This window comes from Luteitalea sp. TBR-22 (assembly GCF_016865485.1).
In the GTDB taxonomy this organism is placed as follows: domain Bacteria; phylum Acidobacteriota; class Vicinamibacteria; order Vicinamibacterales; family Vicinamibacteraceae; genus Luteitalea.
This window is the reverse complement of sequence record NZ_AP024452.1, coordinates 4,548,635-4,605,814: the sequence shown is the minus strand read 5'-3', so window position 1 is coordinate 4,605,814 and position 57,180 is coordinate 4,548,635. Positions and strand designations below refer to the sequence as shown.

The following is a 57,180-nucleotide window of genomic DNA, read 5'->3' as shown; positions in this document are numbered from 1 at the left end:
GGTCGATCAGGTGGTGCCGGTCGACGTCTTCGTGCCCGGCTGCCCGCCGCGGCCCGAATCCCTGATCTACGGCATCGTCCAACTGCAGCGGAAGATGGCCCGGTCGCGCCAGCCGCTGGTCAACTTCGGCTGATCGCATGGACTTCGCAACGCGACTGGATGCCCTCCGGCAGGCCCTGCCGGACGTGACCATCGAAGAGGTGCCCGCGCCGGACCAGCCGGCGATCGTGGTGCCGGCCGCCGACATCGAGCGCGTCGCCCGGCAGCTGCGCGAGCACCCGGCGCTGCAGTTCCAGGCGCTGGCCGAGTGCACCGCCGCCGACTTCTGGCCCCGTGAGCCGCGCTTCGAGGTGGTCTACCACTTCGTGTCCATGGGGCCGGAGGCCCTGGGCGCGGGCGTGCCCCCGGCGCAGCGGCTCCGCGTCAAGGTGCGCGTCGGCGGCGAGACGCCGAGCGTGCCGACCATCGTGCGCATCTACCCGAACGCCAACTGGTACGAGCGCGAGGTGTTCGACCTGTTCGGGGTGGCCTTCGAAGGCCACCCGGACCTGCGGCGCCTGCTGATGCCCGAGGACTGGGAGGGGCACCCGGCGCGCAAGGACTACCCGGTGCAGATCCACAAGGCCGTCGACATCGGCGAGGCCATCCAGGTCACCGAAGAGGAGTTCGTGCGCAACATCGAGCGGCAGCGGCGCGCTGCCAGCGCGAGCGCCGGATTCAACGTGCAGTGACCGACCCGGCCGAAGCCCGCGGCGTCGCGGCGATCGAGGCGGCGGCCGACGCGCACCGCCGCGCCGCGGCGGTGCTCGGGCCGGTAGTGGCGCGGACCGCCTCGCAGGTCGCGGCAGTGCTCGCCGCCGGAGGGAAGGTCCTCGCGTGTGGCAATGGCGGCAGTGCGGCCGAGTGCCAGCACTTCGCCGCGGAACTCACCGGACGCTTCCGTCGCGAGCGGGCCGCATGGCCGGCGATGGCGCTCACGGTGGACACGAGCGCGCTGACCGCGGTCGGCAACGATTACGGCTTCGACCGGATCTTCGCCCGGCAGGTCGAGGCGTTCGGGCGGCCCGGCGACGTGCTGCTGGCCATCTCCACGAGCGGGCGGTCGCCCAACGTGGTGGCGGCGGCCCGGGCCGGCCGGGCGCGCGGACTGCACGTGGTGGCGCTCACGGGGGCGAACCCCGGCCCGCTCGGCGCGGAGGCCGACGAGGTGATTGCGGTGCCGGAGTCCGACACCGCCCGCGTGCAGGAAGTGCACCTGACGGTGCTGCACGCGGTATGTGACGAAGTGGAACGCGCGCTGGCCGGCGAGTCCGGTCAGCGCCTTGAGCCCTGAGCCCGAAGCCCGTATATGGCTGAAATCCGCACCGAAACGATGACGGTCAACATGGGGCCGCAGCATCCCGCCACGCACGGCGTGCTGCGCCTCGTCGTCGAGCTCGACGGCGAGCAGATCGTGAGCGCCCAGCCCACGATCGGCTACCTGCACACCGGGATCGAGAAGACGGCCGAGCAGAAGAAGTGGCAGCAGATCGTCCCGCTCGTCGAGCGCATGGACTACCTCGGGCCACACTCCAACGCGCTGGCCTACGTGCTCGCCGTCGAGAAGCTGCTCGGCGTGGAGGTGCCCGAGCGCGTGCAGAACATCCGCGTGCTGATCGCGGAGCTGCAGCGCATCATGAGCCACCTGGTGTGGCTCGGCACCCACGGGATGGAGATCGGCGCGATCACGATGATGATGTACTGCTTCCGCGAGCGGGAGCTGCTGCTCAACATCAACGAGATGCTCGCCGGATTCCGGCTGTTCCCGAGCTACATCCGCGTCGGCGGCCTCCGCGAGGACCTGCCGCACGGCTTCCACCAGGCCGTCACTGCCTTCCTCGACCGCTTCCCCGCGAAGATGGACGAGTACGAGGGCATGCTCACCAAGAACTCGATCTGGATCGGCCGCACCAAGGGCGTCGGCATCCTGACCAAGCAGGACGTGCTCGACTGGGGCCTGCTCGGGCCGATCGCGCGCGGCTCCGGCGTCAAGTACGACGTGCGCAAGGTCTTCCCGTACCTGACCTACGCGACCTACGACTTCGACGTCCCGACCAGCGAGGTGGGCGACGTCTACGCGCGCTACCAGGTGCGCTGCGCCGAGATGCGCGAGAGCTGGAAGATCTGCAAGCAGGCGATCGCGCGCATCACCCCGACCGGCGAGTGGGGCGTCGACGACCCGCGCATCGTGCCGCCGCCCAAGGACAAGGTCTACTCGGAGATGGAAGCGCTCATCCAGCACTTCCTGATCTACTCGCAGGGCTTCACCGTGCCGGCCGGCGACGCCTACGTGCCGATCGAGGGCCCGCGCGGCGAGCAGGGCTTCTACGTCGTGTCCGACGGCACCAACCGGCCGGTGCGCGTCAAGTCGCGCCCGCCGACGTTCCTGGCGCTGCAGGCGCTGCCCAAGCTGATCGCCGGCGGCCTCATCGCGGACGTCATCGCGGTGATCGGCTCGGTTGACGTCGTGATGGGAGATTCGGATCGATGAGTTTCCACCCGCAGATGCCCTACGGCGAGGGCTGGCACAAGAGCGAACGCTTCATCCCCGAGGAGGGGCCCGCGTTCGCGTTCACGCCGGAGCACCGCGCACAGCTCGAGGAGCTCTGCACCCACTACCCGCCGGAGCGCCGCAAGTCGGCGATCATCTCGGCGCTGTACATGGTGCAGGCGCAGCAGGGGCACGTCACCCTCAACGCCATGCGCCACGTCGCCGAGGTGATCGGCTGCACGACGGCCGAGGTCGAGGACGTCGTCACCTACTACGTGATGTTCTTCACCAGGCCGGTGGGCAAGTACGTCCTGCAGGTGTGCCGCACGCTGTCGTGCGCCCTCAACGGCGCCGAGAAGGTGACCGCGGCCCTCTGCAAGCACCTGCACGTGCAGCCCAACGAGACCACCGCCGATGGCCTGTTCACGGTGATGGAGTTCGAGTGCCTCGGGGCGTGCGATCGCGCGCCCGTGATCATGGTGAACAACGAGCACTGGCACGAGTGCCAGCAGCCCGAGGACGTCCCGGCCCTCATCGAGGGCCTGCGGACCCGGGGCCTCGCGGCCCTCTCCGGGTGCCACCTCGTGAAGGAGCGTACCTAGGCCATGCCCACGTTCGAACCGGTCCTGACCAAGTACGTCGACGAGCCGAACGGCTACACGCTCGACTTCTACGTGCAGCACGGCGGCTACCAGGCCCTGCGCACCGCCCTCGGCATGGCGCCCGACGCGATCGTCGACAGCGTCAAGAAGTCGGGCCTGCGCGGCCGCGGCGGCGCAGGCTTCCCGACCGGCCTGAAGTGGTCCTTCGTGCCCAAGGACAACCCCAAGCCGAAGTACCTGTGCGTCAACGCCGACGAGAGCGAGCCGGGCACGTTCAAGGATCACGTGCTGATGGAGCGCAACCCGCACCTGCTGTTCGAGGGGTGCGTGATCGCCTGCCGCGCCATCGGCGCCAGGACCTGCTACATCTACATCCGCGGCGAGTTCTACCACGTGCAGAAGCAGATGGAGGCCGAACTCGCCAAGGCGCGCGCGGCCGGCTACGTGGGCAAGAACATCCTCGGCTCCGGCGAGGACTGCGACATCTGGATCCATCGCGGCGCCGGCGCGTACGAGGCCGGCGAGGAGACCGCGCTCATCGAGTCACTCGAGGGCAAGCGCGCGCAGCCCCGCCTCAAGCCGCCCTTCCCGGCCGTCGTCGGCCTCTACGGCTGCCCGACGGTGGTCAACAACGTCGAGACGATCTGCAACGTGCCCCTGATCATCGAGAAGGGCCACGAGTGGTTCGCCTCGATCGGGCCCGAGAAGAACACCGGGCCGAAGCTGTTCTGCATCAGCGGCCACGTGAAGAAGCCCGGCGTCTACGAGGCGCCGATGGACACGACGCTCCGGCAGCTGATCTACGACTACGCCGGCGGCATGCGCCACGACCGGCAGATCAAGGCCGTGATCCCCGGCGGCTCCTCCACGCCCGTGCTGCTGCCCGACAAGCTCGACACGCACCTGAGCTTCGACGGGATGGTCGCCGCCGGCTCGATGCTCGGCTCGGCGGCCGTCATCGTCATGGACGAGACGACCAGCATGGTGTGGGCGGCCAAGAATCTGATCCACTTCTACAAGCACGAGTCGTGCGGCAAGTGCACGCCGTGCCGCGAGGGCGTGGACTGGCTGTACAAGATCCTCGACAAGATCGAGCGCGGCGACGGCGAGCCGCGCGACGTCGAGCTGCTGCTCAGCGTGTGCGACAACATCGGCGGCAAGACGCTGTGCCCGTTCGGCGATGCCGAGATCGCGCCCGTGCTGAGCACCATCCAGCACTTCCGGGCCGAGTACGAGGCCTACATCACGACGGGCGAGTCGCCCGTGACGAGCGACTTCCGCGCGGCCGAGCCCGTCGGCGCGCACTAGCGAGAAGAGTCCGTGCCGACGATCACTCCCAGTCTCGTCTTCCAGATCTCGCTCATCGGCGTGGTCTTCTTCGCGCTGCAGATCTCCGCAGCGGTGCTCGTGTACTTCGAGCGCAAGATCTCCGGCTGGGCCCAGCAGCGCGTCGGCCCCAACCGGACGGGGCCCCTGGGCCTCCTCCAGCCGCTTGCCGACATCGTCAAGCTGATCTTCAAGGAGGAGCTCCGTCCGGTCGCCGCCGACAAGTGGCTGTTCTACCTGGCGCCGATCCTCTCGGCGACGACGGCCTTCGCGGCATTCGCCGTGATCCCGTTCGGCCCGCCGACGACGTTCTTCGGGCTGCTGGAGAAGCCGGTGCCGCTGCAGGTGGCCGACCTGAACGTGGCGGTGCTCGTGGTGTTCGCCATCACCTCGATGGGCATCTACGGCATCGTGCTGGCCGGCTGGGCCTCCAACAGCAAGTACTCGCTGCTCGGCGGCCTGCGCAGCTCGGCGCAGATGGTCAGCTACGAGCTCGCCTACGGCATGTCGCTGGCGTCGGTCCTGGTGATCGCCAACACGCTGTCGCTGCGCGAGATCGTCGACGCGCAGGCCGGGGTGTGGTGGCTGTTCAACGCCATCCCGGTGCCGCGCTGGTACGTGTTCCTCGCGCCGGTCGGCTTCTTCATCTTCTTCGTGGCCGGCATCGCCGAGACCAACCGCGCGCCGTTCGACTTCCCTGAAGCGGAGCAGGAACTGGTCGCCGGCTACCACACCGAGTACAGCTCGATGTCGTTCGCGCTGTTCTTCCTGGCCGAGTACGTGAACATGGTGGTGGTGTGCGGCGTCGCCACGAGCCTGTTCCTGGGCGGCTTCTACATGCCCGGCCTGCCCGACTGGCTGGGGCCGCTGTGGTTCATCGGCAAGCTCGCCTTCCTGCTGTTCTTCTACATCTGGATGCGCTGGACGCTCCCGCGCTACCGCTACGACCAGCTGATGGACTTCGGCTGGAAGCGCCTGCTGCCGCTCTCGATCGTCAACCTGCTGGTGACGGCCGCCGGCGTCCTCTACTGGAGCTGAGACCCGTGGCCCCCTGGCTCTTCTACCTGTTCGCCGCCATCTCGCTGATCTGCTCGCTCGGGGTCATCGGGCAGCGCAATCCGATGTACAGCGTGCTGCTGCTCATCGGGTCGTTCATCTCGCTGGCCGGCCTCTACGTGGGCCTCGACTCGCCGTTCGTCGCGGTCACCCAGATCGTCGTGTACGCCGGCGCCATCATGGTGCTGTTCCTCTTCGTGGTGATGCTGCTCAACGCGCCGCGGGAGGACGTCGCCCCGGGCGCCCAGCTGCCGATTCCCGGCGGCGTCAAGGCGTTCGGCGCGGTGCTCGCGCTCGGCATGGGCACGATGCTGGTGTGGGCGCTCAGCCGGCTCGGGGCGGTGCCCTTCGTCAACGACCCGCAGGCCGCTGCGCGGGTCGCCTCGGTCCGCGACATCGGCGTCATGCTGTTCCGCGACCACGCCTTCGCGTTCGAGGTCACCTCGATCCTCATCCTCGTCGCCATGGTCGGCGCCGTGGTGCTGGCCAAGAAGACCGTCTAGGCCCGGACATCCGCCGATGATCACGCTCAATCACTACCTGCTTCTCTCCGCGCTGCTGTTCAGCATCGGGACCGCCGGCATCTTCCTGCGGCGCAACCTGATCACGCTGCTGCTGTCGGTGGAGATCATGCTCAACGCCGTGAACCTGACGTTCGTGGCGCTCGGGCGCTTCAACGGGTCGGTCGAGGGCCAGATCATCACGTTCTTCGTGATGACCGTGGCGGCGGCAGAGGCCGCCGTCGGCCTGGCGATCGTCATCGCCCTGTTCCGGCACCGGGAGACGCTCACGCCCGATGCCTTCACCTCCCTGAAGTGGTAGGGCGACAAGACGCGATGCTCCTGTTCATCATCCTCGCCCCGTTCATCGGGTTCCTGATCAACGCGTTCCTCGGCCGGAAGCTCCCCAAGGCCGTGTCGGGCGGCGTCGCCGTCGCGGCGCTGCTGGCGTCGTTCGGCCTGTCGCTGGCCGCGGCGGCGCAGATCTTCGGCGCCCCGGCCGACCAGCGCGTCCTCGAGCAGACGGTCTTCACGTGGATGTCGTCGGGCGACTTCACCGTCCCCTTCGCGCTGCGCCTCGACCCGCTCTCGACCGTGATGATCCTGGTCATCACCGGCATCGGCTCGCTGATCCACATCTACTCGACCAGCTACATGCACGAGGAGCGCGACGGCGAGTACGCGCGCTACTTCTCGTACCTGAACCTGTTCGTCGCGTTCATGCTCACGCTGGTGCTCGGCGCCAGCTTCCCGATCATGTTCGTGGGCTGGGAGGGCGTCGGCCTCTGCTCCTACCTGCTCATCGGCTTCTGGTTCTCCAAGAAGTCGGCCACCGATGCCGGCAAGAAGGCGTTCATCGTCAACCGCATCGGTGACTTCGCCTTCATCCTCGGCATGTTCGGCGCGTTCGTCACCTTCGGCACCCTCGACTTCACGGCCATCGCGCAGAAGGTCGCGACGATGCCCGTCGAGCTCACCTGGGGCGTGCTGTCGATCACGACGCTGCTGTTCTTCATCGGCGCCACCGGCAAGTCGGCGCAGATTCCGCTGTACGTCTGGCTGCCCGACGCCATGGAGGGGCCGACGCCGGTCTCTGCCCTCATCCACGCGGCGACGATGGTGACCGCGGGCGTGTACATGATCGGCCGCAACGCCGAGCTGTTCGCGCACGCGCCGCACACGATGCAGGTGGTGGCGGTGATCGGCGCGCTGACTGCGCTGATGGCCGGCACGATCGGCCTGGTGCAGAACGACATCAAGCGCGTGCTCGCGTACTCGACGGTGTCGCAGCTCGGGTACATGTTCCTGGCGATGGGCGTCGGCGCCTTCTCGGCCGGCGTCTTCCACCTCTACACGCACGCGTTCTTCAAGGCCCTGATGTTCCTCGGCTCCGGCTCGGTCATCCATGCGATGGCCGGCGAGCAGGACATGCGGAAGATGGGCGGGCTGAAGAAGTACATGCCGATCACCTACTGGACGTTCGTGATCGGCGCGGCGGCCATCGCCGGCGTGCCCGGCCTGGCCGGGTTCTTCAGCAAGGACGAAATCCTGTTCCAGGCCTACTACACGGGCCACACCGGCCTGTGGGCCATCGGCGCCCTCACGGGCCTGCTGACGGCCTGCTACATGTTCCGCCTCATCTTCATGACGTTCCACGGCAAGGAGCGGTTCGAGGTGGCGGGCCACGACGGCCATGACGCCCACCCCTCGACTCCGCTCGGGGCGAGCGCGGCACACGGCCACGACGCGCATGGGCACGGGCACGACACCCACGCCGCGCACGATGACCACTCGCATGGGCACGGCCACCACGGCGCGCCGCACGAGTCGCCGTGGGCGATGGCCGGGCCGCTGGTGCTGCTGGCGCTCGGTTCGGTCGCGGCTGGCTACGTCGGCGTGCCGCACGCGCTCGGCGGCAGCAACGCCATCGAGACCTTCCTGCACCCGGCCTTCCATCCGGCGGCTGCGGCGCACGGCCCGGCCGTCGCTGGCGGCGATCACGGGGCGCCGGCCGGCGACCACGCGATGCCGGCGATGGACCACGGCGCGCCTGCCGTGGCTGACGGTGGCCACGAGGCCCCGGCCAGCGAGCACGGCGCGGCAGCGGAACACGCCGATCCCGCCAAGACGCAGACCGAGCTCACGCTCATGGGCGTGTCCACGGTGCTGGCCTTCGTCGGCATCGGCCTGGCGGCATTCTTCTTCCTGCAGCGGCCCGAGGCGGCCGACGGCGCGGCGCGCAGCCTGGCGCCCCTCCACCGCCTCCTGTTGAACAAGTACTACGTGGACGAGATCTACGACGCGGCGATCGTGCACCCGCTGCGTGATGGGTCTTCCTCCGTGCTCTGGAAGACGGTCGACGCCAGGATCATCGACGGCGCCGTCAACGGCACGGGTCATCTGGTGCGCGAGTCGGCCGGCGCGTTGCGCCTGCTGCAGACCGGCTCGGTGCGCGTCTACGCGGCGTCGCTCTTCACGGGCGCGCTGCTGGTCCTGGGGTACTTCCTCGCGCGATGACCTTCCCGCTCCTCACCCTCACCGTCTTCGCGCCGCTCATCGGCGCGCTCCTGCTGCTCGCCCTGCCCAACAAGGACGGCGAGCGGAACGGCCTGGTGCGCAACGTCGCGCTCGCCATCTCGCTGGTGGTGTTCGTGCTGACCCTCGCGGTCTGGCGCGCCTTCGACCCCGTCTCGGCCGACTTCCAGCTCGTCGAGCGGGTGGCGTGGATTCCCGCGTTCGGCATCGACTACCACCTGGGCGTCGACGGCATCAGCCTGTGGCTGGTCGTCCTGACCGGGTTCCTGACGCCCCTCGCCCTGCTGTCCTCGTGGCACGGCGTGGAGAAGAAGGTGAAGGAGTTCTCCTTCTTCATCCTGGCGCTCGAGACCGGCATGCTCGGCGTGTTCCTGTCGCTGGACCTGTTCCTCTTCTACATCTTCTGGGACGCGATGCTCATTCCGATGTACTTCCTCATCGGGATCTGGGGCTACGACCAGCGGGTGTACGCGGCGGTCAAGTTCATCCTCTACACGATGGCGGGCAGCGTCCTGATGCTCATCGCCATCATCGGCCTGGCGGTGATCCACGCCCAGGCGACGGGGCAGTACAGCTTCAACGTGCTGCAGCTGTACCAGCTCTCGCTCGACCCGCGGACGCAGCTCTGGTTCTTCCTCGCCTTCGCGCTCGCCTTCGCGATCAAGGTGCCGCTGTTCCCGTTCCACACGTGGCTGCCCGACGCGCACGTGCAGGCGCCGACCGCCGGCTCGGTGATCCTGGCCGGCGTGCTCCTGAAGATGGGCACCTACGGCCTGATCCGTTTCGCGTTCCCGCTGTTCCCCGACGCGGCGCTGCAGGTGGCGCCCTGGATCGGCACCCTGGCGGTGATCGGCATCGTCTACGGCGCGCTGGTCGCGATGGTGCAGCCCGACATGAAGAAGCTGGTGGCCTACTCCTCGGTGAGCCACATGGGCGTGATCGTGCTCGGCATCTGCGCGGCCAACGTCCAGGGCCTCGAGGGCGCCATCTACCAGATGCTCAACCACGGCATCAGCACCGGCGGCCTGTTCCTCATCGTCGGCATGCTCTCGGACCGGCGCCACACCCGCCAGATCGCCGAGTACGGCGGCCTGAAGCACGTCACGCCGAAGCTGGTCGCCGCGTTCCTGATCGTCACGCTCTCGTCGATCGGCATGCCCGGCCTCAACGGCTTCATCGGCGAGTTCCTGTCGCTGCTCGGTGGCTACCGCTGGCGCCCGGCCCTGGCCGCCGTCGCCGCCACCGGCGTGATCCTCTCGGCCGTGTACATGCTGTGGATGTTCCAGCGCGTGAACTACGGGCCGCTCACCAACCCCAAGAACAAGGACCTGCACGACCTCGAGCCGCGTGAGTGGGCCGCCCTCGGACCGATTCTGGTGCTCGCCATCGTCATGGGCGTGTTCCCGAACGTGTTCCTGGCGCCGATGGCGCCCTCGGTCGACCGGCTGGTGCAGCGCCTGCACGCGCAACGGCCCGCCCTCGCCGGGGCCGTGCCCCTCACCACGCCGCGGCCCGTTCCGGCCGCGAGCGGCCCGCTCGCCGAGCGGAGCCTCCCCTCAGTGATCTCGGAGCAGGCAGCCCGATGATGACCGACCTGCAAGCCATCATGCCGACCCTCATCGTCACGCTCACCGCGATCGTGACGATGGTGGCCGAGTCGTTCCAGCCGAAGGGCGAGAAGGTGCCGCTGGGCGGCTTGGGCCTGATCGGGCTCACCGGCGCCGCCATCGCCTCGATGCTGCTGTGGGGCCGCGACCTCACCGGCTTCGGCGTCATGCGCGCCGACAACTTCGCGCTGTTCCTGAACGTCACGCTGTGCGCGATCGGCATCCTGACGATCCTGTTCTCGACGTCGGTCGTCGAGCGGGAACGCATCCCGGCCGGCGAGTACTTCACGCTGATGCTCTTCGGCATCTCCGGGATGATGCTGATGGCCGGCGCCAGCGACCTGCTGGTGATCTTCCTCGCCCTCGAGGTGATGTCGCTGTCGGTGTACGTGCTGACCGGCATCCGCCGCAGCAGCGAGGCCGGCGCCGAGGCGTCGTTCAAGTACTTCATCCTCGGGGCGTTCTCGAGCGCGTTCTTCCTGTACGGCGTCGCGTTCACCTACGGTGTCGTCGGCAGCACCCGCCTCGAGCAGGTCGCCGCGACCCTGGCCAGCCAGGTCAACGCGCCGAGCGTGATGGTGATCCTCGCCCTCGCGCTGCTGCTGGTCGGCTTCGCGTTCAAGGTGTCGGCCGTACCGTTCCACATGTGGACGCCCGACGCCTACGAGGGCGCGCCCACCCTGGTCACCGGCTTCATGTCCACCGGCGTCAAGGCCGCCGCCTTCGCCGCCTTCATCCGCGTGTTCCTGTCGGCCTTCGAGCCGATGCACGCCGAGTGGGCCCCGATCGTCTCGGCGCTGGCCGTCGCGACGATGGTGCTCGGCACGACGGTCGGCGTGGCGCAGGGCAACGTCAAGCGCATGCTGGCGTACTCGAGCATCGCGCACGGTGGCTACCTGCTGGTCGGCCTCATCGCCGCCAACTCGGTCGGCAAGGCCGGCATGCTGTTCTACCTGGCCTCGTACGGGATCACCAACGTCGCGGCCTTCGGCGTGATGGCCCTGTTGTCGACCGAGGACCACCCGCACGACAACGTGCGCGACTTCGCGGGCCTGTGGCACCGCCGTCCCGGCATGGCGGCGGTCATGACCATCTTCCTGCTGTCGCTCGGCGGCCTGCCGCCGACGGCCGGGTTCGTGGCCAAGTGGTACGTGTTCGCCGCGGCCGTGCAGGAGGGCTACTACGCCCTGGCGATCATCGGCGTGCTCACGAGCGTCATCTCGGTGTACTTCTACCTGCGCATCGTGGTGCTCATGTACATGTCCGACGAGGTCGCCATCGACCCGGCGCCCGCGGTGCCGCGCAGCGCCGTGGCCGGCCTGGCCATCGCGACGCTGGCCATCTTCTACCTCGGTGTCGTCCCGACCCGCGTGATCAACCTCGCGGTGCAGAGCGTGCAGGGACTGTTCTAGCGACCTTCGGCCGCTAGACCAGTCCAATTTGGAAGTTCAAGTTTCAAATTCTCGATGGCCACGATCCTTGTGACCGGCGGCGCCGGCTTCATCGGCGCCAACTTCGTGCACTACTGGCTCGCGCGCCGCGAGGGGCGGGTCGTCAACCTCGACAAGCTGACGTACGCGGGCAACCCGGAGAACCTGGCGGTACTCGAGGGCAACCCGCGGCACGAACTGGTGCGCGGCGACATCGGCGATCGTGCCGTGGTGTCGCGCCTGTTGCGTGAGCACCAGCCGGTGGCCGTCGTCAACTTCGCGGCCGAGAGCCACGTCGATCGTTCCATCCACGGCCCCGCCGCCTTCGTCGAGACCAACCTGGTCGGCACCTTCGCGCTGATCGACGAGGTCAAGGCCTACTGGGCCTCGCTCGACGGCGACGCCCGCCACGCGTTCCGCTTCCTGCACGTCTCGACCGACGAGGTCTACGGCTCGCTGGGCGCCGACGATCCGGCGTTCTCCGAGACGACGCCGTACGCGCCCAACAGCCCGTACTCGGCCTCCAAGGCCGGGTCCGATCACCTCGTGCGCGCGTACCACCACACCTACGGCCTGCCGACGCTCACGACCAACTGCTCCAACAACTACGGGCCGTACCAGTTTCCCGAGAAGCTGATCCCGCTGATCATCCACAACGCCCTGGCGGGCAAGCCGCTGCCGGTCTACGGCGACGGCAAGAACGTGCGCGACTGGTTGTACGTGGAGGATCACTGCTCGGCGATCGTGCGCGTGCTCGACGCCGGTCGGGTGGGGGAGACCTACAACGTCGGCGGCAACAGCGAGCGGCAGAACATCGCCGTCGTCCACACGCTGTGCGGCATCCTCGACGAGCTGCAGCCGCGTCCCGACGGCCGGTACTCGGACCTGATCACCTACGTGCGCGATCGTCCCGGTCACGACCGGCGCTACGCGATCGACCCGACGAAGATCCGCACCGAACTGGCCTGGGAGCCCTCGCACACCTTCGAGGCCGGGATGCGCCAGACGGTCCAGTGGTACCTCGACCACCAGGACTGGGTGCTGCACGTGACCAGCGGCTCCTACCGCGAGTGGGTCACCGCGCACTACGGCGCCTGAGCCAGTCGACGCGCGCCGCACGCATCGCTCGCCGTGACGGGCGCCCCACTCTTGCCGGGCGGCGGGTCCCACGCCGCCGTCATCAGGACGGCACCGCGCGCCGGCCTCGAGCGGTCGACACCGCCTGCACCAGCGCATCCTCCTCGGCCTCGCCGATCGTCCTCGGGTCGAGGCACACGGCGCCGTCGTGGACCCGGGCGATGACCGGCGGGTCGCCCCGCCGCAGCGCCGCCGCGAGGGCGTCAGGCGACGAGGTCCGCAGTCGCACCAGCGTCGTCGGCAGCGTCGCCCCTGGCGTCGATCCCCCGCCGATCGTCGACAGTCCGGCGGCCGTCTCGCAGGCCACGCCGGCCTCGTCCAGTCGACGGGCAAGCACCCGCGCACGCGTCTCCAGGGCCTCGTCGGAGAGCGCCAGCATCCGCATGACGGGAACCTCCCGGCCGGCACGACCCGCCAGGAACGCCCGCAGCGTGGCGTCGAGGCCCGCGTAGGTCACCTTGTCCACCCTGACCGCGCGCATGAGCGGATGCTTCCTGATGCACGCCAGCAGGTCGGCACGGCCCACCAGCAACCCCGCTTGCGGTCCCCCGAGCAGCTTGTCGCCACTGAACGCCACCACGTCGGCGCCGTCGCGGATGCTCTCGCGCACCGCCGGCTCATGCGCGAGCACGGCGCGCGCCTCGGGCGGGAAGGTGCCGTCAGGGAACAGGTCGAACCCGAGCCAGCCGCTGCCCTGATCCTCGATCACGGGCACGCCCAGACCGCGGGCGACGCCGGAGAGCTCACCGAGCGACGGCCGTGCCGTGAACCCCTCCATCCGGAAGTTCGACGGGTGGACGCGGAGGATTGCGGCGGTCCGATCGGTGATCGCGGCGGCATAGTCGGCGACGCGAGTCCGGTTGGTCGTCCCGACCTCGCGCAGCAGCGCCCCCGAGCCCCGCAGGATGTCGGGGACGCGGAAGCCGCCGCCGATCTCCACGAGTTCGCCGCGGCTGATGATCACCTCTCGCCCCGCCGCGATGGCGGCGAGCGCGAGCGTCAGCCCTGCGGCCGTGTTGTTGGTGGCCACGCCGGCCGCCGCGCCCGTCGCCTCCGCCAGCAGGGCATCCAGATGCAGGTGGCGGCTGCCCCGGCCGCCGGTGACGATGTCGTACTCCAGGGTGCTGTAGCCGGCGGCGACGGCCGCCATGGCGTCGAGGGCCGTGCGGGCCAGCGGCGCCCGACCCAGGTTGGTGTGGATCACCACGCCGGTGGCATTGATGGCCGCGCGGAGCGAGGGGCGCGCCGCGGCGTCGAGCGCGGTGGCGGTGGCCTCGAGGATGCGCGCCGCGACGGCGTCCCGCGAGTCCGTTTCGTCGTCGCCGGCGAGCAGGGCCGCGCGCACGCGCGCCACCGCCGCCTCGAGCGCGGCGCGGAACGCGCGGGCCCCGTGGCGTTCGGCCAGGGGCCCGGCAGCCGGGAGCCCGAGCAGCACGTCGATTGCCGGGATCAGCCGCGCCCGTGACACGCCGCGATGCTACCATTCCACCCGCGGGCGGCCCTGTCCGCCGGGGCGTCGCGCCACCGGGACGGGCCAGGGCCCGTGCCCGTTGCGCATGACCGACACGCCCGCCTCCACGCCCCCCCGGACCGACGCACCCGCGCTGCCGGATTACCAGCCGCAGGAGCGGTTCTGGCCGTACGTCGATCTCACCGAGGAGCCGACGCCCGAGGAACTCGCGGCGCTCGATCCCGACCTGCGCACCGCGTTGTTCGGGGCGGCCGACATCCCGTTCTCGTTCACGCTGGTGTTCCCCCGCTTTGCCGGCCCGGACTTCGATGCCGCCGTGCAGTTGGCCAGGGCGTCGGCGGAGTACCGCGAGGTGGGCAGCGGGGAGGGCTTCCGCGTGCGCGCCCGCTTCTACGCCGGGCAGGCGACGCAACTGCGCGACCTGTTCGCGATCGTCGGCCGGTATCCCGGCTGCGAGGTGCTGGTCGACGACCGCCCGGTGCCGTTCGCTCGGGAGCTCTGGCTGCCGTTGACCTGGTTCCTGCTGCCCCGCTGAGGCGCGCCGCGCGCGCCCGGAAGGCCCCGACCGCCGTGCCCCAGCCGAGCGCCCTCGAACGTGAGTTGCAGGCCCTGTCGGTGCAACTGAAGAAGGTCGAGGCCGAGTACACCATGTACTTCTCCGGGCGGACCGGCCGCCCGCCGCTGGAGAGCCGAGCGGCGCTCGACCGCACCTTCAAGCGCTTCGACCGCGCGTACTTCGACAGCGCGGTGCTGCGCTTCCAGTTCTCGACGCTGCAGGCGCGGTACTCCTCGTTCTGCGACCTGTGGGATCGCGGCGTGCGGGCCAGGGAAGAGGGGCGCGGCGGGCCCTTCCAGCGGCCGTCGCCGGCCTCGCCCCCTGCCGGGGCGGCCGAGGTGGTGCACGCCACGCGCCTCAGCGACCCGCTGCACGAGTCGGACAAGCTGCGCGCGCTCTACGAGGCGTTGATGGAGGCGAGGCGAGACGAGGGGCGCGAGGTCGTGCCCTTCCACAGGTTCGCCGGCATGGTCCGCGATCAGGTGCGGACGCTGCAGGAGCGGCACCCCGGCGACCAGGTGTGGTTCCGCGTCACGCGGGTGGACGGCCACGTCAACCTGACGGCGCAGGCCGTGAAGGTCGGGGGCGCCGATGAACCGGATGCGTAAGGAGAACGCAGCGCGAGGAGGGGTGGTAAGGCGGGTGTCCGTGGGCGGGCGGCGGGCCGCCCACGGGTCCGGCGGCGCGAGCCTAGCTGACCTTCGTGACGTTGCCGGCCTGCGGTCCCTTCGGACCGTCGACGATCTCGAATTCGACCGGCTGGCCCTCCTCGAGCGTGCGGAAGCCCGCGCCCTGGATGGCGGAGAAGTGGACGAACACGTCACTCCCCGATTCGCGCTCGATGAACCCGTAGCCCTTGGCGTTGTTGAACCACTTGACCTTGCCCGTGATGCGTTCCATGGTGCTGACCTGCCTTGCTTCGCTGCCGGCCGACCGGCAGAAGGTACGCTCGGCCGCCAAGGGCCCAGGCGTACGGTTACACCGGAAACCTTCGAATTTCGCTCATCTGGCTGTCCGGCGCCGGCAAGGATAGCGACGCCTGCTCAGCAGTGTCAAGCCACGTAAACCCCTACTTTCCTACCCCTATGTCTTCGTACGCCCTGATCAGCGTGTCCGACAAGACCGGCCTGGCGCCCTTCGCGCGCGGGCTGGCGGACCTCGGCTTCCACCTCCTCTCCACCGGCGGCACCGCCAGGGCGCTCGAGGCCGAGGGGTTGCCGGTCAGCCAGGTGTCGGAAATCACCGGCTTTCCCGAGATGCTCGACGGCCGCGTCAAGACGCTGCACCCCCGCGTCCACGGCGGTATCCTGGCGCGCCGCGACAAGCCTGACCATCTCGCCTCACTGGCCGAGCACGGCATCCCGCTCATCGATCTCGTGGTGGTCAACCTCTACCCGTTCGCGAAGGCGGCCGCTGACCCGTCCACGACGGTGCCGGGCCTGATCGAGCAGGTGGACATCGGCGGTCCCGGCATGGTGCGCGCGGCTGCCAAGAACTTCCGCGACGTGCTGGTCCTGGTCGACCCGGCCGACTACCCGCGCGTCCTCGAGGCACTCGCCGCCGGCGCCGTGCCGCAGGCGCTGCGATTCGAGCTCGCGCGCAAGGCCTTCGCCCATACCGGCGCCTACGACCAGATGATCGCGTCGGAACTTGCGCACGTCACGATGAGCGACGAGGGCGGCACGCGCATCCCGACCGCCGATCGCGAGCCGTTCCCGGAGGCCGTCACGCGATCGCTCTCGCGCATCCGGACGCTGCGTTACGGCGAGAACCCGCACCAGCCCGCCGCGTGGTACGCCGACGGGCCCACCGGGTTCGGCAACGTGACGATCCACCAGGGGAAGGAACTGAGCTTCACCAACCTGCTCGATCTCGATGCCGCGGCGCGCATCGTGCTCGAGTTCACCGAGCCGGCGGCCAGCGTCATCAAGCACACCAACCCGTGCGGCGTGGCCACCGGCACCGACGCCGCCGATGCCTACGTCCGCGCCCGCGAGGCCGATCCGCTGTCGGCCTTCGGCGGCATCATCGGCCTCAACCGCGCGATCGACGTCGCCACCGCCGAGGCGATCGTCACGACCTTCATCGAGGCCGTGGTCGCGCCGTCGGTCGAACCGGCGGCGCTGGCGGTCCTCTCCAGGAAGGCGAACCTCCGCGTCGTGACCGCGGACTTCGCGGCGCTGGCGTCGGCCGATGCGCTCGAGTGGCGGTCGATTCTCGGCGCGACGCTCGTGCAGCAGCGCGATCGGGTGATCGAGGCCAGCCAGCCGTGGTCGGCCGAGAGCGCGGGCTTGCGCGTGGTGACCAAGCGTCAGCCGACGGCCGAGGAGTGGCAGGCCCTGCGGTTCGCCTGGCGCGTGTGCGCGCACGTGAAGTCGAACACGATCCTGTTCGCCTCCGCCGATCGCACGCTTGGCGTCGGCGCCGGCCAGATGAGCCGCGTCGACTCGGTGAAGGTGGCGATGATGAAGGCCGGCGAGGGCAACCTGAAGGGCTCGGTGGTCGCCTCCGACGCGTTCTTCCCGTTCCGGGACGGGCTTGACGCGATCGCGGCCGCCGGCGCGACCGCCGTCGTGCAGCCCGGGGGATCGGTGCGCGACGAAGAGGTGATCGCGGCGGCCGACGAGCACGGCATCGCGATGGTGTTCACCGGCCGGCGGCACTTCCGGCACTGAGCGTCGGGCTTACGGCTCAGGGCTCGGAAGACGAAGGTAGAAGAGGGTAGGCGTCGCCCTTGGGGACGCCTGCCAAGGCCGAAGGCCGAATGACGAAGGCCGGCCCTACGGCAGTCTCGCCAGCAACTCGTCGCGCGTGACGGCGACGGCACCGAACCGGCTCACCGCCACGCCCGCGGCGGTGGTGGCCAGCCGGGCGGCGTCGAGCAACGTCGCGCCGGCCGCGAGGGCGAGGGCGAGCGTGGCAATCACCGTGTCGCCGGCGCCGGTCACGTCCGACACCTCGAGGGCCGTCGCGGCGAAGTTGGCCTCGACGGCCGGCTCCACGCTGCCGTCCAGGACCCACATCCCGTGCTCGCCGCGGGTCACCACCACCGACTCGCACTGCAGCATCGACTTGAGGCGCCGCGCGACGTCGCGCGCGTCGGCGTCCGATCGGATGCGGGCGTGCGCCGCCGTCTCGGCCTCCAGCTGGTTGGGGGTCACCAGCGTCACGCCGCGATACAGATCCAGGTGCGGGATCTTGGGATCGACGAGCACGTCGAGGTTCCGGTCGCGGGCCACGGCCAGGACGCGCGCCATCACGCTGGCCGTGATGACGCCCTTCAGGTAGTCCGAGATCAGGATCACGTCGGCTTCGGCGGCCCGCGCCGCGAGGCGGTCGCCGAGCGTCGCCGCCACCTCCTCGCTGACGTCGGCATCGCTCTCGAAGTCGACGCGCGCCACCTGCTGCTGGCGCTGCGTCACGATGCGCAGCTTGCGCGTCGTCGGGCGGGTCGGATCGACGACCAGCGAGTCGGCCGCGACGGCGGCGCGGGCCAGTCCCGTCCGCAACCGGTCGGCGGCCTCGTCCTCGCCGACCACGCTGACCAGGTGCACCACGGCGCCGAGGGCAGCGAGGTTGGTCGCGACGTTGGCCGCGCCCCCCGGGCGGTACTCGTCGCGGGCGTACTCGACGATCGGCACGGGCGCCTCGGGCGAGAGGCGCTGCACGCGGCCGAAGAGGAAGTGATCGAGCATCACGTCCCCGACCACGAGGACGCGACGGCCTGCGAAGTCGTCGACGAGGGAGCGCACGCGGGCGGGACTCAGATGTGCCGGGTGATCGACTCCGGCCGCTCGGCCGCGAACGGCAGGGTGAGCACCACCAGGAGGAGCATCAGGAACTCGGAGTCGCCGAAGTTGTACTCGAACAGGCCCGCGCCCAGCATCGCGGCCAACGAGGCGAGGGCCCCGGCGGCGAGCGCCCGCGTCGCGCCCGTCCTGCGGCAGACGCGGCGGTACAGGTCGCGCGCGACCAGGCCGACGAACCAGAGCCACACGATCAGCGCCGGCAACCCGCGCTCGGCCGCGATCTGCATGGGCACGTTGTGCAGGTGCACGTTGAGCGGCTGCACGGACTCGGGCACGCGGTACTGGTGGTAGACGGCCTTCACCTGGTCGGGCCCGACGCCGGTGAGCGGATGGTCCTCGACCATCGCCGCGCCGGACTTCAGCATCGCGACGCGATCGCGATTGGTCGGGTCCTTCATGTCGAAGATGGAGTAGACGCGGTCGGTCACGCTGGCCGGAGCGAGGATCACCGCCAGCGCCAGCGCCAGGGGCACCGCCGCGACCAGGCGACGGTCGCGCAGGGCCAGCAGCACGGCCATGCCGACGCACACGCCCACCCAGGCGCTGCGCGTGAACGTGAGGCCGAGGGCAACCAGCACCGCGGGCAGCACCAGGAGCGGCCACACGCGATCGCGGCTGCCGAACAGCAGCCGGGCCGCGGCCACGCACGCCACCAGCATCAGCGACCCCGAGTAGGTCATGTAGTGGGTGAGCGCGCCCTGGGGCCGGCGGCCGAGGTTGTCGAAGTGCAGGAACCCGTACTGGAACAACCCGACCAGCGCACTTGCCGCGCCGACCGCGATGATCACCGACGCGAACAGGTGCGCCCGGTGCCCACGCGCCAGCCGGTAGACCAGCGGCACGATCAGGAACAGCACGAGTTGCTTGGAGTCGACGAGACTGAGGCCGGGATCCACCGAGGCGGTGCTGGAGACCAGGGTGACGGCGGCGTAGGCGGCCAGCGGCCAGAAGAACGCGGGAACCTCGAGTTGTTCCTCGCGGAGCACCAGGAGGGCCCCCCAGCAGAGCAGGGTGAGGGCCAGCAGGACGCCCGACGCGGCGACCGAGAGCTGCAGCGCCGCGACGAAGCACAGGAGCACCGACAACGAGAGCGTCTCGAGTCGGTCCATCCGGGCGGTTCGCAGTGCCGGCGCGGTCACGTCGTGCTCGACATCCTTCTCAATCGGCCCGGTCCGGCGCCGCGGGCGTGAGCGCCCGTTCGGCGGCTTCGGCGACCGCGTCGACGGTGATGTGCGCCAGGCACCGGAAGTCGCCGGGTGCGCAGACGCGTTGTTCGCACGGCCGGCAGGGCAGGGCCCCGACGTCGACGGCCGCACTGAAGTACCTCGGGTCGCGCCACGGTGCGGATCGCACCGGCAGCGTCGGCCCGTACAGCCCGACGATGGGCGTCCTGGTCGTGGCAGCCACGTGCAGGGGCCCACTGTCCCCGCCGATGTAGAGCGCCGCCCGGCCGATCAGGGCGTGCAGCTGGTCCAACGACATGTCCCCGCAGGTCCGTACGGCCTCCGGCGACGAGGGCCGGCGCTCACGCGCCAGGCGGACCACATCGGCGGCAGCAGCCGCTTCCGACGGTCCGGACGTCAGGATGATACGACGTTTGGCGTCCCGCGCGGTGAGCCGGACCGCAAGCTCGGCAAATGAGGTCAACGGCCAGCGCCGGAAGGCGTTGCCCGCGCTGACGTGCACCACGATGAGCCGGTGGTCCCCCGACAGCCCCTCGGTTGCGAGCCAGGCGTCGACGCTGGCCTCGGCCGCCGGGTCGTGGACCATCACGACGGGATCGGTCTCGCGAGTCGGTGGCGGCAGGTCGGGCAGGAAGGCGGGCAGCACGTCCCATTGGTTCTCCACCGAGTGCCGGGGCCGGATCTCGCGAGGGCGGGGCACCACGTCGGTGTACATCCAGTGGCGGCCCTGCACGTCGAAGCCGATGCGCCTGGGCGCGCGACTGAGCCAGGTGAGCAGGGAAGCCCGCGGGCCGCCGTGCAGGTCCAGCACCACGTCGTACCGCTCTCGCCGGAGCTGCGTTCCCAGCCGCCAGTCGTCGCGCAGCCGGCGCCAGCCGCGGGTGCGCGGCGCCAGGATCACCTCATCGAGGCCGGGATGGTGACGCACCACCGGCGCGGCGGCCGGCTCGATCAGGTAGCTCAGGTGGGCGTCGGGCAAGGCCCGCCGGAGCGCGCCGATCACGGGGGTGGTGAAGACCACGTCGCCGATGAGGCGCAACCGGACCAGAAGCACGCGCACGGCGGCGACTATAACCTCTCGGTTCGCTCGCCGCCTCGTGCCGGCTGCCCCCGGCCGGCCCCCGTGCGTGTGCGTCGCGGGCGTGGCATCCGACCGGCATTGCCGGCGGGCGCGGCATTCCCGGCATAATCGATCCATGCTCCCCATCGCCCTGCTGGCCCTGACGCTGGCGGTCCAGCCCGGACCTGCGTCCGCGCCCGCGCCCCGCACCTCCACCCGCGGAGAGGCCTACCAGGCGTTCCTGGAGGCCCGGCGCCTCGAGGCCGGCGGCGACGCCGCCGGGGCGATCGCGGCCCTGGAGAAGGCGTCCACCCTCGATGCCTCGCCCGCCATCCTGACCGAACTCGCGCAACTCTATGCGCGCAACGATCGGATCGCCGAGGCGCGCAAGGCGGCGGAGCGGGCGCTGGCCCTCGACGCCGACAGCGCCGATGCGCACTGGATGCTCGGCATGCTGTCGGTGCCTGCGTCGGTCATGCAGGGCGAGGCGGCCGCGCCGCGGGACCGCGCCGCCATCGACACCGCCATCGGGCACCTCGAGAAGGCCGTGGCCGGCCGCAGCTACGACCTGAACGTGCCCGTGGTGCTCGGACGGCTGTACCTGCAGGCCGACCGTCCCGCCGATGCCGCGCGCGTGCTGCGTGTCACCTGGGAGCGTGAGAACGGCGCCATCGAGGCCGGCCTGCTCCTGGCGCAGGCCTACGAACGGACCGGGCAGCCCGACGAGGGGCTGCGCGTCCTCGGCGAGGTGCTCGACGTCGAGCCGCGGTTCTTCCGGGCGCGCCTGCAGCAGGCCGAGATGCTCGAGCGGGCCCGGCGATGGCGCGAGGCCGCCGAGGCGTATGGGCTGGCCGCGCAGGAGAACCCGTCGGCCGTGGAACTCCGCATGCGCCAGGCCACGGCGCTGCTCGGCGCCGACCAGCCCGCCGCCGCGCGCACCGTGCTCGAGCAGGTGATCGCGGACCGCCCCACCGACCTGCAGGCCCGCTACCTGCTCGCCCAGGCGCAGCGCGAACTCGGCGACGGCACCGCTGCCGAGGAGACCGCGCGAGCCCTGATGAAGATCGCGCCGGCCGACGTCCGCGGCCCGGTCATCCTCTCGCAGGTCTACGCCGACCGGGGCGACCACGCCAGGGTCGTCGAGGTGCTCACGCCGGTCGTCGAGAAGGGGGCCGTCGGCAACCCGCAGTCGGCCCTCGGCGTGGCGATGCGCTTGGCCAGCGCCCACATGGCGCTCGGGCAGCCCGAACAGGCGATTGCCATGCTCGAGCGGACGCGCGCCGCGCGGCCCGACCCGATGATCGACGCGTACCTGTTGCAGACGCTCGTCATGGCCCGGCGCTTCGACCGCGCCATCGCGCTCGGCAAGGAAGTGCGCGCCGCGCGTCCCGGCGACCTGCAGGTGGGGCGCCTGCTCGCACAGGCCTACATCGGCGCCAGGCAACCCGATGCCGCCATCGCCATCCTCGAAGCCGAGCGCGCCCAGCGCCCCGACGACCCGTCGGTGACCCTGGCCCTGGCCACCACCCTTGCCGACGCCGGCCGCGAAGCGCGGGCGATGACGCTGCTCGACCAGGCCGAAAAGGGCTTCGGCACCCAGGTGATCTACTGGTTCCAGCGGGGCGCGATTCTCGAGCGCTTCGGCAAGCGCGCCGAGGCCAAGGCCGCATTCCGCAAGGCCCTCGAGGTCGAGCCGGGGCACGCGCCGACCCTGAACTACCTCGGCTACATGCTGGTGGAGGACGGCGGGCCGTTGGAGGAAGCCGTTGCGCTCATCGGCAAGGCGCTCGAGGAGGATCCCGACAACGGCTCCTACCTCGACAGCCTTGGCTGGGCCTATTACAAGCAGGGCAAGCTCCCCGAAGCGCGCACGCAGCTCGAGCGCGCGGCCGGGCTGTCACGCACCAACTCCGTGATCCAGGATCACCTCGGGGACGTGCTGCTCGCCCTGAAGGACGAAGCTGGCGCGGTGGCCGCCTGGGAGCGGGCGCTGGCCGGCGACGGTGAGTCCATCGATCCAGCCGCCATCAGGGCCAAGATCTCCCGTGCCCGCAAACCGTAAGGCCCTGATCGCGGCGACGCTGCTGCTCGGCCTGGCCGGGTGCGCCCCGAAGGTCGTCGTGCAGACACCGGCCGGCAGCGGCGCGCCCGTCGCCGACCTGGCGGCCGTGCAGGCGCTTGTCGCGGCTGCGTGCACCGAGCCGGAGGCACTGACGGTGGATCTCCGCCTGTCGGGCCGCATCGACGGCGAGCGCGTGCGAGGCACGCTGCAGGCCGGCGTCTCCGGCGACAGCGTGCGCCTCGAGGGCATCGCCCCCTTCGGCGCGCCGGTCTTCGTGCTGGCCGGCAGGCCCGGGCAGGCCGTGCTGCTGTTGCCGCGCGAGCCGGCCGTCGCGCGCGGTGCCGACCCCGCCGAACTGCTCGACGCCGTCGTCGGGGTGCCGTTCGGACCTGCGGATCTGCGGGCCCTCGTCGCGGGGTGTGGGGTGGCTGGGCGAACCGTGCGGCAGGCGGCCACGTTCCCCGGCGAGTGGACGCGCGTCACCGTCGACAAGGCCCGCGTCATCTGGCTGCGCGGTCGAGCCGGTGGTCGCCCAGTCGTGGTGGCTGCCTCCGATGGCGCCTGGGAGGTGAGTTACACGCGCGCCGACGCCGCCTGGCCGACGGCGATCCGCCTGCGGCGCGTCGAGGCAGGGCGCGTCGTCACCGACGCGGCGTTCGCCGTGGATGGCCCCGAGGCGCTGCCGGCGCTGCCGCCCGGGGCGCTCGACGTCGCCATCCCGGCGGGGACCCGTGAGGTCACCCTCGCCGACCTGCGGACCTCGCGTGAACTCCGGCAACGCTGACGTGGCGGGCTGGGCGACCCTGGCGCCAGCCAAGGTCAACCTCGACCTGCGGATGCGCGGTCTGCGAGGCGACGGCTATCACCTGCTGTCGACCGTGCTGCAGGCCGTGGCCCTGGCCGACCGCGTGATCCTGCGTCGGCGGCCGGGTGACTTCGGGCTCGAGTGCGACACCCCGGGCGTGCCGCTCGATCGTCGCAACCTCGCCTGGCGCGGCGCCGAGGCCATGGCCGCGGCCCTCGACGTCCCGCTCGAGGGGTACCAGTTGCGGCTGGAGAAGCACGTCCCGGCAGAAGCCGGCCTCGGCGGCGGCAGTGCCGACGCGGTGGCGGCCGCCCGGTTGGTCGCCGCCGCAGCAGGTCGGGTGGTCACTCGCGACCAGGTGGCCGAGGTGGTGCGTCCGCTCGGCGCCGACGTGGCGTTCTTCGCCTGGGGCGGCACCATGCGCGGGGAAGGCATCGGCGACGCGCTGACGCCGCTGCCCGATCACCCGCCAGGGCAGGTGCTGCTGGTGCGTCCGCCCTTCGGCGTCTCCACCCGGGACGCGTATCGGTGGTACGACGAGGCGCCGGCGGTGCCCGACGCGGGTGGGGCCGGCGCGTTCACCAACGACCTGCAACGCCCGGTGGCCGCCCGTCACCCCGAGATCGAGGCCATCGTGGCCCGGCTCGGCGCCGGCGGCGCCAGACTGGCCGCCATGTCGGGCAGCGGCTCGGCCTGTTTCGGGGTGTTCAGCCCCGACGTCGACCTGGCGGCCCTCGAGGTGGGCTGGCCCGAGGGCACCCGAATCTGGCGCACGCACCTGCTCTCGCGCGCCGCGTATGAGGAGGCGACGCGCTGCGTGCCGCTCGCGTGAGGCGCGTCGCCCTTTTGCCCTTTCTGCCCTTGTTCGTGTAGGCTATCGGTTTGCGCACCCCGGCAGGCACGTCGCCGGGAATGCCCGGCGCGTCTTTGGCCGACACTGGGGCGTCGCCAAGCGGTAAGGCACGGGACTTTGAATCCCGCATTCGAAGGTTCGAATCCTTCCGCCCCAGCCAGTTCCCGAGCGGGGAACTGGCCGGCCGGAAGGTTTCTGGGTCACGCACCGACGCCTGTCGCGTCGGCGCAGGTTCGAATCCTTCCGCCCCAGCCAGTTCCCGAGTGGGGAGTTGGCCGGCCGGAAGGGCAGGCGCGGGCGCGGCAGTGATCGGCAGCAGGGACTTCGACGGACGGCGATGGCGCGATCGAACTTGAAGGTGTTCTCGGGCAGTGCCCACCCACAACTCGCGCAGGAGATTGCCGAGTTCCTGTGCGTGGCGCCGGGGCAGGCTCGCCTGCAGCGGTTCCCCGACACCGAGGTCTCGTTCCAGATCGACGAGAACATCCGGGGCACCGACGTCTTCATCGTGCAGCCGACGTCGCGGCCGGTCGACGCCAACATCATGGAACTGTGCGTCATGATCGACGCGTTCCGGCGATCGTCGGCCTCGCGCATCACGGCGGTGATTCCGTACTACGGCTACGCGCGGCAGGACCGCAAGGACAAGCCCCGCGTGCCGATCTCGGCCAAGCTGGTGGCCAACCTGCTCAGCGCCGCCGGGGCCAATCGCATCCTGACGATGGACCTGCACAAGGCCCAGATTCAGGGGTTCTTCGACATCCCGGTCGACCACCTCTTCGCGGCGCCGGTGATCATCGACTACCTGGCGCGGCAGAAGTTCCCGAACGTGACGGTGGTCTCGCCCGACGCCGGCGGCGCGGAGCGGGCGCGGGCCTACGCCAAGCGCGTCGGCGCCGACCTGGCGATCATCGACAAGCGGCGCAGCTCGGAGACGGGGGCCGCCGAGGTGATGAACGTGATTGGCGACGTCCGCGGCCGCACGTGCGTGCTGCAGGACGACATCATCGACACGGCGGGCACGATCGTGAAGGCGGCGCAGGCGCTCAAGGCCAACGGCGCCGAGCGCATCATCGCCTGTGCGGTGCACGGCGTGCTGTCGGGGCCGGCCATCGAGCGGATCGAGCAGTCGCCGATCGAGAAGCTGGTGGTCACCAACACGATCCCGCAGAGCGAGGCCTGCGCCTCCTCGAGCAAGATCGAGTGCCTGACGGTGGCCCGGCTGCTGGGCCAGGCCATCCGCAGCATCCACGAGGAGACCTCGGTCTCGTCGTTGTTCGTGTGAAGGGAACTTCAGTAAGTGCAGAATTGCAGACGTTCAGAATTGCAGGACCACGTCGGCCCGTCGAGCCGAGACCCTGTGCATGAAATTCCGAACTTTCTGAAATTCTGAAATTCTGAAATTGAGTGGTTCACCAATGGTAGGTCCGTCCCGCCGAAGCCCGCGCCGCGGGCGCAAGCGGACCGATCGAGAGTAGGAGACAGAAATGGATACGACCCTCGAAGCCGTCGTGCGCGAGTCGCGCGGCAAGAACGAAGCCCGCCGCCTCCGTGTGAAGGGCCAGATTCCCGCCGTCGTCTACGGTGGCAGCCAGCCCGCGCAGGCCGTCGCCGTGAGCCCCAAGGAGCTGTCGCGGCTCCTGCACTCGGAGGCCGGCCTCAACACCCTGATCGACCTCAAGGTCGACGGCACGACGACCAAGGTCATCGTGAAGGACTTCCTGCTGCAGCCGGTCACCCACCAGCTGCTCCACGCCGACTTCTACCGCGTCAACCTGGAGAAGAAGGTCCAGGTGAAGGTGGCGGTCCGCCTGCACGGCGAGCCGAAGGGCGTGAAGGTGCAGGGCGGCGTGCTCGACTTCGTGCACCGCGAGATCGAGGTCGAGAGCCTGCCGACCGAGATCCCCGAGCACATCGACATCGACGTGACCGGCATGATGATCGGCGACGGCGTGCACGTGAAGGACGTGGCGGCTGGCCAGAAGTGGACGCCGGTCAGCTCGGCCGACATGATGATCGTCCACGTGGTCGGCGCTCGCGTCGGCAGCGACGAGGCCGCGGGCGCGGCGACTGCCGAACCCGAGGTCGCCAAGAAGGGCAAGACGGACAAGGACAAGTAGGCAATTGCAGAATTGAGGATTGCAGAATTGCACCACCTCCAGTGCGCTGCGAAGCGCGTCGTTGGTGTTGAGATTTTGACATTCTGAACTTCTGGAATTTTCGGGATGCGCTCGTGAAGCTGGTCGTTGGCCTCGGCAATCCCGGTCCGAAGTACCGGGACACCCTGCACAACGTCGGCTTCATGACGGTGGACGCGCTGGCGGCGCGGCACGGGGTGGCGTTCGAGAGCGCCCCGGCCGACGCGCTGATGGCGCGGGTGCGGGGGGCGGGCCTGTTGCTCGTCAAGCCACTGACGTTCATGAATCGCAGTGGGGGCGCCGTCGGCGACCTGCTGCGGTTCTTCAAGATTCCCGTCGAGGACCTGATCGTGGTCGTCGACGAGGTGGCCTTGCCGGCAGGACAGCTGCGGGCGAGGCCGTCGGGATCGGCCGGGGGCCACAACGGCCTCAAGTCGATCATCGGCGTGCTCGGCACGGAGCAGTTCGCTCGGCTCCGCATCGGGGTGGGCCGCGGGGATCCGCGGCGTGACCTGGCCGATCACGTCCTGTCGATGATTCCGCCGGACATCCGTCCGGCCATCGACGAGGCGGTCGTGAGGGCCGCCGACGCCGTCGAGTGCTTCGCACGCGATGGCATCGAGAAGACCATGCAGGTCTTCAACGCGTCACCGCAGGTGTGACGTGTCCTCCTTGTCCACCTTCGCCCACCGCGCTCGCTGCGCGAGCGGGCTACGGCGGACCGTTCAGGCCAGAAGGAGGCCGAATGGCAGCACAGAAGCAGTACGAACTCGTTTACATCGCCTCGCCCGAAGCGACCGAGGACCAGCTCACCGAGCTGCAGACCTTGATCGAGGGCATCGTCACCAAGGCGAACGGCACCATCGACAAGGCGGACGTGTGGGGCCGCCGGCGCCTGGCCTACCAGATCGGGCGCCACAAGGAAGGGCACTACGTCGTCCTCCTCTTCAGCGCCGCGGGCGAGTCCGTCAAGGAACTCGATCGTCGCCTGAAGGTCAACGACACGATCATCCGCCACCTCATCGTCCGCGTCGACGAGGAGCTCCAGAAGGCCGCCCGCGCCAAGGCGCGCCGCGACGACGAGACCCGTCGGCGCCGCGTGGCGCGCGGACTCCCCCCGGAGCCCACGCCCGAGGAACTGATGGCCAAGCAGGCGGCACTCGAGAACCAGGACGACGCGGAGGTCTAGATGAGCACCGACAACCCGATGCAGGGCGATGATCGTGGCGGCCGTGGCGGCCGCAGTGGCGGACCGCGCGGCGAGCGCAGTGGTGGCGGGGGCGGCGGGCGCCGCGGCGGGTTCCGCCGCAAGCGCGTCTGCAAGTTCCGCACGGAGAAGATCGACTACGTCGACTACAAGGACGTGCGTCTGCTCTCCCAGTTCGTTCCCGAGCGCGGCAAGATCCAGCCGCGCCGCCTGACCGGCACCAGCGCCAAGTACCAGCGCAAGCTGCAGGTCGCCATCAAGCGGGCGCGCTTCCTGGCGCTGCTCCCCTACGCGACGGACTGAGGAGCGAGACGATGATCGAAGTGATCCTGAAGGAGCACGTCGAGCACCTCGGTGAGCGTGGCGACGTGGTGAAGGTGGCCCCGGGCTACGCGCGCAACTACCTGTTGCCGCGCAAGCTCGCCCTGGCGGTCACGGCAGGCAACAAGAAGCAGATCGAGCACGAGAAGAAGGTGGCGGCGGCCCGGGCGGCCGAGGAGCGCGCGGTGGCCCAGGCCCTCGCGACGCGCTTCGCGCAGACCGAGGTCACGCTCACCCGTCGTGCCGGCGAGAACCAGCAGCTGTTCGGCTCGGTCACCTCGGCCGACATCGCCGAGGCGCTCGCCAAGCAGGGCTTCGAGGTGGATCGTCGCAAGATCCAGCTCCCCGAGGCCATCAAGGCGGTCGGCGAGTACGCGGTGCCGGTGCGCCTGCACCGCGAGGTCACCGCGCAGGTGAAGGTGCATGTCGCCGCCGAGGGCGGCGGCGAGGCGCCCGCCCAGGCCTGAGGCACATGGGCACGGCGCGGTCTCCCGACCGCGCCCGGCACGCCGCCCGGGAACACGAAGCCCGTCACCCGTCAACGGTGACGGGCTTTTCGTTTGTCGCTACACTCTGTCTCCCCGCCCGCCGGGACCCCATGAACGACCGTACGCTGCCCCACAACCTGGACGCGGAGCGCTCCGTGCTCGGCGCCATCCTCCTCCGCAACGACGCAATCAACGCGGCGGTGGAGGTGCTGCAGCCCGACGACTTCTACCGGGAGGCGCACCAGGTCCTGCTCGAGCACATGATCCAGTTGAGCGAGAAGGGCGCGGCGATCGACCTCGTCACGCTCTCCGAGTCGCTCGATCGCAAGGACGAACTCGAGAAGGTGGGCGGCCCCGCCTACATCTCCCGCCTGGTCGACGGCGTCCCGCGCACGACCAACGTCGAGTACTACGCGCAGATCGTCAAGGAGAAGTCGACGCTGCGTCGCCTCATCAACGAGGCGGGCAAGATCGCCGCCGAGGCCTACGACGCCGACCGCGATGCGAGCGAGATCCTCGACGACGCCGAGCGCAGCATCTTCAGCATCGCCGACGCCCGCATCGGCACCGGGTTCCGCCCCCTGGCCGACCTGGTGGACACGGCGCTGGACACCGTCGAGAAGCTGCAGCAGTTCAAGAGCCTGGTCACCGGCGTGCCGACCGGCTTCTACGACCTCGATCGCAAGACGTCGGGCATGCAGCCGACCGACCTGGTGATCATCGCGGCGCGCCCGTCGATGGGCAAGACGTCCTTCGTGATCAACATGGCGCAGAACGCCGCCCTCGAGCACGGCAAGGTCGTCGGCGTGTTCAGCCTCGAGATGTCGGCCGAGCAGCTGTTCATGCGCATGCTCACCTCCGAGGCGCGCGTCGACTCGCAGCGCCTGCGTCAGGGCATGCTCCTCGAGCGCGACCTGCCGGCGATCGCGCAGGCCGCCGAGAAGCTGTCGATGGCCAAGATCTTCATCGACGACACGGCGTCGATCGGCGTCCTCGAGATGCGCGCCAAGGCCCGCCGCCTCAAGGCCGAGCACGGCCTCGACATGCTGGTCATCGACTACGTGCAGCTGATGCAGGGGCGGGGCCGCTTCGAGAACCGGCAGCAGGAACTCACCAGCATCTCGCGCTCGCTCAAGGGCCTGGCCAAGGAACTGCACGTGCCGGTGCTGATCCTGTCGCAGCTCTCGCGCGCCCCCGACGCGCGCGCCGACCACCGGCCGCAGCTGTCCGACCTCCGCGAGTCCGGCGCCCTCGAGCAGGACGCCGACGTCGTGATGTTCATCTACCGCGAGGACCGCTACAAGGGCCCCGAGGACGAGGACACCGGCGAGGCCGAGATCATCATCGCCAAGCAGCGCAACGGCCCGGTGGGCACCGTGAAGCTGGCGTTCATCTCCGACTACACGCGCTTCGAGAACCTCGAGCGCGGTGGCGACGTCGCGGACGAGTACTGACGTGCGGCACACGGTGGCGCGGGTGGACCTCGACGCCCTGCGCGGCAACGTGCGGGCGATCCGCGGGCTGCTCGAGGAGGGCGCGCTCGCCTCGGGCCGCCGTCCGCCCGGCATCATCGGCGTGGTCAAGGCCAACGCCTATGGGCACGGCGCGGCCGACGTGGCCCGCGTCCTCGAGGCCGAGGGCGTGGCGATGCTGGCCTGCGCCGACGTCGACGAGGGCGTCGCGTTGCGCGATGCGGGCATCGGCGCGCCGATCCTGGTGTTCGGCGCGCTCGGGATCTCCGACCTCGACGGCATCTTCTCGCACCGTCTCACCCCGACCATCTCGTCGCCGTGGGCCGGCCGCGCCCTTGCCGAGGCGGCCGCTGCCCGCGACACGGTGCTCGGCTGCCACGTGAAGGTCGACACGGGCATGAACCGGCTGGGCCTGCGGCACGACAATCTCCGCCGCACGCTGCCCGACATCCTGCAGGCGCCGGCGCTGCGCGTCGACGCGCTGTACACGCATTTCGCGACCGCCGACGAGCCCGAGAGCGAGCACTTCGGCGTGCAGCAGCAGCACTTCTGGGAGGCCAGGGAAGCCGCGGCTGCCCTCGGGCTGCGCACGACGGTGGCGCACGCCGCCAACAGCGCGGCCCTGCTGCGCGACGAGCGCACCTGGCTCGACTTCGTGCGGCCCGGCCTCCTCCTCTACGGCATCGTCCCGCCGCCGCTCATGACGACGCTGCCGCTCGAGCCGGTGCTGTCGTTGCAGTCGCGGATCGTCGCCGTCAAGGGCGTGCGCGATGGGGAAGGGATCGGCTACGGGCAGTCACATCGCGCCGACGGCCCGCGCACCGTGGCCGTCGTGCCCGCGGGCTATGCCGACGGCGTCGACTGGCGGCTCGGCAACCGCGGCGTCGTGCTCGTCCGCGGCCGCCGGGTGCCGATCGTCGGGCGCGTGTCGATGGACATGATGTCGATCGACGTCACCGGGCTTGACGTGTCGCCGGGCGACGAGGTGGTGCTGCTCGGCCGGCAGGGCGACGAGCGGATCGACGTGCGCGAAGTGGCCGCGACGATCGGCACCATCCCGTGGGAGCTCCTGTGCCGCCTCGGCGCAAGAATCGAACGCGAATACGGCAATTTGAAATTTGAAATTTGAGATTCACGAGGGGCGCGGCTCCGCCGCCGCCCCGCGAGATGCGTCGAGCGGCAGGGCCGACAGGCCGGCCGCCGATCAATCTCAAGTTTCGAATCTCGAATTGCCCCCACGAGCGCAGTATCTGCGCCACGGTGGGGGCCGCCGCCCGTTTCTGGCGCGGCGGCCAGCAGTAATCCCTGGCGCCGTTCGTGCACCGCCGGTCGCCATGCGACGCGAGATTCACGAGCGGGCGTTTCGGCTGGCACTGCGTGTGGCACGCCTTCGCCACGACCCGTCCTACGTGCGGATGGTGAGGGAGGTCGTCCTGCGTCAGATGATTCGCGCCGCCACGTCCATAGGAGCGAATCTCGAGGAGGCGACGGCAGCGCAATCCCGCGCCGACTTTGCGTCCAAGGTGGCGATTGCCACCAAGGAGGCCCGCGAGATGCAGTACTGGCTGCGCCTGGGGCGAGAGGCAGGGCTGCTGCGCGACGAAGAATGGTCGAAGCTCGGTCCCGAAGCCAAGGAAGTGGCGCAGGTTGTGTCCGCGATCGCCCGATCCGCGAGCCGACCATCCGTGGCGAAGCTGTCGTGACCTCGAGGGCGAAGGCGGCGCACGCCGCCAAGCCCTTGCCAATTTCGAATTTCAAATCTCAAATTGCCAGATGCGCGCTCCGAAGACCGTCTTTGCCTGTACCAACTGCGGCGCGCAATCGCCCAAGTGGCTCGGCCGCTGCCCCGACTGCGGCGCCTGGAACACCTTCGCCGAGGAAGCGGCCACTCCGCCGCCGCCGGCCGGCGGCGCCAGGCCGACGCTCGGGGCTGGCGGGCAGGCCCGCCTCTACGCCGACGTCGACATGCTGCAGGCCGAGCGCATCTCGTCGGGCATCGGCGAGTTCGACCGGGTGCTCGGCGGCGGCCTGGTGCCGGGGAGCCTGGTGCTGCTCGGCGGCGAGCCGGGCATCGGCAAGAGCACCCTGCTGCTGCAGGCGGCGGCGAAGTTCGCGCAGGCCGTCGGCCCGGTGCTGTACTGCTCGGGCGAGGAATCCGAGCACCAGGTCAAGGGGCGGGGCGAGCGGCTCGGCGTGGGCCGTGCGCCCTTGTACCTGCTCGCCGAGACCTGCACCGAGCGCATCCTCGAGGAGGTCGAACGCCTGAAGCCGGCGCTGCTCATCGTCGACTCCATCCAGACCGTCTACTCGACCAGGCTCACCTCGGCCCCGGGCACCGTGGGGCAGATCCGGGAAACGGCCACGCAACTGCTGTTCACGGCCAAGGGCCGGAACCTGCCGACCGTGTTGGTCGGCCATGTCACCAAGGACGGCGGCCTGGCCGGGCCCAAGGTGCTCGAGCACGTCGTCGACACGGTGCTGTACTTCGAGGGCGAGCGGCATCACACGCACCGCGTGGTGCGCGCGGTCAAGAACCGGTTCGGCGCGGTGAGCGAACTGGGCGTGTTCGAGATGACGGGCGCGGGGCTGGTGCCGGTCCCCAACCCGTCGGCGTTGTTCCTGGCCGAGCGGCAGGTCGGGGCGCCCGGATCCGCCGTGCTGTGCTGCATGGAGGGCTCGCGGCCGATCCTCGTGGAGGTCCAGGCGCTGGTGTCGAGTGCCGTCTACGGGAGCGCCCGTCGGATGACCAACGGCGTCGACCAGCAGCGCCTCGCCCTGCTGCTGGCCGTCCTCGAGAAGCGGGCCGGCCTGAACCTGGCCGGGGAGGACGTCTTCGTGAACGTCGCCGGCGGCTTCACCGTCGACGAGCGGGCGGCCGACCTCGGGATCGTGGCCGCCGTGGTGTCGAGCATCCGGAATCGGCCGGTGCGGTCAGGGACGGCCATTTTCGGGGAAGTCGGACTGGCCGGTGAGGTGCGTGCCACGGGGCAGTCCCTGCTCCGGGTCCGGGAAGCGGCCCAGATGGGCTTCACGCGATGCGTCGTCCCGGCCGGCAACGCCGCGCCCGACGAGTCGCTGGACGCCGCGCAGGGCCGGGGCGGGGCCGGGTGCGAGGTGGTGGGCGTCCGGACCGTTGCCGAAGCCCTCGACGAGGTGATCGGTTGGGATTGATGGGCGTATGATGTCGCCTGGCGTCGCGCGGCCGTCACACGCCTCGTTCATCCTCCGCGCGCGTCCCTTGGCTCTCTGAGCATTCATTCGGGGTCGTGCATGACGTGGTTCGTGTTTGCCCGCGTGCTCTTCGTGGCCGCGGTCGCGTATTCGGCCTCGCTGGTCAGGCCCGTCCACGAGTTGGCCGTCGTCAACGTCCTGTTCGGGGCGGGGCTGGCCGGGCTCGTGGTCGTGTTCGAGACCCAGCTCCGTGACACCGCCGTGTCGTCGATGCTGGGCGCCGTCCTCGGCGGCACCATCGGCCTCAGCATCGCCAAGACCATCACCACCACACTGTTCTGGGCCGACACCCAGGACAGCCGGGTCGCCTTCCTCCACACCGTCACCCTGCTCGCCCTCACGTATCTGGGCCTGGTGGTCGGTGGCCGGAAGGGCGAGTGGCTCGAGCCGGCGCGCCTGATCAGCGTGTTCCGCGCCACCGCGCCCAAGAAGCATTACAAGATCCTCGACACCAGCGTGATCATCGACGGCCGCATCGCCGACATCTGCGCCACCGGCTTCCTCGACGGCACCCTCGTCATCCCGCAGTTCGTGCTGAAGGAACTGCAGTTCGTCGCCGACTCGTCGGATGCGATGAAGCGCAACCGCGGTCGCCGCGGCCTCGACATCCTGCAGAAGATCCAGAAGATGGCCAACCTCGACGTGGTCATCTCCGACGTCGACTTCCCCGACGTCAAGGAGGTCGACCTCAAGTTGATCGAGCTGGCCCGGTCGCTCGAGGGGCGCATCGTCACCAACGACTTCAACCTCAACAAGGTGGCCGAGCTCCGCGGCGTGCACGTGCTCAACATCAACGAGCTCGCCAACTCGCTCAAGCCGGTCGTGCTGCCCGGCGAGTACATGAAGGTCTTCATCCTCAAGGAAGGCCGCGAGTACAACCAGGGCGTCGCCTATCTCGACGACGGCACCATGGTGGTCGTCGACAACGGCCGCAAGATGATCAGCAAGAACATCGACGTGGTCGTCACCAGCGTGCTGCAGACGACGGCGGGCAAGATGATCTTCGGGCGCTACATCGACCCGGCCCTCGAAGCGACTCGCACCGACGGCGAGGCCAGCGGCGCTGCGCCCACGGTGCCGGGGACGCAGACCGCATCCTTCCGCCGGGCACGGGCCGTGCCGCAGACCTGACCGCGACCGGATGCGCGTACCCCCCTTCCATTGGTGGCGGACGGTCTTCTACCTGATCCCCGCCATCGCCCTCTACACCATCGTCCTCGGGACGCTGTCGCTGCTGTCGGTGCTGGTGGACCGCCAGGGCCACCTCGCGCATGGCTGCGCCCGCGCCTGGGCATGGCTGATCCTGAAGACCACCCGGGTCACCGTCGACATCAGCGGCCTCGACACGCTGCCGCGCGACCGGCCGTTCCTCTTCCTGGCCAATCACCAGAGCATCTACGACATCCCGGTGATCTTCTGGCACGTGCCGTACCAGTTGCGCATCCTCGCGAAGGCGTCGCTCGGCCGGTTCCCCTTCCTGGGTTGGCACCTCAGTCGCACGGGGCACGTCCTGGTCGACCGCAGCAACCCGGGCAACTCGACGATGCTGCAGATCAAGGAGCTGATGCGACAGCGCGTGTCGCTGATCGTGTTCCCCGAGGGGACGCGCAGCGCCGACGGCCGTGTCGCGCGGTTCCGCGGCGGCATCGTGATGCTCGCCATCGAGGCGGGCCTGCCGATCGTGCCGGTGGCGATCGAGGGGACGCGTCACGTGATGCTGAAGGGGCGCCTGATGACCTGCCCCGGGCACGTCCGCGTGCGTGTGCTGCCGGTGGTGCCGACCGAGGGACTCGAGGTCGGTGAGGCGCGCAAGCTGGCGGGTGTCGTCGAGCGCCAGGTGCGCGAGGCCGTCGAGGCCCTGCAGCAGGGGGGCGCGTGATTTTGCAGGTCGCCCCGGACGTGGCCGACATCGTGGTGCCGGCGGTGATCGTGCGTCGCGGCGTCACCTGCCATCCCCACGATCCGCGGCTCGACGCGCCGTTGGCGGCGGCCGCCGAGGCCCTGCGATCGGCGGTCGGCCTCGAGGAACCGCTCGCGGCGACGCGCACCATGTACAAGCGCATGGGCGTCGACCCCACCAAGACGCGCCCGTCGAGCGAGGCCTTGCTGCGGCGGGTGCGGAAGGGGGAGCCGCTCCCGCGCGTGAACGGGCTGGTCGACATCGTCAACTGGTGCTCGGTGGAGACGCAAATCTCGTTCGGCCTGTACGACCTGGCGAAGGTCGAGCGGCCGGTCACGCTGCGCCTCGGTGCGGCAGGCGAGGGCTACGACGGCATCCGCAAGGACCGCGTCAACGTCGAGGGGCGGCTGGCGCTGGTCGATGCGCAGGGCCCGTTCGGCAATCCCACCTCGGATTCCGCGCGCACCATGACCACTCCGGACACGCGCGACGTGCTGGTGGTGTTGTACGTCCCCGCAGTGATGCCGCGCGCCCTGGGCGAACGCGCCCTCGCCCTGACGCGCGAGCGCCTCGCCACGTTTGCCGGAGGCGTGGAGGAGCCTACCGACGCGCAGGGACGGTAACTGCGGAATTGCAGAGTGTCAGCCTTTCAGCATTCCCTCACTCGAGGATGGCGTCGCTGTATGTCCGGCCGTCGCTGATGAGGCGCAGCCAATGCGATTCCTGAAATCCTGAAATCCTGAAATTCTGAAATTCTGAAATTCTGAAATTCCCTAGTACCCGAAGTGGAACATCAGCACCGTCGCCTTGAGCACGCCCAGGCTGGCCAGTCCGAGGGCCAGCAGGGTGACGCCGATCGTCACGGCCATCACACGTGAGGCCAGCGCCGGAGCATGACGGACCCGCTCGAGGCCAGCGGCGACCAGCAGCGCCGCGGGCGCGGTGAGCGGCAGGATGTGGCGCGGCGTCCAGTGCACCACCATGTCGGCGCGCGGCGCCAGGTTCACGGCCACCCACGCGGCCAGCCCCAGCGCGACGCCCGTCGCGCACACCAGCAGCGCCATCGACGTGCACGCGGCCTTGCCGCCGCGATCGGCCTGCACCTCGCGCCAGCCGGCGCGCAGCCAGGCGGGCACGCCGGCGACGGCAGCCCCGACAATCACGACCGACGCCACCGCGTAGGCCAGCCACACGCGGCTGCCCGGGAACGGCCCGGCGCCGAGGGAGCCGAAGCGCGCCCAGAACGGCTCGAACACCATCACGCGCATCTGCGCCCAGAACGCGCCGGTCCAGGGCATCGGCCCGGGCGTCGGCACGAACCCGCCGGCCTCGAGGATGGCCTTCTTGAAAGCGAACGCCTGCGGGTCGCCGAAGACCAGCCAGGCGCGCACGTGCACCCACGCGGCGGTCGCCGCGATGCCCAGTCCCACCAGCAGCACCGGGCGCAGGGCCCTGGCCAGCACGCGCGACAGTTCGTCGGAGGTCGGCAGGCCGGTGCCGAGCCGCTCGCGATTGGCGGCGTCGAGCACGCACGCCAGGACGGCCATCGGCGCGAGGAACACGGCGGTGGCCTTGACGACGTAGGCGGCGCCTATCAGCGCGCCGGTGAGCAGCAGCCAGGGCGTGCTGTCACGACCATGGGCGAGCCGCACGACGGCCAGCGTCGCGAGCGCCGCCAGCAGCGTCGCGGGCGGGTCGGTGGAGACAGCGCCCATCACGGCGTCCCATTGCGGCATCAGCGCCAGTCCGCCGGCGGTCGTGGCGATCACGAGCCAGTCGGCGCTCACCGCGCGCACGAGTCTCGCGATGACCAGCGTGGTCGCCACGGCCATCAGCCACGATACGAGGCGGAGCAGTCGCAGGGCCTGGTGGCCGGTGGCCGGCATCGGCGGGGCGCCGTGGTGGAACAGCGTCGGCTCGGTGCCGTTCGGGCGGATGCGCGCGCGGGGATTGTCGACGAGCGCCGGCGCGGGCGTGTCCAGGCCGGTGGCCTTCAGGATGGCGGCCGCCCCGAGGTAGTAGAGCGGTTGCTGCACCCATTCGTAGGACGACGGCCGCCAGGGATCCCCGGGAGGCGGAACGGCGCGCGGGAGGGTGCCGGTGGTGGCGACGTAGCGCGCGTACTCCAGGTGGGCCAGTTCGTCCGGCGGTTCGAAGGGCGGCACCACGAAGGCGTACGCGAGCGTTGTCGCGCCGACCATCGTCGCGGCGGCCAGCGTCGCGGCGCGCGGCGAGGCCCACGCCCACGTGTCGCCGACGGCCCGCGCCAGCCACGCGGCGGCGAGCAGGCCCGTCGCGGCGAGCGTGATCACGACCGCGCCCAGGGTGGCCCATGCCTGGCCGCGACTGCCCGCGTCGAACGCGCACGAGAAGCGCCCGAGCGCCGGGTCCTCGAACAGGTCGAGAGACACCGGGCGCGCGGCGTCGAGCGCGATGGGCCGACCCGCCACGGGCTGGCCGGCGGCGTCCACCGACCGCATGCGCAGGGTGAGCGCCTGCCGCCACGACACGGCGGCATCCTTCATCGGCAGGGCGATCGGGGCATCGCCCGCGACGCGCACCTCGGCGCCACCGGTGCCCGAGGGCCAGGTGTCGCCGCGCTTGTCGAGGACGTATCGGAAGTAGTCGATGCCCAGCCGACCCTGCGTGCCGGGAGCGGGGTGCACGACGATGGCGCGAACGTCGCACGCGGGCAGGAACACCGTCAGATCGGTCGGCACATCCGCCACCACGACCGGCGCTGCCGCCCACGAGGCCCGTCCGCGAGGGTCGATGTCCCGGAGACTGCGGAACGTCACCAGCGCCGCGCCCAGCAACAGCCCGACGAGTGCCAGCGCCAGCAGTGGGCGTGCCGCGTCCCGCATGGCGGTGTACCTTACCACTCGCATGGAGCGGGATCGGTGATCGTCGACGTCGTGGTGGCCGCGGGCGGACAGGGGCGTCGTCTGGGCGGCGCCGTGGCCAAGCAGTGGCTCACGCTCGGCGACCGCACGATCTTCGAGCGCAGCGTCGCCGCGTGCGCCGCCTCACCGAGGGTGCGCGGCGTGGTCGCCGTGGTGCCCGCCGCCGATCTCGACGCGGCGCGCGTGCTCGCCTCGGCGGCTGCCGGCGGCAAGCTGATCACCATCGTCGCGGGCGGGGCGCGTCGGCAGGACTCGGTGGCGGCAGGACTGGCTGCCGTGGGACCCGACGTCGACGTGGTGCTGGTGCACGACGCCGCGCGCCCGTTCGTGACCGACGCGGTCATCGATCGGGTCATCGACGCGACGGCGCGCACTGGCGTCGCGATTGCGGCAGCCCGCGTCCACGACACCGTCAAGCACGTCTCGCTGGACGGCGACACGCGCTGGATCGACGGCACGATTCCCCGTGAGGATCTTGCGCTGGCGCAGACGCCGCAGGGCTTTCGTCGCGACGTGCTCGACGCCCTGTTGCCGGCCATGACCTCGCCCGTGGACGTGACCGATGAGGCCTCGCTGGCCGAGCGGCTAGGCCACCGCGTGCAGGTGGTCGAGGGGCATCCCGACAACGTGAAAATCACCACCGAGGACGACCTCGCCCGTGCCCGCCGCGCACTCGGCGCCGACCGAGTCCTGTCGGTCGCGCGCATCGGCATCGGCTACGACTCGCATCGCTTCGCCGACGGCCGCCGCCTCGTCATCGGCGGCGTGCACGTCCCCGACGCGCGCGGGCTGGCCGGCCACTCCGACGGCGACGCCGTGTGCCACGCCGTGACCGACGCCGTGCTCGGCGCGGCCAACCTCGGCGACGTCGGCGGCCTCTTCCCGGACACCGACCCGGCGTTCAAGGATGCCGACAGTCTTGCGCTGCTGCGGGACGCCTTCGCCAGGGTGCAGGCGGCCGGTTGGCGGCTGGGCAATCTCGATCTCGTCGTGATCTGCCATCGCCCGAAGATCGGCAGGATCGCCGACGCGCTGCGGGCATCGCTGGCGGGCGCGCTTGCGTCCACGCCCGATCGCATCAGTGTCAAAGGCAAGACCCCCGAAGGCACCAGCGCGCTCGAGGACGCGATGATCGTGCACGCGGTAGCCCTGCTCGAACGCTGAGCGTGGCCGCGTCGGGCGGCGTCAGTGCAGGCTGATCACGCGGGTCAACTGCCAGCGTCCGTCGGCAAGTCGCCACACGTGCACGAATCGCGCGTACCGGCCCACGCCGGGTTCGTTGACGTTGCGGAAGCGGTGATAGCCCATCTGGACGGCGCCGTAGTCCTTGATGGGATACACCTCGATGCTGCCCGGCAGCAGCTCGCGCGTCACCTTCCCGCACACGTTGGCCTTCACTGCCTCGAGCACCTGCCGCTTCGACGTGCTGAGCCCGCCGAGGTCGTGGAAGAACTCGAGATCCTCGGCAATCAGCGCCTCGTGCACGTCCATCTTGCAGGTGTTGTAGGCGTCTTCCCACCGGGCGTCGAGCCGCACGATCGTGTCGTGGAGCTCCTGCGACGCCGGCACGTAACGCGGCGGCCCCGGCGGGTCCTGCGCTCGGACCCCTTCTGCGGTGGCCGACAGGGTGACGGCGACAGCCAGCCGAAGCCAGCCGGAACGCAGCAAGGGCAGCAGGTTCGTCATTGGATGCCGGCAGGTACGGCGCCCGCGGTCGCGCGGTTCCCGTGATGGGCTGGTGAACCGGCTGGGCCCGAGCCCCCGGCCCCCGCCCGCAGTCCCGCCTCCAGCCCCCAGGCCCTGATCCTGGTGCCCGGTGCCCGGCGCCCAGCGCCCGGTGCCCGGTGCCCGGCGCCCGGTGCCCGGCGCCCGGTGCCTGGTGCCCGGTGCCCGGCGCCCGGTGCCCGGCGCCCGGTGCCTGGTGCCCGGTGCCCGGTGCCCGGTGCCCGATAATGTCCCGATGCGCGTCCGCTTCGCTCCGAGCCCGACAGGCCACCTGCACGTCGGGAACGCCCGCACCGCGCTCTTCAACTGGCTGCTCGCCCGCGGCCAGGGCGGCACGTTCGTCCTGCGTCTCGAGGACACCGACGAGGTTCGCTCCACTGTCACGTCGGCCGACGGCATCCTCGAGGACCTCCGCTGGCTTGGGCTGGACTGGGACGAGGGGCCCGACAAGGGCGGCGCGTTCGGCCCCTACAGGCAGACCGAGCGGCTCGATCACTATCGCGGGTACGCCGCGCGCCTGATGGCCGACGGCCACGCCTACCACTGTTTCTGCTCGCCCGCCGATCTCGAGGCGCAGCGCGAGGTCGCATTGCGCGAGGGCCGGACGCCACAGTACGCCGGCACCTGCCGCGCACTCGACCCTGCGGCCAGCCGCGCGCGTGTCGAGGCTGGTGAACCCGCGGCGATTCGATTCCGCGTGCCGGCCCGCGATGCCGTCACGTTCACCGATCTCGTCCGCGGACCGATCACGACCGACATCGGCATGATCGGCGACTTCGTGCTCATCAGGCAGAACGGCCTCCCCGCCTACAACTTCGCGGTCGTCGTCGACGATGTGGAGATGCGGATCTCGCTGGTGGTGCGTGGCGAGGATCACGTGCCCAACACGCCGCGGCAGTGCCTGCTGTACGAGGCGCTCGGCGTGGCGCCGCCGCAGTTTGCGCACCTGTCGCTCGTGCTCGGGCCCGATCACGCGCCGCTGTCCAAGCGGCACGGCGCGTCGAGCGTCGGCGAGTTCCGGGCGCGCGGCATCCTTCCGGAGGCCCTGGTGAACTACCTCGCGCTGCTCGGTTGGTCGCCGGGCCAGGGCGAGGAACTGGTGCCCGTGGAGGAACTGGCGCGCCGGTTCCGCGTGCAGGACGTGACCCGGAGTGCTGGCGTGTTCGATCCCGACAAGCTCGCCTGGATGAACCGGCATTACGTGAAGGCCGCCGAGCCGTCACGCATCGCGGCGCTCCTGGTCCCGCACCTGCGCGCCGCCGGCGTGATCGGCGAACCCGCGCCTGGCAAGTCCGACCTCGACGCGTTCCTGCTCGCCTGCGTGCCGCTGATCGCCGGAACCGTGGACCAGCTGGCCGACGCGCCGGAGCGGCTGCGCCCGGTGTTCGAGACACCTCGCCCAGCGGCGACGGTCGAGCACCTGGCTGCGGAGGGCGCCGAGGCCGCCCGGGCCGGGCGCGAGGTGGTCGTTGCCTTCGCGCAGGAGTTGAGCGGCCGTCCACGCCTCACGCGGGAGACGTTCCGGGAGGCCGCGCAGCAGGTGCGGCAGCGGACCGGGCAGAAGGGGCGCGCGTTGTTCCATCCGATCCGCCTGGCGCTGACCGGCGCCGACAGTGGCCCCGAGCTCGATCTGCTCGTGCCGGCGATCGAGGCCGGCGCGCAGGTGCAGGCCGGGGCCGGGCTGGCTCCCGTGGTCGGCTGTCGCGAGCGTGCGGCCATCTGCGCCGCGGCGCTGTTGGGGGCCTGACGTCATGCCACCGATCGTGATCGTCGGGGTGCATCCGGTGCGCGAGGCGCTCCGGGCGGGTGGCGTCCGCGAAGTGCGGGTCGGGCCGCGGGCCGACGCGCGCGTCAACGAGATCGTCAGGCTGGCCGAGGTCAAGGGCGTGCCGGTGCGGCGCGTCGACGTGGCCGAGCTCGACCGCCTGGCCGACGGCGAGCGCCACCAGGGAGTGCTGGCCACGCTTGGCGACGCGCCTCGGCGCTGGAGCCTCGAGGAGGTGGTCCGACAGGACCCCCAACCACTGATCGTCATACTTGATGGGGTCGAGGATCCGCACAACGTCGGGGCCATCCTGCGGACCGCCGACGCGGTGGGCGCGACGGGGGTGGTGAGGCAGGAGCGGCACGCGGCGGCGCTCGGGCCGGCGGCCGCCCGGGCATCCGCCGGGGCGCTCGCCCACGTCCGGATCGTCGACGTCGTCAACGTGGTGCGGGCCATCGAGACGTTGAAGGAACTGGGCGTCTGGGTGGTCGGGCTGGACGCCGAGGGCGCCCAACCCTACGACCGCATCGACTTCCGGCCGCCGACGGCGCTGGTGGTCGGGGCGGAGGGGGAGGGCCTGAGGCGCCTGGTCCGGGAGCACTGCGACTTCATCGCGGCCCTTCCGATGCGCGGGCACGTCAGCAGCCTGAACGTCTCGGTCGCGACGGGCATCGTGCTCTACGAGGCGCTCCGCCAGCGCAGCGCGGACCGGTAGGGCGGTGTCCGCCGTGCCGTTGGTGTCGACCGGCATGGGTTGTCGGTTTCCACGGAAGGCGCTAGAATCGTCGGTTGCCGGGAGCGAGGCAGTTGCGTCGGGCTCCGGAAGCGCAGGACTGGTCGTGCGCTTGTGAGGAGCAGGAACCGTGTGCTACACTCTCCTCCTTTGTCCGGCTGGCGTAGCTCAGTCCGGTAGAGCAGCTGATTTGTAATCAGCCGGTCGGGGGTTCGAATCCCTTCGCCAGCTCCAAGCAGTTGAGCAGGGAAACGGTCGCACCTGGTGTGTCCGCGGGCGCGGGGCGCCCGAATCCGAGTCCCACGCGGGCCCATGGGCTCGCACAGTCGTTCGGCGAGGTTGCGGAGCGGTCAAACGCAGCAGACTGTAAATCTGTCGGCCTAGCGCCTTCGGAGGTTCGAATCCTCCCCTCGCCACCAGCCTTCGTCCGCCACAGCGCTTGCGCGGCGGACTGCGGCTGGCAAGCCCGCCAGGGCGGCGACGCAGGTCGAGCGACGAGCGGGACCGGGGTGACCCGGGTGCGGGAAAGCGGTGGGGCTGGCATCGGGCCGCCTTGGCCGGCAGGACGGGGCGGGATCGCGGTTCGGAGAAGGGGTGGGCGCAGGCTCACCGGAGTGAAGCGGATTCGGGCTTGGGTGGGCGTACCCGCCGAAGCGCGAAGCGCGAAGGCGGGAGTAACTCAGTGGTAGAGTCACAGCCTTCCAAGCTGTTGGTCGCGGGTTCGATCCCCGTCTCCCGCTCCAGCCTTCGTCACGCCGCTCGCGATGTTCGCTGTCAGGCCCGGCCCCTGTGTGCGGTCGGCCCGGCAGCCGGTGTCGCGGGCGACGGGAGTGTTCAGCGGCGTCGGTCGGTGGTCGGCGCGGCGAACCACGTGAGCGTTTTTCGAAGGCCGATGTAGCTCAGTTGGCAGAGCGCGTCCTTGGTAAGGACGAGGTCACCGGTTCAATCCCGGTCATCGGCTCCAATTCGTGGGTGCAGTGGTCCGGCCGTGGGTGGTCGGGCAGTTTTCATTTGGTGCGAACAGGGACTCCATCGGTATGGCCAAAGAGAAGTTCGACCGTTCGAAGCCGCACGTCAACATCGGGACGATCGGCCACATCGACCACGGCAAGACGACGACGACGGCAGCGATCACCAAGGTGCTGAGCAAGCACAACCCGAAGGTGGCGTTCCGGTCGTTCGACTCGATCGACAACGCGCCGGAAGAGCGGGAGCGCGGCATCACGATCGCGACGGCGCACGTGGAGTACGAGACGGCCAACCGGCACTACGCGCACGTCGACTGCCCGGGGCACGCCGACTACGTGAAGAACATGATCACGGGCGCCGCGCAGATGGACGGCGGCATCCTGGTCGTGGCGGCCACCGACGGCCCGATGCCGCAGACGCGCGAGCACATCCTGCTGGCGCGGCAGGTGGGCGTGCCGTACCTGGTGGTGTTCCTGAACAAGGTGGACGCGGTCGACGATCCGGAGCTGCTGGACCTGGTGGAGCTCGAGGTGCGCGAGCTGCTCTCGAGCTACGGGTTCCCCGGTGACGAGATCCCGATCGTGCGCGGCTCGGCGCTCAAGGCGCTCGAGGGCGACCCGGAGTGGGAGAAGACGATCGACAACCTCATGGAGGCGGTCGACAACTACGTCCCGCTGCCGGAGCGCCAGATCGACAAGCCGTTCCTGATGCCGGTCGAGGACGTGTTCTCGATCTCGGGCCGAGGCACGGTGGTGACCGGGCGTGTCGAGCGTGGCAAGGTGAAGGTCGGCGAGGAAATCGAGATTGTCGGCTTCGGCCCGACGCGCAAGACGGTGGTGACCGGCGTCGAGATGTTCAAGAAGCTGCTCGACGAGGGCCAGGCGGGCGACAACATCGGGGCGCTGCTGCGCGGCATCGACAAGGAAGCCGTGGAGCGTGGGCAGGTGCTGGCCAAGCCGGGGTCGATCACGCCGCACACCAAGTTCAAGGGCGAGGTCTACGTCCTCACGAAGGAAGAGGGCGGCCGGCACACGCCGTTCTTCAACGGCTATCGTCCGCAGTTCTACATCCGGACGACCGACGTGACCGGCGTGGCGAAGCTGCCCGAGGGCGTCGAGATGGTGATGCCGGGCGACAACGTGACGATGGAGATCGAGCTCATCGGGCCGGTGGCGCTGGAGAAGGGCCTGCGGTTCGCCATCCGCGAGGGTGGCCGCACGGTGGGCGCGGGCACGATCACCGAGATTCTTCAGTAAGTCGCCGGCGGCGCCGGCGACTTACCGGGTAGGGCCGGCTCTCCGAGCCGGCCGTCTGGACAACGGCTCACGGCTCTCGGCGCAAGACTCAGAAACCCTCCAGAGGCCGCAGCATCTGCGAGCTCCCTGAGCCCTGAGCCCGAAGCCCTGAGCCAGTAGTCCGGAAGTTGAGAAGACGATCATGAGAGACATCGTTCAGCTCGCGTGCGGCGAGTGCAAGCGTCGCAACTACAGCACGACGCGCAACAAGAAGAAGACGACCGAGCGGCTGCACATGAAGAAGTTCTGCCGCTTCTGCAAGTCGCACACGGAGCACAAGGAGAGCAAGTAGCGCCGGATTGGTCCGGCGTGTGCTCTCAGGGTTGGTTGCCACCGGCCGGGTCCGGTGGCGGAGTTGCACAGGCCAGTAGCTCAATTGGCAGAGCACCGGTCTCCAAAACCGGGGGCTGGGGGTTCGAGTCCCTCCTGGCCTGCCACACCCGCCGGTGGACGGCCCGAGCGCGTATCGCCTCGACTGCGATGCGCGCCCGGGCGTCTGCACTGAAGGAACCGCAGCGTGAAGACCGCGATGGTGGACAACGTCAAGGACGCACAGGCAGGCCGTCGCGAGGCGGAAACGCCCGTGGTGGCGACCGCCGGCCCGCTGGGCTGGTGGGCGCGCGGCAAGGATTTCCTTGCCAAGGTGCGCGAGGAGGTCGGGCGCGTCACCTGGCCGACGCAGCGCGAAGTGCAGGCCACGACCATCGTCGTGATCGCCTTCTCGCTGGTGATGGGCATCTACCTGTTCGCGGTCGACGCAGCCTTCAACAAGCTCGTCGAGTGGATCTTCCGCAGCTTCGGAGGGGCGGCATGAGCGAGGTGCAGGAAGGCGCGGCATCGCCGGGGCCGTCGCTCAGCTGGTACATCGTCCACACGTACTCGGGCTTCGAGAACAAGGTCAAGGAGTCGCTCGAGCAGCGCGTGCAGGCCTACGGCCTCGAGGACAAGTTCGGCGAGGTCCTCGTGCCGCAGGAAACGGTCATGGAGATGCGCAGCGGCCGCAAGGCCGAGATGCGCAAGCGCATCTTCCCCGGCTATCTCTTCGTCGAGATGCAGATGACCGACGACGCGTGGCACGTGGTGAAGAACACCCCGAAGGTCACCGGGTTCGTGGGAGCGGGCGCCAAGCCGACGCCGCTGACCCGCGAAGAAGTGGACAACATCCTCGCGCAGGTGCGCGAGAGTGCCGAGAAGCCCAAGCCGAAGTACCACTTCGAGAAGGGCGACCAGGTGCGCATCAACGAGGGGCCGTTCACCAACTTCAACGGCACGGTGGACGAGGTCAATACCGAGCGCAGCACGCTGAAGGTCATGGTGACGATCTTCGGGCGGTCCACGCCGGTGGAGCTCGACTTCCTGCAGGTCGAGAAGCTCTAGGCCCGGAACGCAGCAGGGACGGTTCGAAGACACATGGCCAAGAAGGTTCAAGCACTCGTGAAGCTCCAGATCGCCGCCGGCAAGGCAACGCCGGCGCCCCCTGTCGGGACCGCGCTCGGTCCGCAGGGCGTCAACATCATGGACTTCTGCAAGAACTTCAACGCGAAGACCGCCGGCCAGGACGGTCTCATCATCCCCGTGGTGGTGACGGTGTACGCCGATCGGTCGTACACCTTCGTGCTGAAGACGCCGCCCGCTCCGGTGCTGCTCAAGCGCGCCGCGAACGTGCCCAAGGGCTCGGCCGAGCCGAACAAGAACAAGGTCGGCACGGTGACCAAGGCGCAGGTCGAGGAGATCGCGCGCCTGAAGCTGCCCGACCTGAACTGCGAGTCGCTCGACGCGGCCATGCGCAGCGTGGCCGGCACGGCCCGCTCGATGGGCCTCGACGTCGTCGGCTGACAGGTGGTACCCCGCGCAATTTGAGGTTTCACATTTCAAATTACGGGGATTCGACACAACGTGGGAGGCCGCTCGTCGGCCGACTGCACCACGGAGGTAGCACATGCCCACTCCCGGGAAGAAGTACGCGGCGGCGCGCGCGCAGGTCGAGGAGCGCCCGTACGTGCTGGATGAGGCCATTCCCCTCATCCAGAAGCTGAAGTACACGAAGTTCGACGAGACCGTCGAGGTCGCGATGCGCCTTGGCGTCGATCCCAAGCATGCCGACCAGATGGTGCGTGGCACGGTGGTGCTGCCGCACGGGCTCGGCAAGACCAAGCGGGTGCTGGTGATCGCCAATCCCGAGAAGCAGCGCGAGGCGGAAGCCGCCGGCGCCGATGCGGTGGGCGGCGAGGAACTGGTCGAGAAGATCTCGGGCGGCTGGACCGACTTCGATGCGGTCGTGGCGACGCCCGACATGATGCGGGCGGTGGGGCGCCTGGGCAAGGTGCTCGGCCCGCGCGGCTTGATGCCCAATCCGAAGACGGGGACGGTCACGACCGACATCACCAAGGCCGTGCAGGAGATCAAGGCGGGCAAGGTCGAGTTCCGGGTGGACAAGACCGGCATCGTGCACGCGCCGATCGGCAAGGTGTCGTTCCCGACCGAGAACCTCCTGGCCAACGCGCACGCCCTGTTCGACAGCGTGATGAAGGCGAAGCCCGCGGCGGCCAAGGGCAAGTACCTCAAGAGCCTGACGGTCAGCTCGACCATGGGCCCCGGCGTGGCGATCGACACCTCGCATGTCGAGTCGCTCGTCAAGTAGGGAGAGAGACCATGGCTGTATCTCGCGCTGACAAGCAACTGGAACTCGGCCAGCTCACGGAATCCTTCGGGAAGGCCGAGAGCCTGATCGTGATGGAGTACAAGGGGCTGAAGGTCCCCGAGGTCACCGAACTGCGCCGGCAGGTGCGGGCCGTGCAGGGCTCGTACAAGGTGGTCAAGAACACCCTCGCTCGCCGCGCCATGGCGGGCACGCCCTTCGAGGCGCTCACGCCCCACTTCACGGGCACGACGGCGGTCGCCTTCAGCGGCGACGATCCGGTCGCGCTCGCGAAGGTGCTGACGACGTTTGCCAAGACGGCCCCGGCCCTCGTGCTGAAGGCGGCGGTCGTGCAGGGCGACGTGGTCACGGGTCCCGCCGTGAACGAACTGGCGAACATGCCGGGCAAGCCCGAGCTGTACGCCAAGCTGCTGTACCTGCTGCAGGCCCCGATGGTCCAGATCGTCAGCGTGCTGAGCGCGGCGCCGCGGGACCTGATGAACGTCCTGTCGCAGGTGGAGAAGAAGAAGGGCGAGTAGGGAGGGATCGCCGGCGCGGCCGGCGGTCATACACGAGGTCGCTGTCAGCTATCAGGCATCTGCTGTGTCCCGGTCATGCGGAACGTCAGCGATGGAGACCGTTGATAGCTGAAAGCCGGACGCAGAGCGCTGATAGTCGACAGTAAGGAGATTCGGACAATGGCAGACGTGACGCAGGATCAGGTGGTCGAGTACATCAAGAACATCTCGGTGATGGAGCTGTCCAAGCTCGTCAAGACGCTCGAGTCGGAACTCGGCGTTTCGGCCGCGGCGGCGGCCCCGGTGGTGGTGGCGGCTGCGGGCGGCGCAGCGGCGGCGGCCCCTGTCGAGGAGAAGACCGAGTTCAACGTCGTCCTCCTCGAGGCCGGTGCCAACAAGATCAACGTGATCAAGGCCGTCCGCGAAGTGACCTCGCTCGGTCTGAAGGAAGCCAAGGATCTGGTCGAGGGCGCGCCGAAGGCGATCAAGGAAGGCGTGCCCAAGGAAGAGGCCGACGCGATCAAGAAGAAGTTCGAAGAGGCCGGCGCGAAGGTCGAGATCAAGTAGCACGGTCCGGCTTGTTCGCGAGCCGCGTGTGCCCCTCGAGGCGTGCCCGACCCCGCCAGGTCGGGCCGTCAGGGCCGCGCGGCTTTCGCCATTTGTGTGATTTGCCTCCGAAGACCTCGTGCGACGGGTGGTTCGTGGCGGAACCGACCCGGGGGAATCGAGAAGTATGAGCAGCAGCCTGGCCAAGAACGTCTACCGCGAGCGCATCGACTTTTCCAAGATCCGGACCACGGTCCCGATTCCCAACCTCATCGAAATCCAGAAGAAGTCCTACGACCGGTTCCTGCAGATGTACACGCTGCCGGCCGAGCGCGAGGACGTCGGCCTGCAGGCCGTGTTCAAGTCCGTGTTCCCGATCTCGGACTTCCGCGAGAACTCCTCGCTGGAGTTCATCGAGTACTCGATCGGCAACTGGGACGAGTGCGGCTGGGGCGATGAGGCTCGGGGGCTGGTCCACGAGATCGGCGGGCGCCGCATGGCGCTCAACCTCAAGTACGACATCAACGAGTGCCTCGAGCGCGGGATGACGTATGCGATCCCGCTCAAGGTGACGATCCGCCTCGTGGTCTGGAACAAGGACCCCGAGACGGGCGCCAAGACCATCCGCGACATCAAGGAGCAGGAGGTCTACTTCGGCGACATCCCGCTGATGACCGATCACGGGACGTTCATCATCAACGGCACCGAGCGCGTCATCGTCTCGCAGCTGCACCGGTCGCCGGGCGCCTTCTTCCACACGGAAGACAAGACGCTGTTCATCGGGCAGCTCATCCCGTACCGCGGCTCGTGGGTCGAGTTCGAGTACGACAGCAAGAACCTGCTGTACGTGCGCATCGACCGCAAGCGCAAGTTCCTCGGCACGGTGTTCCTGCGGGCCCTCGGCCTGCGCAACGCCGACGAGATGCTGCGCGCGTTCTACTCGATCGACTCGCTGCACCTGAAGGGCGACCAGGTCCTGTGGGCGGTCAACGACAGCCCGGTGGACTGGCGCGCCGGCGAGGACATGACCATCCCCGGCAGCGAGGTGGCCCTGACGCGCGGCAAGCGGATCACCAAGGCGGCGATCCGCGCGCTGCGCCACGCCGGGATCACCGAGGTCCCCGTCGACCTGAGCCAGCTCGAGGGCGAGCAGCCCTACGCGGCGGCCGACGTGGTCGACCCGGCGTCGGGTGAGGTGTTGCTCGAGGCCAACGAGGAGCTCTCGGCGCGCGTCATCGCGATGGCGCAGGAGAAGCAGATCGAGCGCATCGACATCTTCTTCCCCGAGAAGGACGAAGTCGGGCCGGTGCTGTCGGCGACGCTCAAGAAGGACCCGATCCGCACCCACGAGGAGGCGCTGATCGAGATCTACCGACGCCTGCGCCCGGGCGATCCGCCGACCCTCGAGAGCTCGCGCTCGCTCTTCGAGAGCATGTTCTTCAACCCGCAGAAGTACGACTTCTCGCGCGTCGGCCGGCTGAAGCTGAACACCAAGCTGAAGCTGCAGACGCCGCTCGACGAGAAGGTGCTGCACCCGCAGGACTTCTACGAGGTCATCAAGTACCTGCTGAAGCTGCGCCGCAACCCGGCCAACGTGGACGACATCGATCACCTCGGCAACCGGCGCGTGCGCTCGGTGGGCGAGCTGCTCGAGAACCAGTTCCGCATCGGCCTGGTCCGGATGGAGCGTGCGATCAAGGAAAAGATGTCGGTGTACCAGGAAATGGCCACCGCCATGCCGCACGACCTGATCAACGCCAAGCCGGTGATGGCGGCGATCCGCGAGTTCTTCGGCAGCTCGCAGCTGTCGCAGTTCATGGACCAGACCAACCCGCTCTCCGAGATCACGCACAAGCGGCGTCTCTCGGCGCTCGGGCCGGGCGGCCTGTCGCGCGAGCGGGCCGGCTTCGAGGTGCGCGACGTGCACCCGACGCACTACGGGCGCATCTGCCCGATCGAGACGCCTGAAGGGCCGAACATCGGCCTGATCTCGTCGCTGTCGTCCTACGCGCGCATCAACGAGTTCGGCTTCATCGAGTCGCCGTACCGCAAGGTCGAGAACGGGTTCGTCGTCGATTACGTGAAGGTCACGGTCGGCGCCGGCAAGCTCGAGGCCGGGGCGGTGGTGCGGGCCGACGAGGCGGCGGCCGTCAGGAAGGCGCACAAGGAGCTCGAGGTCGAGCCGCACCCGTTCTACCTCTCGGCGTGGGAGGAGGACCAGTACATCATCGCGCAGGCCAACGCCGAGGTCGGGCCCGACGGGCAGTTCGTCGCCGAGCGCGTCAACGCGCGCCAGGCCGGCAACTTCATCCTTGCGCCGCGCGAGACCATCCAGTTCATCGACGTCTCGCCCAAGCAGCTGGTGTCGGTGGCGGCCTCGCTCATCCCGTTCCTCGAGAACGACGACGCGAACCGCGCGCTGATGGGCAGCAACATGCAGCGCCAGGCCGTGCCGCTGCTCCGCGCCAAGGCCCCGTACGTGGGCACGGGCATGGAGTACATCACCGCCCGCGACTCCGGCGCCGTGACGCTGGCGCGCCGCGCCGGCGTGGTGGACTACGTCGACAGCCAGCGCATCGTCGTGCGCGTCGACGGCGACCAGGTGTCGAGCGAGATGGGCGCCGACATCTACAACCTGATCAAGTTCAAGCGGTCCAACCAGAACACCTGCATCAACCAGCGCCCGATCGTCCGCCAGGGCCAGAAGGTGCTGCGCGGGCAGGTGCTGGCCGACGGGCCGTGCACGGAGATGGGCGAGCTGGCGCTCGGCCGCAACGTGCTGGTCGCGTTCATGCCGTGGCGCGGCTACAACTTCGAGGACGCCATCCTCGTCTCCGAGAAGCTGGTCAAGGAGGACTACTACACCTCCATCCACATCGAGGAGTTCGAGATCGAAGCCCGCGACACCAAGCTCGGGCCCGAGGAGATCACGCGCGACATCCCCAACGTCGGCGAGAACTACCTGCGCGACCTCGACGAGAGCGGCATCATCCGCATCGGCGCCTACGTCAAGCCGGGCGACATCCTCGTCGGCAAGGTGACGCCGAAGGGCGAGACGCAGCTCACGCCGGAAGAGAAGCTGCTGCGCGCCATCTTCGGCGAGAAGGCCGGCGACGTGAAGGACGCGTCGCTGACCTGCCCGCCGGGCATCGAGGGCATCATCGTCGGCGTCAAGATCTTCTCGCGCAAGGGCATCGAGAAGGACGACCGGGCCAAGGCCATCGAGGCCGAAGAGCTCGAGATGATGGAGAAGAACCTCCAGGACGAGATCCGCATCCTTCACGACGAGGTGAAGAAGCGCGTGATGGCGTTGCTGGACGGGCAGACGCTCCGCACCGACCTGTTCGACCAGCACGGCCAGCAGCGGCTGGTGAAGAAGGGCACGGTGCTGACGCGCGAGCTGATGCACGACGTGCCGTTCCTGTCGCTGGTGCGGGCCCGCATCGAGGCCAGCGACCCGCGGGTCGAGGACGCGCTGCGCGAGATCGAGGAACGCACCGACCGGCAGGTCGAGGTGACGCGCGAGGTCTTCGAGGAGAAGAAGGAGAAGATCCGCCGCGGCGACGAGCTGCCGCCGGGCGTGATCAAGCTGGTCAAGGTCTACGTCGCCATGAAGCGCAAGCTGTCGGTGGGCGACAAGATGGCCGGCCGGCACGGCAACAAGGGCGTGATCGCGCGCATCCTGCCGGAAGAGGACATGCCGTACCTGCCGGACGGCCGTCCGGTGGAGATCGTGCTGAACCCGCTCGGCGTGCCCTCGCGTATGAACGTCGGGCAGATCCTCGAGACCCACCTCGGGTGGGCCGCGCACGGCATCGGCGAGCAGCTCGACGCGATGGTGAAGGATCAGCGGGCGATCGAGGAGGTCAAGGCGCGGCTGTCGACCGTGTTCCCGAACTCCGATCGCGTCAAGCAGGTCGTCGCGACCGGCACGATGGAGGACGTGGCGGCCTTCACGAGCACGCTCCGCGAGGGCGTGCACTTCGCGACGCCGGTGTTCGACGGCGCGAAGGAGGACGAGATCCAGCAGTACCTCGGGCTGGCCGGGCTGCCCCAGCAGGGCAAGACCGTCCTGTTCGACGGCATGACCGGGCAGCAGTTCGAGCAGAAGGTGACCGTCGGCTACATCTACATGCTCAAGCTGTCGCACCTGGTCGACGACAAGATCCACGCGCGGTCGATCGGGCCGTACTCGCTGATCACCCAGCAGCCGCTGGGCGGCAAGGCGCAGTTCGGCGGCCAGCGGTTCGGCGAGATGGAGGTGTGGGCGCTCGAGGCGTATGGCGCCGCGCACATCCTGCAGGAACTGCTGACGGCCAAGTCCGACGACGTGACCGGTCGCGCCAAGATCTACGAAGCGATCGTCAAGGGCGACGCCAGCTTCACGCCGGGGCTGCCCGAATCGTTCAACGTCCTCATCCGCGAACTCCAGGCCCTGTGCCTCGACGTGGAACTCGTCAAGCTGCGGGCCCGGCCCGCACCGGTGGTGGCCGAGGAACCGGCCCCGCTCGAGCCCGTGGGGCAGGGGGTGTAACGCACCATGAGACCAGACTTCTCGACCAAGGGCACCCTGACCGCCGACTTCGACTCGATCCGGATCAGCCTGGCCTCGCCAGACAAGATCCGGCAGTGGTCCTACGGTGAGGTCACCAAGCCCGAGACGATCAACTACCGCACGTTCAAGCCGGAACGGGATGGCCTGTTCTGTGCCCGGATCTTCGGACCGGTCACCGACTGGGAATGCCTCTGCGGCAAGTACAAGCGGATGAAGCACCGCGGCGTCATCTGCGACAAGTGCGGCGTCGAGGTGACCCAGGCCCGTGTCCGCCGCGAGCGGATGGGGCACATCGAGCTGGCCACGCCGGTCAGCCACGTGTGGTTCTTCAAGGGGCTGCCCAGCCGCATCGGGCACCTCCTCGACATCTCGCTGCGCGACCTCGAGCGCGTCCTCTACTTCGAGGCGTACGTGGTCATCGAGCCGGGTGACACCGAGCTCAAGCAGAACGAGCTGCTCAACGAGGACCAGTACCGCAAGGCGCGCGAGGAGTACGGCTTCACGGCGTTCACGGCGCAGATGGGCGCCGAGGCGATCAAGAGCCTGCTCCGCAACGTCGACATCGAGACCCTCGCGGTGGAACTGCGCGAGAAGATGAAGACCGAGCAGTCGATCCAGAAGCGCCAGAAGTACGCCAAGCGCCTCAAGGTGGTCGACGCGTTCCGCAAGAGCAGCAACCGCCCGGAGTGGATGATCCTGGACGTGATCCCGGTGATCCCGCCCGAGCTGCGCCCGCTCGTGCCGCTCGACGGTGGCCGCTTCGCGACCTCCGACCTCAACGATCTCTATCGTCGCGTCATCAACCGCAACAACCGGTTGAAGAAGCTGATGGAGCTCAAGGCGCCCGACGTCATCATCCGCAACGAGAAGCGCATGCTTCAGGAAGCGGTCGATGCGCTGTTCGACAACGGGCGTCGCGGCCGCGTGCTGCGCGGGGCCAACAACCGCCCGCTCAAGTCGCTGTCGGACACGCTGAAGGGCAAGCAGGGCCGGTTCCGCCAGAACCTGCTCGGCAAGCGCGTCGACTACTCGGGCCGTTCGGTCATCGTCGTCGGGCCGGAGCTGAAGCTCCACCAGTGCGGCCTGCCGAAGAAGATGGCGCTCGAGCTGTTCAAGCCGTTCATCTACAACAAGCTCGAGGAGCGCGGGCTGGTCGCCACCATCAAGCAGGCCAAGGAGATGGTGGAGGAGCAGCGGTCCGAGGTGTGGGACGTGCTCGAGGAGTGCATCAAGGAGCACCCGGTGCTCCTCAACCGCGCCCCGACGCTGCACCGCCTCGGCATCCAGGCCTTCGAGCCGGTGCTGGTGGAAGGCAAGGCGATCCGCATCCACCCGCTCGTCTGCACGGCGTTCAACGCCGACTTCGACGGCGACCAGATGGCGGTGCACATCCCGCTGTCGCCCGAGGCGCAGATCGAGGCCTCGGTGCTGATGCTCTCGAGCAACAACATCCTGAGCCCGGCCAACGGCGCGCCGATCGCCGTGCCGTCGCAGGACATCGTGCTCGGGTGCTACTACCTGACCAAGTCGAAGACCGGGGCGATCGGCGAGGGCCGGCTGTTTGCCAACCTCGACGACGTGGTGCTGGCGCTGGAGAACGGCGAACTCGAGACGCTCACGCCGATCCGCCTGCGCTACAGCGGCGACCTGATCGACCTGACCGTCGCCCGCGACGACCAGGCCGTGCTGCACACGCCGCTGCACACGGTGGAGCGCCGCATCATCAACACCACCGTCGGCCGCGTGATCTGGAACAGCTCGCTGCCGCCCGAGATGCCGTTCATCAACGGCCTGCTGAAGAAGAAGGGCCTGCAGCAGGCGGTGCAGTACTGCTACCTGCACTTCGGTCTCGAGAAGACCGTGCAGATGCTCGACAGCCTGAAGACGCTCGGCTTCACGTACGCGACGCGGTCGGGCCTGTCGATCGGCATCAACGACCTGATCATCCCGTCGGTGAAGGCCGAGCTGGTCAACCACGCCGAGGCGGAGGTGATCAAGGTCGAGCAGCAGTACCAGGAAGGCGCCATCACCAACGGCGAGCGCTACAACAAGGTGATCGCCCTCTGGTCGGACGCCACCGAGAAGATCGCCGACAAGATGTTCGGCGAGATGGAGGAGCGCGACCGATCGGGCAGCTCCTTCAACCCGGTCTACATCATGGCCGACTCGGGCGCCCGTGGTTCCAAGCAGCAGATCCGCCAGCTGGCGGGCATGCGCGGCCTGATGGCCAAGCCGTCGGGCGAGATCATCGAGACGCCGATCAAGTCGAACTTCCGTGAAGGGCTGACCGTTCTCCAGTACTTCATCTCGACGCACGGCGCGCGCAAGGGCCTGGCCGACACGGCGCTCAAGACCGCCGACTCGGGTTACCTCACCCGCCGGCTGGTCGACGTGGCGCAGGACGTCATCATCCACGAGACCGACTGCGGCACGATGGACGGCATCGAGGCCCGGCCGATCGTCGAGGCCGGCGAGACGATCGAGCCGCTGCGCGACCGGATCATCGGCCGCGTCACGCTCGAGGACGTCATCGACCCGATCACCCGCGAGGTGCTGGTGAAGGCCAGCGAGGAGATCACCGAGGATCTCGCCACGGTGGTCCAGGAAGCGGGCATCGAGATGGTCAAGATCCGCTCCGTGCTCACCTGCGCCAGCCGGCGCGGCGTGTGCGCCAAGTGCTACGGCCGCGACCTCGCGACCGGGCGCATGGTGGAGATGGGCCTGGCCGTCGGCGTGGTGGCCGCGCAGTCGATCGGCGAGCCCGGCACGCAGCTCACGATGCGCACGTTCCACATCGGTGGCACGGCCTCCCGCATCTCCGAGCAGTCGACGCAGGAGTCACGCCACGCCGGTACCGTGCGGTTCGAGAACATCTCGGCCGTCGAGACCGGTGTCGAGGGCGGCATCCGCGACATGGTCGTGATGAACCGCAACGGCAGCCTCGTGGTGCGCGACAACAAGGGACGCGACGTGGAGCACTACCAGGTGATCTACGGCGCCCGCCTGCGCGTCACCGACGGCCAGAAGATCGAGCCCGGCCAGGTGCTCCTCGAATGGGATCCGTTCACGTTCTCCATCCTCACGGAGGAGGCGGGCACGGTGAAGTTCAAGGACATCATCCCCGACGTCACCGTCCACGAGGAGGTGGACGAGGTCACGGGCATGTCGCGCCGGATCATCATCGAGGGCATCGACGAGAAGAAGCAGCCGCTGGTCGAGATCCGCAACCTCGATGGCAAGGTGCTCCGGAAGTACCACATCCCGTCGCACGCCCACCTCATGGTGGAGGACGGCGATGCGGTGACCCCGGGCGCCGTGCTCGCGAAGATCCCCCGCGAGACGACCAAGACCAAGGACATCACGGGCGGTCTGCCGCGCGTGGTGGAACTGTTCGAGGCCCGCAAGCCCCGCGAGGCGGCGGCCGTCATCAGCGAGATCGACGGCATCGTCAAGATCGGCGGCATCGTCAAGGGCCAGCGCAAGGTCATGATCGTCCCCGAGGAAGAGGGCGGCGAGCCGCGGGAGTACAGCCTGCCCCGTGGCGTGCACGTCAACGTCCAGGACGGCGATCGCGTCCGGGCGGGCGAGCAGCTGATGGACGGCCCGAGCAACCCGCACGACATCCTCGCGGTGCTCGGCGAGCGGGAACTGCAGAAGTACCTGGTCAACGAGATCCAGGAGGTCTACCGCCTGCAGGGCGTCAACATCAACGACAAGCACATCGAGGTCATCGTTCGCCAGATGATGCGGTGGGTGAAGATCGAGGATGTCGGCGACACCGAGTTCCTGATCGACGACGTGGTGGACCGCTTCCGGTTCATCGAGGAGAACGAGCGCGTGGTGACGGCAGGCGGCGTCCCGGCCAAGGGCCGGCCGATGCTGCTCGGCATCACCAAGGCCTCGCTCTCGACCGACTCGTTCATCTCGGCGGCCTCCTTCCAGGAGACCACGCGCGTGCTCACCGAGGCGTCCATCTCCGGGCGCGTCGACACGCTGCGCGGCCTGAAGGAGAACGTCACGATGGGCCGCCTGATTCCGGCGGGCACGGGCTTCTACGCCTACGGCAACGTGCACATCCCGTCGGATGCGCCGCCGCCCCCGCCGCCGCCGTCCCCGGAGGATGCGGAACTCGAGCGCGATCTCGACTACCTGTCCGACGCGGACGACCTGCTCGACCGCGAACGGGGCGAAGTGGTCGAGTAACGAGGAGGGCCGGCTCTTCCGAGCCGGCGGCCGGACACGCGACGGGCGGG

At 69.5% G+C, this 57,180-nt stretch carries 52 protein-coding genes and 6 tRNA genes (1 of these 58 running past the window's edge); 51 read left to right on the top strand and 7 right to left on the bottom strand.

Annotated elements, in window-relative coordinates; all coding sequences use genetic code 11:
• The 13 genes in view from TBR22_RS19405 to rfbB are tightly spaced (at most 54 nt apart) and all read left to right on the top strand, a layout consistent with a single transcriptional unit that may run on beyond the window.
• Window positions 1-133, top strand: the end of a protein-coding gene (locus TBR22_RS19405; protein WP_239489482.1) for an NADH-quinone oxidoreductase subunit B. Its footprint begins 344 nt before the window's first position; only the last 133 of its 477 coding nucleotides appear in the window; its start codon lies off the left edge, out of view; its stop codon occupies window positions 131-133.
• A gap of 4 nt (window positions 134-137) precedes the next feature.
• Window positions 138-731 carry an NADH-quinone oxidoreductase subunit C gene (locus TBR22_RS19400; RefSeq protein ID WP_239489481.1) on the top strand — a complete coding sequence of 198 codons (594 nt, stop codon included), beginning with the start codon at window positions 138-140 and terminating at the stop codon, window positions 729-731.
• Window positions 728-1,333 (top strand): SIS domain-containing protein, encoded by a 606-nt coding sequence (locus TBR22_RS19395; RefSeq protein ID WP_239489480.1) that lies wholly within the window; start codon window positions 728-730, stop codon window positions 1,331-1,333. Before TBR22_RS19400 ends, TBR22_RS19395 begins: the two co-directional genes overlap by 4 nt.
• A gap of 15 nt (window positions 1,334-1,348) precedes the next feature.
• Window positions 1,349-2,530 carry an NADH dehydrogenase (quinone) subunit D gene (gene nuoD / locus TBR22_RS19390; protein WP_239489479.1) on the top strand — a complete coding sequence of 394 codons (1,182 nt, stop codon included), beginning with the start codon at window positions 1,349-1,351 and terminating at the stop codon, window positions 2,528-2,530.
• Window positions 2,527-3,132 carry an NADH-quinone oxidoreductase subunit NuoE gene (gene nuoE / locus TBR22_RS19385; RefSeq protein WP_239489478.1) on the top strand — a complete coding sequence of 202 codons (606 nt, stop codon included), beginning with the start codon at window positions 2,527-2,529 and terminating at the stop codon, window positions 3,130-3,132. The genes nuoD and nuoE overlap by 4 nt, the downstream gene beginning before the upstream one ends.
• A gap of 3 nt (window positions 3,133-3,135) precedes the next feature.
• Entirely contained in the window at window positions 3,136-4,440 is a 1,305-nt protein-coding gene (nuoF, locus tag TBR22_RS19380; RefSeq protein WP_239489477.1) for an NADH-quinone oxidoreductase subunit NuoF, read from the top strand.
• 21 nt (window positions 4,441-4,461) lie between these two features.
• The gene (gene nuoH / locus TBR22_RS19375) at window positions 4,462-5,496 is read left to right on the top strand and encodes an NADH-quinone oxidoreductase subunit NuoH (protein WP_370651539.1); all 1,035 of its coding nucleotides are present in this window, start codon (window positions 4,462-4,464) and stop codon (window positions 5,494-5,496) included.
• Window positions 5,497-5,501: 5 nt separating this feature from the next.
• On the top strand, window positions 5,502-6,017 hold the full coding sequence (locus tag TBR22_RS19370; RefSeq protein ID WP_239489475.1) for an NADH-quinone oxidoreductase subunit J: 516 nt from the start codon (window positions 5,502-5,504) through the stop codon (window positions 6,015-6,017).
• Window positions 6,018-6,033: 16 nt separating this feature from the next.
• Complete coding sequence (gene nuoK, locus TBR22_RS19365; protein ID WP_239489474.1) at window positions 6,034-6,336, top strand: NADH-quinone oxidoreductase subunit NuoK; 303 nt, start codon at window positions 6,034-6,036, stop codon at window positions 6,334-6,336.
• A gap of 14 nt (window positions 6,337-6,350) precedes the next feature.
• Complete coding sequence (gene nuoL / locus TBR22_RS19360; RefSeq protein ID WP_239489473.1) at window positions 6,351-8,531, top strand: NADH-quinone oxidoreductase subunit L; 2,181 nt, start codon at window positions 6,351-6,353, stop codon at window positions 8,529-8,531.
• Entirely contained in the window at window positions 8,528-10,135 is a 1,608-nt protein-coding gene (locus tag TBR22_RS19355; RefSeq protein WP_239489472.1) for an NADH-quinone oxidoreductase subunit M, read from the top strand. The genes nuoL and TBR22_RS19355 overlap by 4 nt, the downstream gene beginning before the upstream one ends.
• Window positions 10,135-11,568, top strand: coding sequence for an NADH-quinone oxidoreductase subunit N (locus tag TBR22_RS19350; protein ID WP_239489471.1), 1,434 nt, complete (start codon window positions 10,135-10,137; stop codon window positions 11,566-11,568). The genes TBR22_RS19355 and TBR22_RS19350 overlap by 1 nt, the downstream gene beginning before the upstream one ends.
• 54 nt (window positions 11,569-11,622) lie before the next feature.
• Entirely contained in the window at window positions 11,623-12,684 is a 1,062-nt protein-coding gene (rfbB, locus tag TBR22_RS19345) for a dTDP-glucose 4,6-dehydratase (RefSeq protein WP_239489470.1), read from the top strand.
• A gap of 82 nt (window positions 12,685-12,766) precedes the next feature.
• Here rfbB and selA read toward each other — a convergent pair whose 3' ends face one another.
• On the bottom strand, window positions 12,767-14,191 hold the full coding sequence (selA, locus tag TBR22_RS19340) for an L-seryl-tRNA(Sec) selenium transferase (protein WP_239489469.1): 1,425 nt from the start codon (window positions 14,189-14,191) through the stop codon (window positions 12,767-12,769).
• Window positions 14,192-14,279: 88 nt separating this feature from the next.
• Between selA and TBR22_RS19335 the strand changes: the two genes are divergently transcribed.
• Window positions 14,280-14,729, top strand: a complete 450-nt coding sequence (locus tag TBR22_RS19335; protein WP_239489468.1) for a hypothetical protein — start codon at window positions 14,280-14,282, stop codon at window positions 14,727-14,729.
• A 35-nt stretch (window positions 14,730-14,764) separates the two neighbouring features.
• Entirely contained in the window at window positions 14,765-15,358 is a 594-nt protein-coding gene (locus TBR22_RS19330) for an MXAN_5187 C-terminal domain-containing protein (protein ID WP_239489467.1), read from the top strand.
• 82 nt (window positions 15,359-15,440) lie between these two features.
• Here the strand turns inward: TBR22_RS19330 and TBR22_RS19325 are convergent, their stop codons facing one another.
• Window positions 15,441-15,650, bottom strand: a complete 210-nt coding sequence (locus tag TBR22_RS19325) for a cold-shock protein (protein ID WP_239489466.1) — start codon at window positions 15,648-15,650, stop codon at window positions 15,441-15,443.
• Between the two features lie 209 nt (window positions 15,651-15,859).
• On the opposite strand from TBR22_RS19325, the gene purH reads away from it, so the two are divergent.
• A complete protein-coding gene (gene purH / locus TBR22_RS19320; protein WP_239489465.1) occupies window positions 15,860-17,425 on the top strand; it encodes a bifunctional phosphoribosylaminoimidazolecarboxamide formyltransferase/IMP cyclohydrolase in 1,566 nt (521 codons plus the stop codon).
• A 105-nt stretch (window positions 17,426-17,530) separates the two neighbouring features.
• Here the strand turns inward: purH and rfaE1 are convergent, their stop codons facing one another.
• From rfaE1 to TBR22_RS19305, 3 genes are read right to left on the bottom strand one after another with little or no spacing between them, the layout of a single operon-like run.
• Entirely contained in the window at window positions 17,531-18,502 is a 972-nt protein-coding gene (rfaE1, locus tag TBR22_RS19315) for a D-glycero-beta-D-manno-heptose-7-phosphate kinase (protein ID WP_239489464.1), read from the bottom strand.
• 11 nt (window positions 18,503-18,513) lie between these two features.
• Window positions 18,514-19,698, bottom strand: a complete 1,185-nt coding sequence (locus TBR22_RS19310; protein ID WP_239489463.1) for an O-antigen ligase — start codon at window positions 19,696-19,698, stop codon at window positions 18,514-18,516.
• Between the two features lie 19 nt (window positions 19,699-19,717).
• Complete coding sequence (locus TBR22_RS19305; protein ID WP_239489462.1) at window positions 19,718-20,803, bottom strand: glycosyltransferase family 9 protein; 1,086 nt, start codon at window positions 20,801-20,803, stop codon at window positions 19,718-19,720.
• Window positions 20,804-20,939: 136 nt separating this feature from the next.
• On the opposite strand from TBR22_RS19305, the gene TBR22_RS19300 reads away from it, so the two are divergent.
• The 17 genes from TBR22_RS19300 (at window position 20,940) to TBR22_RS19220 (ending at window position 35,903) form a co-directional block, all read left to right on the top strand.
• Complete coding sequence (locus TBR22_RS19300) at window positions 20,940-22,865, top strand: tetratricopeptide repeat protein (protein ID WP_239489461.1); 1,926 nt, start codon at window positions 20,940-20,942, stop codon at window positions 22,863-22,865.
• Window positions 22,849-23,649, top strand: a complete 801-nt coding sequence (locus tag TBR22_RS19295) for a hypothetical protein (RefSeq protein WP_239489460.1) — start codon at window positions 22,849-22,851, stop codon at window positions 23,647-23,649. Before TBR22_RS19300 ends, TBR22_RS19295 begins: the two co-directional genes overlap by 17 nt.
• The gene (locus tag TBR22_RS19290; RefSeq protein WP_239489459.1) at window positions 23,630-24,502 is read left to right on the top strand and encodes a 4-(cytidine 5'-diphospho)-2-C-methyl-D-erythritol kinase; all 873 of its coding nucleotides are present in this window, start codon (window positions 23,630-23,632) and stop codon (window positions 24,500-24,502) included. The genes TBR22_RS19295 and TBR22_RS19290 overlap by 20 nt, the downstream gene beginning before the upstream one ends.
• A 106-nt stretch (window positions 24,503-24,608) precedes the next feature.
• Window positions 24,609-24,683: transfer RNA gene (locus TBR22_RS19285), tRNA-Gln, on the top strand.
• A 177-nt stretch (window positions 24,684-24,860) separates the two neighbouring features.
• Window positions 24,861-25,808, top strand: a complete 948-nt coding sequence (locus TBR22_RS19280; protein ID WP_239489458.1) for a ribose-phosphate pyrophosphokinase — start codon at window positions 24,861-24,863, stop codon at window positions 25,806-25,808.
• A 202-nt stretch (window positions 25,809-26,010) separates the two neighbouring features.
• Window positions 26,011-26,643, top strand: a complete 633-nt coding sequence (locus TBR22_RS19275) for a 50S ribosomal protein L25 (protein ID WP_239489457.1) — start codon at window positions 26,011-26,013, stop codon at window positions 26,641-26,643.
• A gap of 113 nt (window positions 26,644-26,756) precedes the next feature.
• The gene (pth, locus tag TBR22_RS19270; RefSeq protein WP_239489456.1) at window positions 26,757-27,323 is read left to right on the top strand and encodes an aminoacyl-tRNA hydrolase; all 567 of its coding nucleotides are present in this window, start codon (window positions 26,757-26,759) and stop codon (window positions 27,321-27,323) included.
• 83 nt (window positions 27,324-27,406) lie between these two features.
• On the top strand, window positions 27,407-27,850 hold the full coding sequence (gene rpsF, locus TBR22_RS19265; RefSeq protein WP_239489455.1) for a 30S ribosomal protein S6: 444 nt from the start codon (window positions 27,407-27,409) through the stop codon (window positions 27,848-27,850).
• Window positions 27,851-28,171, top strand: coding sequence for a 30S ribosomal protein S18 (gene rpsR / locus TBR22_RS19260; protein ID WP_370651361.1), 321 nt, complete (start codon window positions 27,851-27,853; stop codon window positions 28,169-28,171).
• Between the two features lie 14 nt (window positions 28,172-28,185).
• A complete protein-coding gene (rplI, locus tag TBR22_RS19255; RefSeq protein ID WP_370651538.1) occupies window positions 28,186-28,656 on the top strand; it encodes a 50S ribosomal protein L9 in 471 nt (156 codons plus the stop codon).
• Between the two features lie 131 nt (window positions 28,657-28,787).
• A complete protein-coding gene (gene dnaB, locus TBR22_RS19250) occupies window positions 28,788-30,131 on the top strand; it encodes a replicative DNA helicase (protein ID WP_239489453.1) in 1,344 nt (447 codons plus the stop codon).
• Window position 30,132: 1 nt separating this feature from the next.
• A complete protein-coding gene (gene alr / locus TBR22_RS19245) occupies window positions 30,133-31,278 on the top strand; it encodes an alanine racemase (RefSeq protein ID WP_239489452.1) in 1,146 nt (381 codons plus the stop codon).
• Between the two features lie 205 nt (window positions 31,279-31,483).
• Window positions 31,484-31,852 (top strand): four helix bundle protein, encoded by a 369-nt coding sequence (locus TBR22_RS19240; protein ID WP_239489451.1) that lies wholly within the window; start codon window positions 31,484-31,486, stop codon window positions 31,850-31,852.
• A gap of 70 nt (window positions 31,853-31,922) precedes the next feature.
• The gene (gene radA / locus TBR22_RS19235) at window positions 31,923-33,320 is read left to right on the top strand and encodes a DNA repair protein RadA (protein ID WP_239489450.1); all 1,398 of its coding nucleotides are present in this window, start codon (window positions 31,923-31,925) and stop codon (window positions 33,318-33,320) included.
• Window positions 33,321-33,419: 99 nt separating this feature from the next.
• On the top strand, window positions 33,420-34,511 hold the full coding sequence (locus tag TBR22_RS19230; protein WP_239489449.1) for a PIN/TRAM domain-containing protein: 1,092 nt from the start codon (window positions 33,420-33,422) through the stop codon (window positions 34,509-34,511).
• 10 nt (window positions 34,512-34,521) lie between these two features.
• On the top strand, window positions 34,522-35,259 hold the full coding sequence (locus tag TBR22_RS19225; protein WP_239489448.1) for a 1-acyl-sn-glycerol-3-phosphate acyltransferase: 738 nt from the start codon (window positions 34,522-34,524) through the stop codon (window positions 35,257-35,259).
• Window positions 35,256-35,903 (top strand): B3/4 domain-containing protein, encoded by a 648-nt coding sequence (locus TBR22_RS19220; RefSeq protein WP_239489447.1) that lies wholly within the window; start codon window positions 35,256-35,258, stop codon window positions 35,901-35,903. Before TBR22_RS19225 ends, TBR22_RS19220 begins: the two co-directional genes overlap by 4 nt.
• Window positions 35,904-36,053: 150 nt before the next feature.
• Here the strand turns inward: TBR22_RS19220 and TBR22_RS19215 are convergent, their stop codons facing one another.
• A complete protein-coding gene (locus TBR22_RS19215) occupies window positions 36,054-38,144 on the bottom strand; it encodes a glycosyltransferase family 39 protein (protein WP_239489446.1) in 2,091 nt (696 codons plus the stop codon).
• Between the two features lie 36 nt (window positions 38,145-38,180).
• Between TBR22_RS19215 and ispD the strand changes: the two genes are divergently transcribed.
• On the top strand, window positions 38,181-39,347 hold the full coding sequence (gene ispD / locus TBR22_RS19210) for a 2-C-methyl-D-erythritol 4-phosphate cytidylyltransferase (RefSeq protein WP_239489445.1): 1,167 nt from the start codon (window positions 38,181-38,183) through the stop codon (window positions 39,345-39,347).
• 21 nt (window positions 39,348-39,368) lie between these two features.
• Here ispD and TBR22_RS19205 read toward each other — a convergent pair whose 3' ends face one another.
• On the bottom strand, window positions 39,369-39,869 hold the full coding sequence (locus TBR22_RS19205; protein WP_239489444.1) for a nuclear transport factor 2 family protein: 501 nt from the start codon (window positions 39,867-39,869) through the stop codon (window positions 39,369-39,371).
• Between the two features lie 274 nt (window positions 39,870-40,143).
• Here TBR22_RS19205 and gltX point away from each other — a divergent pair, with 274 nt between their 5' ends.
• From gltX to rpoC, 17 genes are all read left to right on the top strand, one after another.
• A complete protein-coding gene (gltX, locus tag TBR22_RS19195; RefSeq protein ID WP_239489443.1) occupies window positions 40,144-41,655 on the top strand; it encodes a glutamate--tRNA ligase in 1,512 nt (503 codons plus the stop codon).
• A gap of 4 nt (window positions 41,656-41,659) precedes the next feature.
• Window positions 41,660-42,388, top strand: coding sequence for a 23S rRNA (guanosine(2251)-2'-O)-methyltransferase RlmB (rlmB, locus tag TBR22_RS19190; protein WP_239489442.1), 729 nt, complete (start codon window positions 41,660-41,662; stop codon window positions 42,386-42,388).
• 175 nt (window positions 42,389-42,563) lie between these two features.
• A tRNA-Thr gene (locus TBR22_RS19185) sits at window positions 42,564-42,640 on the top strand.
• Window positions 42,641-42,738: 98 nt separating this feature from the next.
• A tRNA-Tyr gene (locus TBR22_RS19180) sits at window positions 42,739-42,825 on the top strand.
• A gap of 249 nt (window positions 42,826-43,074) precedes the next feature.
• Window positions 43,075-43,149, top strand: a tRNA-Gly gene (locus tag TBR22_RS19175).
• 145 nt (window positions 43,150-43,294) lie between these two features.
• Window positions 43,295-43,370, top strand: a tRNA-Thr gene (locus TBR22_RS19170).
• Between the two features lie 73 nt (window positions 43,371-43,443).
• Window positions 43,444-44,631, top strand: a complete 1,188-nt coding sequence (tuf, locus tag TBR22_RS19165; protein WP_239489424.1) for an elongation factor Tu — start codon at window positions 43,444-43,446, stop codon at window positions 44,629-44,631.
• A 181-nt stretch (window positions 44,632-44,812) separates the two neighbouring features.
• Complete coding sequence (gene rpmG, locus TBR22_RS19160; RefSeq protein WP_239489441.1) at window positions 44,813-44,962, top strand: 50S ribosomal protein L33; 150 nt, start codon at window positions 44,813-44,815, stop codon at window positions 44,960-44,962.
• A gap of 69 nt (window positions 44,963-45,031) precedes the next feature.
• Window positions 45,032-45,107 (top strand) — tRNA-Trp (locus TBR22_RS19155).
• 80 nt (window positions 45,108-45,187) lie between these two features.
• On the top strand, window positions 45,188-45,484 hold the full coding sequence (gene secE / locus TBR22_RS19150) for a preprotein translocase subunit SecE (RefSeq protein WP_239489440.1): 297 nt from the start codon (window positions 45,188-45,190) through the stop codon (window positions 45,482-45,484).
• Window positions 45,481-46,047, top strand: coding sequence for a transcription termination/antitermination protein NusG (nusG, locus tag TBR22_RS19145; RefSeq protein WP_239489439.1), 567 nt, complete (start codon window positions 45,481-45,483; stop codon window positions 46,045-46,047). Before secE ends, nusG begins: the two co-directional genes overlap by 4 nt.
• Before the next feature lie 33 nt (window positions 46,048-46,080).
• The gene (gene rplK / locus TBR22_RS19140; protein ID WP_239489438.1) at window positions 46,081-46,506 is read left to right on the top strand and encodes a 50S ribosomal protein L11; all 426 of its coding nucleotides are present in this window, start codon (window positions 46,081-46,083) and stop codon (window positions 46,504-46,506) included.
• A gap of 103 nt (window positions 46,507-46,609) precedes the next feature.
• A complete protein-coding gene (gene rplA, locus TBR22_RS19135; RefSeq protein WP_239489437.1) occupies window positions 46,610-47,311 on the top strand; it encodes a 50S ribosomal protein L1 in 702 nt (233 codons plus the stop codon).
• Window positions 47,312-47,322: 11 nt separating this feature from the next.
• Window positions 47,323-47,847, top strand: a complete 525-nt coding sequence (gene rplJ / locus TBR22_RS19130) for a 50S ribosomal protein L10 (protein ID WP_239489436.1) — start codon at window positions 47,323-47,325, stop codon at window positions 47,845-47,847.
• A 159-nt stretch (window positions 47,848-48,006) separates the two neighbouring features.
• A complete protein-coding gene (gene rplL, locus TBR22_RS19125; RefSeq protein WP_239489435.1) occupies window positions 48,007-48,393 on the top strand; it encodes a 50S ribosomal protein L7/L12 in 387 nt (128 codons plus the stop codon).
• A gap of 166 nt (window positions 48,394-48,559) precedes the next feature.
• A complete protein-coding gene (gene rpoB / locus TBR22_RS19120) occupies window positions 48,560-52,906 on the top strand; it encodes a DNA-directed RNA polymerase subunit beta (protein WP_239489434.1) in 4,347 nt (1,448 codons plus the stop codon).
• A 6-nt stretch (window positions 52,907-52,912) separates the two neighbouring features.
• Window positions 52,913-57,130 (top strand): DNA-directed RNA polymerase subunit beta', encoded by a 4,218-nt coding sequence (gene rpoC / locus TBR22_RS19115; RefSeq protein WP_239489433.1) that lies wholly within the window; start codon window positions 52,913-52,915, stop codon window positions 57,128-57,130.
• Window positions 57,131-57,180: the final 50 nt, after the last annotated feature.

Bases quoted from the DNA above. Each gene is read 5' to 3' on its own strand.
- TBR22_RS19400 (WP_239489481.1), top strand. From the start codon at position 138: ATGGACTTCGCAACGCGACTGGATGCCCTCCGGCAGGCCCTGCCGGAC.
- nuoD (WP_239489479.1), top strand. From the start codon at position 1,349: ATGGCTGAAATCCGCACCGAAACGATGACGGTCAACATGGGGCCGCAG.
- nuoE (WP_239489478.1), top strand. From the start codon at position 2,527: ATGAGTTTCCACCCGCAGATGCCCTACGGCGAGGGCTGGCACAAGAGC.
- nuoF (WP_239489477.1), top strand. From the start codon at position 3,136: ATGCCCACGTTCGAACCGGTCCTGACCAAGTACGTCGACGAGCCGAAC.
- nuoK (WP_239489474.1), top strand. From the start codon at position 6,034: ATGATCACGCTCAATCACTACCTGCTTCTCTCCGCGCTGCTGTTCAGC.
- nuoL (WP_239489473.1), top strand. From the start codon at position 6,351: ATGCTCCTGTTCATCATCCTCGCCCCGTTCATCGGGTTCCTGATCAAC.
- TBR22_RS19355 (WP_239489472.1), top strand. From the start codon at position 8,528: ATGACCTTCCCGCTCCTCACCCTCACCGTCTTCGCGCCGCTCATCGGC.
- TBR22_RS19350 (WP_239489471.1), top strand. From the start codon at position 10,135: ATGACCGACCTGCAAGCCATCATGCCGACCCTCATCGTCACGCTCACC.
- rfbB (WP_239489470.1), top strand. From the start codon at position 11,623: ATGGCCACGATCCTTGTGACCGGCGGCGCCGGCTTCATCGGCGCCAAC.
- TBR22_RS19335 (WP_239489468.1), top strand. From the start codon at position 14,280: ATGACCGACACGCCCGCCTCCACGCCCCCCCGGACCGACGCACCCGCG.
- TBR22_RS19325 (WP_239489466.1), bottom strand. From the start codon at position 15,650: ATGGAACGCATCACGGGCAAGGTCAAGTGGTTCAACAACGCCAAGGGC.
- TBR22_RS19300 (WP_239489461.1), top strand. From the start codon at position 20,940: ATGCTCCCCATCGCCCTGCTGGCCCTGACGCTGGCGGTCCAGCCCGGA.
- TBR22_RS19280 (WP_239489458.1), top strand. From the start codon at position 24,861: ATGGCGCGATCGAACTTGAAGGTGTTCTCGGGCAGTGCCCACCCACAA.
- TBR22_RS19275 (WP_239489457.1), top strand. From the start codon at position 26,011: ATGGATACGACCCTCGAAGCCGTCGTGCGCGAGTCGCGCGGCAAGAAC.
- rpsF (WP_239489455.1), top strand. From the start codon at position 27,407: ATGGCAGCACAGAAGCAGTACGAACTCGTTTACATCGCCTCGCCCGAA.
- rpsR (WP_370651361.1), top strand. From the start codon at position 27,851: ATGAGCACCGACAACCCGATGCAGGGCGATGATCGTGGCGGCCGTGGC.
- dnaB (WP_239489453.1), top strand. From the start codon at position 28,788: ATGAACGACCGTACGCTGCCCCACAACCTGGACGCGGAGCGCTCCGTG.
- TBR22_RS19240 (WP_239489451.1), top strand. From the start codon at position 31,484: ATGCGACGCGAGATTCACGAGCGGGCGTTTCGGCTGGCACTGCGTGTG.
- radA (WP_239489450.1), top strand. From the start codon at position 31,923: ATGCGCGCTCCGAAGACCGTCTTTGCCTGTACCAACTGCGGCGCGCAA.
- TBR22_RS19230 (WP_239489449.1), top strand. From the start codon at position 33,420: ATGACGTGGTTCGTGTTTGCCCGCGTGCTCTTCGTGGCCGCGGTCGCG.
- TBR22_RS19225 (WP_239489448.1), top strand. From the start codon at position 34,522: ATGCGCGTACCCCCCTTCCATTGGTGGCGGACGGTCTTCTACCTGATC.
- TBR22_RS19215 (WP_239489446.1), bottom strand. From the start codon at position 38,144: ATGCGGGACGCGGCACGCCCACTGCTGGCGCTGGCACTCGTCGGGCTG.
- TBR22_RS19205 (WP_239489444.1), bottom strand. From the start codon at position 39,869: ATGACGAACCTGCTGCCCTTGCTGCGTTCCGGCTGGCTTCGGCTGGCT.
- gltX (WP_239489443.1), top strand. From the start codon at position 40,144: ATGCGCGTCCGCTTCGCTCCGAGCCCGACAGGCCACCTGCACGTCGGG.
- rlmB (WP_239489442.1), top strand. From the start codon at position 41,660: ATGCCACCGATCGTGATCGTCGGGGTGCATCCGGTGCGCGAGGCGCTC.
- tuf (WP_239489424.1), top strand. From the start codon at position 43,444: ATGGCCAAAGAGAAGTTCGACCGTTCGAAGCCGCACGTCAACATCGGG.
- rpmG (WP_239489441.1), top strand. From the start codon at position 44,813: ATGAGAGACATCGTTCAGCTCGCGTGCGGCGAGTGCAAGCGTCGCAAC.
- nusG (WP_239489439.1), top strand. From the start codon at position 45,481: ATGAGCGAGGTGCAGGAAGGCGCGGCATCGCCGGGGCCGTCGCTCAGC.
- rplK (WP_239489438.1), top strand. From the start codon at position 46,081: ATGGCCAAGAAGGTTCAAGCACTCGTGAAGCTCCAGATCGCCGCCGGC.
- rplA (WP_239489437.1), top strand. From the start codon at position 46,610: ATGCCCACTCCCGGGAAGAAGTACGCGGCGGCGCGCGCGCAGGTCGAG.
- rplJ (WP_239489436.1), top strand. From the start codon at position 47,323: ATGGCTGTATCTCGCGCTGACAAGCAACTGGAACTCGGCCAGCTCACG.
- rplL (WP_239489435.1), top strand. From the start codon at position 48,007: ATGGCAGACGTGACGCAGGATCAGGTGGTCGAGTACATCAAGAACATC.
- rpoB (WP_239489434.1), top strand. From the start codon at position 48,560: ATGAGCAGCAGCCTGGCCAAGAACGTCTACCGCGAGCGCATCGACTTT.
- rpoC (WP_239489433.1), top strand. From the start codon at position 52,913: ATGAGACCAGACTTCTCGACCAAGGGCACCCTGACCGCCGACTTCGAC.